Origin of the sequence: Pseudomonas sp. MYb541 (assembly GCF_037479595.1) — a bacterium.
Classification (GTDB): Bacteria; Pseudomonadota; Gammaproteobacteria; order Pseudomonadales; family Pseudomonadaceae; genus Aquipseudomonas; species Aquipseudomonas canadensis.
Window position 1 is genome coordinate 1 of the sequence record NZ_JBBGYS010000049.1, and the last position, 48,567, is coordinate 48,567.

Genomic DNA, 48,567 nt, shown 5'->3' on the forward strand with positions numbered 1-48,567 from the left:
CCCCCCACCCCCAACAAAACAACCCCCCCCGGGGGGGGGGGGGGGGGCCGGCGGCCCCCCCCCCCCCGCCCCCCCCCCCCCCCCCAACCCCCCCCAAAAAAAAAAACCCGGGGGGGGGGGGCCCCCCCCCCCCCCACTACAGGATGCTTCTGCGCCGTCAAAAGATGTGTAGATACCTGTGTGCATCGCAGGCAAGCCAGCTCCCACAAAAGCCAGCTTCTACATGGGGTAAGTGTGGCGGCTAGAGTTGGTAATTCTTCAGTTCCCTGGCAATCACCATCCGCTGAATCTCGCTGGTCCCCTCGTAAATCTGCGTGATCCGCGCATCCCGGTAGTAACGCTCCACCGGGTAATCCTCCAGATACCCATACCCGCCATGAATCTGCATTGCTGACGAGCAGACCTTCTCCGCCATTTCCGAGGCAAACAGCTTCGCCTGGGAGGCTTCCGACAGGCACGGTTTGCCGGCACTGCGCAGTCGTGCAGCATGCAAGATCAACAAGCGTGCGGCATTCAGCTGGGTTTGCATGTCGGCCAGCAGATTGGCCACGCTCTGGTGCTCGATGATCGCCTTATTGAATTGCACGCGGTCACGGGCGTAGGCCAACGCCGCCTCAAACGCCGCACGAGCGATGCCCAGCGCCTGGGCGGCAATGCCGATGCGTCCGCCTTCCAGGTTGGAGAGGGCAATCGCCAGGCCTTTTCCGCGCTCACCCAGCAGGTTGGCCTCGGGCACTGTGCATTGGTTGAGGGTGACGGCGCAGGTGTCGGAGGCGCGAATGCCCATTTTGTGTTCGGTGCGGTCCACCACGAATCCCGGTGTTGTGGTGGGCACCAGGAACGCCGAGATGCCTTTTTTGCCCAGTTCCGGGTCGGTCACGGCAAATACGATCGCCAGTTTGGCGCGCTTGCCGTTGCTGACGAATTGCTTGGCGCCAGTGATCACCCACTGACCATCACGCAATTCGGCGCGGGTGCGCAAATTGTGAGCTTCGGAGCCGGCCTGGGGCTCGGTCAGGCAGAAGCAGCCAATGGCCTGGCCGCTGGCGAGGTCCGCCAGCCAAGTCTGCTTCTGTGCCTCTGTGCCGTAGTTGAGGATCGGCCCGCAACCCACTGAATTATGGATACTCATCAACGCGCCTGTGGCGCCGTCACCGGCAGAAATCTCTTCCACAGCGAGGGCGTAGGCGACGTAATCGACATAGGTGCCACCCCATTCTTCAGGCACCACCATGCCCAGCAGACCCAGTTCGCCCATCTTGGCGACCAGGGCGTCGTCGATCCAGCCGGCTTTCTCCCAGGCTTGGGCGTAGGGCGCAATTTCGCCACGGGCAAAGTCGCGTGCCATGTCGCGGATCATTACTTGTTCTTCTGTATATTCAATGTCTTGCATGGCTTAGTTCGCAACCTGCTCGAAGTGTTGAAAGAAGCTTTCTACATGGCTTAGGGACAGCCCATGCAGGGCGGGTGGGTTCCAGCGCGGGGCCTTGTCCTTGTCGATGATCAGCGCGCGCACGCCCTCAATGAGATCGCCACGTTCGAACCATTGGCGGTCCAAGTGCAGCTCCATCGCAAAACACTGCTCCAAAGGCAGCCGGCGGCCGCGACGTAGCATTTCAAGGGTAACGGCCATGGCCAGGGGGGAGCGGGTCTGCATCAGGTTGGCGGTGGTCAGCGCCCATTCGTGGCTGTCAGCTACGGTGACCTGTTGCAGTTGCTCGACAATGCTCGGCACATCCGGCAGCGCGAAGAAGTGGTCGATGGCGGGGCGCAAGGCGGCCAGTGGCGCATCGGGCAGTTGTTGCACGGCCAGCTTGGCGAGCACGCCTTGCAGATCCTTGAGCGGCGAGTCGTGCCATTGCAGGCGATCAAGCTTCTGGTCCAGGTCGGCCAGCTTGTTGCTTTCAAGGTACCAATCCGCCAGCCCGCAGTAGAGCGCGTCGGCTGCGCGGATCTGCACCCCGGTGACGCCCAGGTAAATCCCCAGCTCACCCGGAATACGCGGCAGGAAGTAGCTGCCGCCCACGTCAGGGAAATAGCCGATGGCCACTTCCGGCATCGCCAGGCGGCTGCGCTCGGTGACCACGCGCAAGTCGGCGCCTTGCACCAGGCCCATGCCACCGCCCAGGACAAACCCATCCATGAGTGCCAGTACCGGTTTGCGATAATGGTGGATGGCCAAATCCAGCGCGTATTCCTCGACGAAGAAGTCCTGGTGCAGGGTGTCGCCGTTCTTGAAGCTGTCATACAGCGAACGGATATCACCACCGGCACAAAAGGCTTTTTCACCCGCGCCGCGCAGGACCACCGCGTACACCTGCGGGTCGTCCGCCCACGCCTGCAACTGCAACGCCAGGCTGCGCACCATGTTCAGGGTAATGGCGTTCAAGCCGGCGGGGCGATTAAGGGTGAGGTGGCCGATATGGTTACGGACCTCGGCGAGGACTTCGTCCTGAAGTGTTTCTGCGTGGCTTGCCTCGGATGAAACCTGAGCAGTCATCGATAACTCCCTGCTTTTATTGTTCTTTATCAAGATGTTCGCGGACGAACCATCTCGCGATCGTACCAGTGCAAATTTGCCCAGTACAACCTTCAATCATGCAGGTCGTTTTTGCATTTATGCAGAGGTGTCGCGCCTATGATAATGCGCCGCTAACGCTTCGGCGCAGAACAAAATGGCACGTCTGGCATTCGCCTCAGCGCCGGGGTGGTTCATAAAGCCGTGGCGCATGCCTGAGTACTCCTTGTGCCGTACGGGCACACCTGCTTTCCTCAGCTTTCGTGCGAATGCTCGCCCTTCATCGCGCAGCAGATCGCAGCCGGCCGTGATGATCATCGTTGCCGGCAAGCCTTGAAGGCACGTGCCGCACGCAGGTGAAAGCCATGGATGTGCCAACGGAATACCAGGCGGAACGTACTGGCTCAGGTACCATTCCAGCAGTTCGGTGGTTAAGCCAAAACCTTCGGCGAACTCGGCACGAGAGCGGTTGCGCGCAAGACAGTCGACAATCGGGTACAGCAGTAACTGAAAGCCGATTGCTGGTTCTCCAAGGTCCCTGGCGATTTGGCAGACCACTGCGACAAGTCCACCCCCCGTGCCACCGCCGGCAACGGCAATTCGCCGAGTATCCAGCCCCAGCCCTGCGCCGTTGCGGGCAACCCATGCGGTGGCGGCATAGCAATCTTCGACCGCTCGGGGGAATGGGTATTCGGGCGGCCTGGCATAGTCCACAGCGATCACGGCACACTTGGCCCATTCACTTATCACCCGACAAAAGCTGTCGTGAGTGTCGAGGTCGCCGGCAACCCAGCCACCGCCGTGGAAATACATCAGTACAGGTGCCAGAGTCTGCAGGGCGGGGCGGTACATCCTCACCGCTACGGGTTGCTTTTGCGTCGCCAGGGTCAGGTCCCTGACTTCCATCATCACTGCATCACGCATTTCCTGGCGTGCCTGTGCAGGGGTCATGATGTTACAGCCACTGCCTGGGCCTCGATCTCCACCAGATACTCCTTTGCGATCAGCGCGTTGACCCCCAATAGCATGGTGGTAGGCGGGCAGCCTTTGAAGAACTCACCGTGGGCCTGGGCGATCTTTGGCCACAATTTCATGTTTGTGGTGTACATGCGTGTGGCAATTACCCGAGTGCGGTCGGTTCCCATCTGTTTTAAGGCGTCTTCGATGATGTTCAGGCAGCGCAGGGTCTGTTGATAGGCGTCTCCGATCGCACAAGGATTGCCATCTTTGCCGAATGCAACTGTTCCACTGGTGATGATTACCTGGCCAACCCGCAGCGCTCGACAATAACCAGCCTTCTGCTCCCAGGGAGCCGCTGAGAAGCAGCGCTTGATGGTGTCGTCAGTTTCAAGAATGACTGGGAACTGGCTCAAACCGCGAAACTGCAAGCTATTGCGCCGCCAGACAGGCGGCTGATGTTTGTCCAGGCTGATGTCGGGAAATCGTTGTAGCAATCGAGTGAGTAGTATCTCGGCTTCTAGCTTGAACAGCATCGAGCCCATACAAAAATGCGGGCCTCGGCCAAAGGCCAAGTGGTCGTGCTTTATGCGTCGTATATCGTAGCGATCAGGCTCCTTGAAGATTTTAGGGTCACGATTAGCTGCCGCTCGCAGCAAATACACCAGACAGCCTTTGCGCATAACCTGACCGTGCAACTCGACATCCGCGGTCAACACGCGGTGACTGAGTTGCCCGGCCGGACAGATGCGCAAGCCCTCTTCAATTGCGCCTTTGATCAAGGTCGGATCGCTTTTCAGTGCTGCTAATTGGTCTGGATGGCTCAGAAGATAGAAAAGCGTGATGCCCAATTGATCGGCGCTGGTGGTATTCCCGGCCAACAGCACAAAGGCTAGTTGGGCCAGGTAGTCGTCCTTGCTCATCCCGCTGGCGTCACCGGCGGCAATCACTCGGCTGACCAGGTCGTCCCTCGGTTGCCGGCGATGTGCGTCAATCAAACTGGAGAAGTACGCGTACATTTCTTCCATGCCGAGTAACGCTTGTTCGGGGCCGTAGTTCGGGTCGGGGCTGCCGACCATGAAAAAGATCATGGCATCCGTCCACTGCCTGAGTTTCAGCGCATCTTCGGCAGGGATGCCGTACAAGTTGGCGAGGATTCTGGCTGGAATCTGGTTGAACAACTGCTCCATCAATTCAGGTTTGGGGTCGAGTCCCTCCAGTAGATCATCGACAATGCGCTCAATATCCGTGCGCAACGCTTCGATGGTTTGCGGGGTAAATGCTCTCCCTAGTACACGTCGACCGTCCTCATGCGTCTTGCCGTCCAGTGCATACATCCAGCGTGAAGCCTTCTCAATAAACGGCTCTAACGCCTTACGTTTTTTAGGCGGTACTTGAGCATTTACCAACGCACGCATGCGCTCGGAGGAAAAGCGCCGTGCATCCGCCTGCGCGACGCTGACGTCGTCATAGCGTGACAGCAGCCAGGCTTTGTAGTGTTTGTCCCAGTGCACGGGGTGATGCTCACGCAGGCGGGTGAATGCTGGATAGGGATCAGCAATGATTTCAGGTGCCGACAAGTCAGGTATCGATTGGAGGGTCATTTCATTGCTCCTCATAAAGTGCGCGTGTGAACCGCTGGATGTAATCGGCATTGTCGATAGGGGCGCTGATCAAAAACTGAGGGGGTTTCAACAGCGTCGCCAGACGTTCGACCTGACTTCGAGTTGCGCATTTGTTGCCGATGCACTGGCTAAACAGGCCCCAAGGGTGCAATTGCGGCGCAAATACCCCCGTCAGATCGGCCAGGGTCTGTGAATTCAGCAGGCGTCCGGTCTCAACTTCTTGAATGATCAGGTCCAGTGCTCGGGCATAGGTCACCCCGATTGCCTCACCATGAGAAAAATCGCCACTACGCCGACGTTTTTTAATGATTTTCGCTTCAATACGTTGTGCGATATTTGCAGGTTCGTGACCCACAAACCGAAGACGGTTCAGTGCGTCTTTCATGACTTGGTAAGCCATGACGGAGCTGTCACCGGCAAAGGTATTGCCGACTTCGCAGTCCATCCGCTGGGTAACAATCTGGTTGTAATGATGAAAGCCCTGAGAACCGCACAGTTCACGCGCCAGACCGATCACCTCCAACCCCACCCAAGCGCCGAAGGACTTGCCTAACGCCGCCAGCCCATGAAGTTCCTTGCGCCTTTTGGGTTGGGCCCACTCACTCTCGAATCGTCTGCGAATCGATTGGTCCAGATACTTCAGCGCCAAGGCTTTGAGCTGGCTCACATACAAGCGCTGAAGAAACAACGGATTATTCAATAACGCTGCTCGCGAGCCGGACGCCTGTACTAATCGATGTTGAGCAAATCGATAGCTCAGATGAGCCGCAACGGATGCACTCTGGCGAATACCGGTAAGAAATAGCACGCGCTCTTGTAGAAAGGTTCCCAGGGCATTGATAAAGCGCTCTTGTTTGGGCAAGTCGCTGATGAACACGCCATCTCGCGTAAAGCGCGCGTGCCGTTGCATTAACGCAGACACAGGTAGCGAGACGTTGCAGAAGCGGATTGCTGCAACTTGATTGGCATGAATGCCGCCTTTGGGGTCGCAGGCCATCATCGTGATGCCTGGCAGCAGGCGGCCGTTTTCTCGTTTACGCACAATCACGCGAAACCAGTGATGCCCTTGATCCTCACCCTCTACCTCAAGGCGTGCGAGCACCATCAGTACCTGGGCGGCATGCAATGCGTTGCCGATCCAGCATTTGCAGGCTTCGGGAGAGGGCGAGTGAAGAATTAGGCGATGTTGCTGCCGATCGTAGGTCACTCGCGTTTGTACGTTGCGAACATCGGTACCCACGGCAACCTCCGTGCAGCCGAAGGCATAGACCTTGCGCATACCAATGGTTTCCTCCCGGTAGCGGGCTATCTGGCGCGGACTGCCGTGGTTCAACACAACGTCAACGGCGATCATGTGATCCACCACTGATGAATGTAAGGCGTAGTCAAAGGCGCTGAGCCAGCTCATCGATTCGCAGAATTCAGAGAACCGTGACTGTTGAGGCTGCCCCAGCCAAAAATCGTTATTGAGGATGCCCGCGCTGAAAATTGCATGCATGCGCCGGATGGTCAGGTCCATATAGGCTCTGAGAGGGAGGTGATAGCGTTGACGTGGTTCGAACAGCGGGGTGTTGAACAGGTGTTCCAGGAGATCGCCCATGACATGTCGTTCCTTAGCTAGACATTCCTTGTCTTCGCTACTGGTACGACACTAGACCAGACTTCAACGCGTACAACGGACAATTGCAGGTGATCAAATAACGTTAGCCGTGACTGGAGCGATTTCAAGTCAACAGGTTTCCATTCGTCGATGCTGTTATGACACCCGACTAGCCAGCACTTCACCAATACTGCGGCGCCTGGCGTGGGTTTCCGCTGCGTGAATCAACTGTTCCAGCTCCGTGGGTGCCACATCGTAGAACTGCTCCATTTCAGCCAGCGCCAGCTTCAGATCGGCGGCGGTGATGGCGGGGTCTCGATTGGCGTTGGGATTGACCAAGATAGCCGCCGGTGATTCAGCGGCACCTTTTGGATAGCGCGTGCGCGTGGCGTTGTTGTAGACCAGAGCGCAGGCCAGCAAGGCGCCGGCACCGAGCAGCACTGCGCCCAATTCATACCAACCCAGGGCAGCGGAGGCCGGATCAGCCAGGACCAGCGTCATGGCCAGGCCACCGGCCGGCGGGTGCAGGCAGCGCAACCAGCACATCAGCACCACTGTCATGCCCGCCGCCAGGCAGGCGCCGCCCAGGGAAGGGCCAAGGACGCGGGCGACCAGCAAGGCAACTACACCTGCGCACAGGTAGCTGCCGATGATCGACCAGGGCTGCGCCAGGGCGCCCGAGGACACGGCAAACAACAACACGGCGGAAGCACCGAGGGGGCCGAGCAGGTGCAACGCCACCTCCATGCCAAATACTTGGGAACACACCCAGACACTGAGCAGGGTGCCCAAGGCCATACCGATGGCGGCGCGGCTCCATTCAGTGGGGCGGGTATTGATAGCAGCGGGGAACCAGCGAGCGAGCATTGAAAGGGGATCCATAAACAGCGGGCAAAAAAAAGGCTTGTCTGGTTGCCCGGAAAAGCCCTTTGAAAGTTCCAACATTTGGGGGAAGGAACTTATGCAGTGTGCCGACCTAGGAAGGATGGTGCCAATGCATATTGATGCAGGTTGAGTGCAAAAATAATGAATTGAATGCCGGTACTGCCGGTGCAATGGTCAAGGTTGCGGCGCTTTGGCCAAGTGCAGCAGTACGTAAGGGTTGCGGTCAAACTCACCGACCAGGGTCGGGGTAAGGGTGCGAAAGCGCGGGTCCTGCAAGCCTTCGTAATCCGCTTGACTCATCACCAACCAGGCTGGCCCCTGGATTGGCTTCAGCTCGGCTTCCAGCTGCGTAAACAACGGCACTTGGTCGCAGTCGAGGTTGACCATGTATTTGATCGCCTTGGCGTCTTTGCCCAGGCCGTGCAACACCACGGGTGCCTTTTGCTGCATGACGTGCTCATGCACTTGCAAGGTAAAGGTTCGGGTGTCATAGACACTGCGTTCAAGCGGTTCGACCACCAGGATATAAGTGGCCCATACCGCCAGTACGGCTGCAAAAGCCGGTCCGACCGTGCGCAATTGAGTTTTGAACAGCGCCAGCAACGCCACTAGCTGCAGCCCGCCAAGCACACCGAACACCCAGCCCAAATGGCTCAATTGTTCCGGGTAGCGCGGCCGCGCGAAGAGCAACCCGGCTATCAACAGCGTCGGCAACAAGGTCCAGATACCGAGCATCAACCCACGCAAACCGGCAAACAGCCGCCCATGTGCCACCTGGAACGGATACGCGGCAATCATCGCCGCCATGGGCAGCATCGGCAGTACATACCGCGCTTTTTTCGCCTGGGGAATCGACAAGCCCAGCATCACCAGCAGACCTGCGGCGGCGCAGTACCACACCAACTGCAATGCCGGTCCCGGCGCCCGGCGCCCACTGATCACCATCGCCAACAGCACCAGCACAGCTATCGGATACGCCAGGGCATAGTTGCCCAGGGAGCTAGTGAAGTAATACAGCACGCCGCTGGAGCCTTCGCTGCCATCCATGCGCCCGAGGAACTGCATGCGGATCACGTCCTGCATGAAACGCTCGCCGCCGCTCAGTTTAGCCATCAGCAATAACAAGCCGACGCACGCCACCAGCAATGCCAACGCAATCAAACCAAAGCTGAACAGTTGCCGCCATTGGCGGTTGATCAGGTAATAGCTGCACAGCACGCCAGTGGGAATGACCAGCCCGATCGGCCCACGTACCGCAAAGCCGAGAATCAGCAGCAGGTACAACCAATGCAGGCGTTTACCTGCACCGAAGTGGTCGTGTGCATACCCCAGGTAGAACACCGCCAGGGCGATCGCCGCCAACATCTGGTCGAGGGACACCGCACGGGTTTCGCTGATAAAACTGCTGCTTAGCAACAGCATTGCGATGCTCAATAGACCCCAGCGCTGGGAGTAGGGCGCCGTCAGGCGATACACCAGGGTGACGATCGACGCCGAAGCAACGGCCGTAGGCAGCCAGGCAGTAAAGCGGGTGACCTCGCCAAACGGCAACGACACCAGCCACGTCATCAACGTCGACGTGGCCAAGTAATCCGCATAAGGCTGGCCGTAGGTGGTTGGGAAGAAACCAGGCCCATGGCGCAACATTTCCTGGGCAAACAGCACGAAGCGGGAGTCGAAGCCGATGATTGCCTGGTGCCAACTGCCGGCTATGAATAGCAACAACGCCAGCAATCCCAAACCGAGGGATTGGCGGCGGACCGTTGGATTTAACAGGGACGGTTGAGCTTTGTTCACGTATCAGGCTTCCACAACCTGCGGCAACCATTGTTGCTGCGGAATCGGCAACTGGCAGGAGTCGCCGCGGCCGATCGGGTAGTACTGGAAGCCTTTACGCGCCAGGCGCTCGCCGTCGTAGAGGTTGCGGCCGTCGAAGATCACCGGGGTTTTCAGGCGTTGGTGGATCAAGTCGAAGTCCGGCGCCTTGAACTGCTGCCATTCGGTGCAGACAATCAGCGCATCGGCGCCGCCGAGGGTGGATTCCGGGGTGCCCATCAGCATCAACCGTGGATCATCGCCGTAGATGCGCTGGGTTTCCTGCATGGCTTCGGGGTCGAACGCACGCACGTTGGCGCCGGCGGCCCACAAGGCTTCCATCAGCACACGGCTGGGCGCATCACGCATGTCATCGGTGTTCGGCTTGAACGCCAGGCCCCACAGAGCAAAGGTTTTGCCGCGCAGGTTGCCCTTGAAGAACGCGTTGATGCGTTCGAACAGCTTGCTCTTCTGGCGCTGATTGATGGCTTCCACCGCTTCCAACAGGTCGCTGGAGCAGTTGGCCTGCTTGGCGCTGTGGATCAGGGCACGCATGTCCTTGGGGAAGCACGAACCGCCATAACCGCAGCCGGGGTAGATGAAGTGGTAACCGATGCGTGAGTCGGCGCCGATACCAAGGCGTACGGCTTCGATGTCCGCGCCCAGGTGCTCGGCCAACTCGGCGATCTGGTTGATGAAGCTGATCTTGGTCGCCAACATGCAGTTGGCGGCGTATTTGGTCAGCTCGGCGCTGCGCAGGTCCATGAAGATGATGCGGTCATGGTTGCGGTTGAACGGGGCGTACAGGTCGCGCATGACCTCGCGTACTTCTTCACGCTCGCAGCCGATGATGATGCGGTCGGGGCGGCGGCAGTCGGCCACGGCTGAACCTTCCTTGAGGAATTCCGGGTTGGAGACGATATCGAACTCCAGATGCCGGCCAGCCAGGTGAAGGGCTTTTTCGATATGCGCGCGCAGGGTATCGCCAGTGCCGACGGGCACAGTGGATTTTTCCACCAGGATCACCGGCTCCTTGCGATGGCGAGCGACCGCATCGCCCACCGATAGCACGTACTTCAGGTCAGCCGAGCCGTCTTCATCCGAAGGCGTGCCCACGGCGATAAACAGCACTTCGCCGTGTTCGACCGCGAGTTTCTCGTCATGGGTAAAGTGCAGTCGCCCGCTTTCCAGATTTTCCTTGACCATCGCTGCCAGCCCCGGCTCGAAGATCGTCACATGGCCTTTCTGCAAAGACTCGACCTTGTTTTTGTCAACGTCCATGCAGATGACATCGTGACCGACTTCGGCCAATACGGTGGCCTGCACCAGACCGACGTAACCACTACCAAATACACTGATTTTCATGGGGCATTCCTGGGACTTGTAGCGCTAGCACGACGAGAGTTGATAACCAGCACACCGAGGATGACAAGCGCCACCCCCAGGGTTTTTGAAACGGAAAAATGTTCGTTGAACACCGGCAGGCTGGCCGCCAGCAGGTACACCAAGGCGTAGCTGATGCTCAACAGCGAGTAGGCGCGGCCCAGCGGCAGGTGCTTGAGCGCGCCCAACCAGCAGAGCATCGACAGCGCGTAGGCCAGGATCGCCAGGCTTACCACGCCGAGAGCGCCAAGATTGATCTGTGCACTGAGCCAATCGCTGGGCAGCGGCAAGCGCGTCATGCTCCAGCGCATGCCCAGTTGGGCGGCACTGACCAGGCCGACACTGCCCAGGGCCAAGGCAAACCCTTGAACCCGGCTCATACGTGGCGCCCCAACAACACGACACCACCGATTACCAGCGCCACGCCCAGCCAATGACGGCTGTCGATGGGCTCATGAAAGACAAACCGCGCCACCAGCGTGACCAGCACGAAGTTCAGGCTGAGCATGGGGTAGGCAATGCCCACTTCCAGGCGTTGCAACACCAGCAGCCACACCAGCAGGCCGAGGCCCAGGCACATCAGCGCCGACCACAACCACGGCGAACGCAGTTTCAGCGCCCAGCCTTCGGGCAGGTCGCGCCAACTTTCCACGGCGAATTTCTGCGAAACCTGGCCCATGCAGGTCAGCAAGCAGGCAGCCAATAACAGCAGCAGGGTGATCAAGGCGTCACCTGCGGGAAGATCAAAATCACGATATTGCCTTGCTCATAGCGCTGGCCGTCGCTGGGCAACAAAGCGATTTCGGCTCGCTCATCGTCACCTTTGACGCGCATCACCACACCGACCGTGCCTTTTTTACGCGCATCACTCATCCACTGCTGAACCTGAGGCATATCCACCTTGTGATGCCCGGCATCCGGGTAGGCGAGGCCGTATTTGACTTCACCGACGGTGTTGTAGAGCGTCACGTCCGGCCGTGCCAGGCGCCACGACAAGGCCGATGCGGCGCCGAGGTCATTGCTCAACAGTGCAGTGGCCGGTTGCAGTTCCTGCAGGTGATCGATGATGAATTGGTCGGGGGTCTTGTTGTAGACCACTGAGTGCGGCAGCCCGGCTGGCAACAGGGCGACCATCAGCCAGCTGCCAAGCACTGGCATCGCCCACAAGCGAAGCGGCTGTGCGGCCTGCAGCAGGTTGACCAGTATCCAGCCGAACAGGAATGTGAACACCAGTACCAGGCTGAGTGTTTCCTGACCGTGTTCATACACCGGCTTTTTCAGTTGGAACCAGCTCAGCGCCAGCAGCATCACCACGCCGATGATCAGGTTCAGCCAGCCGTTGATACGCAATGCGCGGTAACGACCCTGGGCCAGCTTGTCGGCCAGGGTGCTGCCCATCAGCAACGCCAACGGCAGCAGGCACGGCATGATATAGGAGGGCAACTTGCCCTTGGCCAGGCTGAAGAACGCCAGGGGCATCAGCAACCACAGCAATACAAAGCCGGTTTGTGCGCTGCGTTTGTCCTGCCAGGCCTGTTTGAGCGTGGACGGCAACAACGCCACCCACGGCAGGCAGAACGCAACCAGCAGCGGCAGGTAATACCAGAACGGCTCGGCGTGCTGGGCATCGTCGCCGGCAAAGCGCTGGATATGTTCGTGCCAGAAGAAGAAATTCCAGTAGTCGGGCTCTTGCAGGTGCACGGCCAGCGCCCACGGCAGGCTGATGACAATCGCCACCACCACCGCCACTAGGCCGTAACCCAGTAATTCACGGAATCGCTTTTGCCAGATCGCATAGGGCAGGGCGATCAACACGGGGAGTAACCAGGCGAGGAAACCCTTGGTCATGAAGCCCATGCCACAGGCAAACCCCAGCAGCGCCCAAGCACTGAGCCGCCCATTACGGGTGGTGCTGTCGAAGCAAAACCACAAGGCCACGCCGGTCAGATTCACCCAGAAGGTGAACTGCGGATCGAGGTTGGCATAACCGCCCAGGGCCGCCACGCTGACAAAACTCATGTACAGCACGGTGCTGATCAGGCTCTTCTGCGGGTCATTCCACAACCGACGCGACACCAGGTACACCAACAGGATGCTCAATCCGGTGCTCAACGCCGACGCAAAGCGCACGCCGAACAGGTTCTGCCCGAAGATCGCCTGGCCCAGCGCGATCATCCAATAGCCCGCCGCCGGTTTCTCGAAATAGCGGATGCCCATGAAGTGCGGCGACGCCCATTTGCCGGTCAGCAGCATTTCCTGGCTGATTTGCGCATAACGGGTTTCATCCGGAATCCACAGGCCATGGGTAGCCAGCGGCAGCAGGTAAAACACGCCAAATGCCAACAGGAGCAGGGGCAGGGCCCAACGGCGGATCATACCTGTTGCACTCCGAGCCAACCCTCACGGCCGGGCAAGACGCCGCGCACCAGTTGTTGCTGGGGCAGGGTAGTCAGGTCCGTCGGCAACAAGTCGCCCAGCGGTTTGAAGTCGATGCCGCGCTGCCCTGCCTGGGCGAGCAACTGGCGGAAATCATTGGCCATCAGAATCCCTTCTACTTCTGCGTGGATCGTATAGACGTTGAGCTTCGACGCGGCAAAGCGGTCGAGGATGAACGTGTTGAAGTCTTTGGCAGCCACCACCGGCCCGACGACTTCGTCGAAGGTCGGCAGGTCCACCGGAATTTGTGGGGTGCCCGCGCTGCCATCGGCCAAGGTTGGACGAAACAGGCTGGTGCCCCGGCAATCACTGTTGTAACGGAAATTGAAGCCTTGCTTGGCTTGCACCACGCGCTCGTCGGCACGCCAACCGGCGGCGGCGGAACAGTCGATGCGCTCGCCGAGAATGTCGTTCAAGGTGTCGACGCCACGGCGGATCTGTTCGACCAGCTGTGCTTCGCTCCAACGCCCGGTGTTGGCCTGCCAGCCGTGGTGGTCCCACGCGTGCAGGCCCACCTCATGCCCGGCGGCCTTGGCCTGGCGCATCAAATGCCCCAGGTCACGGCCGATCGGCTTGCCCGGCCAGGCGGTGCCGGCCAGCAAGATGTCCAGGCCATACAGCCCGACGGCGTTGGAACGCAGCATCTTCCACAGGAACTGCGGGCGGATGAGGCGCCATAAGTGGCGCCCCATGTTGTCCGGCCCGACACTGAAGAAGAACGTCGCTTTAACCGAGGCTTCATCCAGGGATTCGAGCAACCGTGGCACACCTTCACGGGTGCCGCGGTAGGTGTCGACGTCGATTCGCAAGCCTGCCTGCATTACTTTTTGTCCGCTATTTCGAGCATGGCTTCACGCAGGAAGAAATCCAGCGTGTTGCCGATGGTTTCGCTCATTTCAACGGTCGGCTCCCAATTCAGCAGGCGCTTGGCGTTTTCGATGCTTGGCTTGCGGTGGGCCACATCCTGGTAACCGGTGCCGTAGAACGCCTTGCTTTCTACATCACGGAAACCAGCGAACGGCGGGAAGTTGCCACGCAGCGGGTGCGCTTCGAACTGACGCAGCAGCTCTTCGCCCAACTGACGGATGCTGGCTTCGTTTTCCGGGTTGCCGATGTTGATGATCTGGCCGTTGCACGCGTCGTTGTCGTTATCAATGATGCGCGCCAGGGCCTCGATACCGTCGGCGATGTCGGTGAAGCAACGCTTCTGCTCGCCACCGTCGAACAGGCGGATCGGCGTGCCTTCCACCAGGTTCAGGATTAGCTGGGTGATGGCGCGGGAACTGCCGATACGTGCCGAGTCCAGGCGGTCGAGGCGCGGGCCCATCCAGTTGAACGGACGGAACAGGGTGAAGTTCAGGCCCTTGGCGCCATAGGCCCAGATCACGCGGTCCAGCAGTTGCTTGGAAACCGAGTAGATCCAGCGCTGCTTGTTGACCGGGCCGACCACCAGGTTGGAGGTGTCTTCGTCGAAGTACTGGTCCTGGCACATGCCATAGACTTCGGAGGTCGACGGGAAGATCACGCGCTTGTTGTACTTGACGCAGTAGCGCACCAGCTTGAGGTTTTCTTCGAAGTCCAGCTCGAACACGCGCAGCGGGTTGCGGGTGTATTCGATCGGCGTGGCGATGGCCACCAGCGGCAAGACCACGTCGCATTTCTTGATGTGGTACTCGATCCACTCGGTGTGGATGCTGATGTCGCCTTCCACGTAATGGAAGTTCGGGTGACTGCGCAGGCGCTCGATGGCATCGGAGCCGATGTCCAGGCCATAGACTTCGTAGCGGTCGTCACGCAGCAGGCGCTCGGACAGGTGGTTACCGATAAAACCGTTCACACCCAGGATCAGCACGCGTGTACGGCGTGGCGTGCGGCCGGACTCGGCGCCGCGCAGCACGGAACCGTCGACCAGGCCCAATTCGTTGGCCAGGGAAGGACCGGCCAGATACAGACCGTTGTCGTTGCGCTGGCCGAACTTGACCACCAGGGAGTCTTCACCGCAGGCAATGCGCAGCGGGTTGACGCTGATCACACGGCCCGGCGCCAGGCCTTCGTTGCCCTTGACCACTTCGGCTTGCCACACGATCAGCTTGTGCTCGCCCACGGCGCAGAAGGCACCCGGATACGGCTGGGTGACGGCACGGACCAGGTTGAACAGTTCTTCAGCCGGTTTTTTCCATTCCAGCTTGCCATCGGCAGCGGTGCGGCGACCGAAGTAAGTGGCCTGGCTTTCGTCCTGGGCGGTTTCAGCCAGCTTGCCTTGGGCCAGTTGCGGCAGGGCGTCGCGCAGCAGGTTGCTGGCGGCGTCGCGCAGTTTGGCGTGCAGCGTCAGGCCGGTGTCGTTGCGCTCGATGATGACTTTCTGCTGGGCCAGGATCGCGCCGGCATCGGCACGCGTGACCATGCGGTGCAGGGTCACGCCGGTTTCGGTTTCGCCGTTGACCAGTACCCAGTTGGCCGGGGCGCGGCCACGGTATTTCGGCAGCAGCGAGCCATGCAGGTTGAACGCGCCTTTGCGCGCAGTGGCCAACAGGGGCTCGCTCAGCAGGTTGCGGTAGTAGAACGAGAAAATGTAGTCAGGGTTCAGCTTGGCGATGCGCTCGATCCACAGCGGGTGGTTGGCGTCTTCCGGCGCGTGCACGGGGATGCCGTTACGTGCGCACAGTTGGGCAACGGAACCATAGAAATTGTTTTCCTTCGGGTCGTCGGCATGGGTGAACACAGCAGCAATTTCGTAACCGGTGTTGAGCAGCGCTTCAATGCCTGCACAACCAATGTCGTGGTACGCGAATACAACAGCTTTTGAACTCATGATTGGACCTGATCAGCAGAAGAAGTAGAGGTATGGGAAGACACCAGGCCGTCGACGACGACCACGGGAGCCGGTGCTGCCGGTTGGTTGCGCAGCACTTTTTCGATAAAGAAGCGTGGGCGGGCACGCACGTCGCTGTACATGCGGCCCAGGTATTCACCCAACAGGCCCATGCCGATGAACTGGCCACCGGTGAACACGAACAGCACCGCGAACAGCACGAACAAGCCGTCGCCGGCCCAGTCGGCACCAAAGGCCAGGCGCATGACGATCAACGCCAAGGCAAACAGAATGCCCAGCGCCGCCAGGCTGAAGCCGACGATGGAGAGCAGGCGCAGCGGGGTGGTGGTCATGCAGGTCAGCAAGTCGAACATCAGGCTGATCAGACGCATGGCGCTGTATTTGGATTCGCCGTGTTCACGCTCGGCGTGGTGCACCAGGATCTCGGTGGTGTGGCGGGCAAAGCCGTTGGCCAGGATCGGGATAAAGGTGCTGCGCTCGCGGCAGGCCAGCATCGCATCGACGATGGTGCGGCGGTAGGCGCGCAGCATGCAGCCATAATCGGTCATGGCCACGCCGGTGGAGCGCTGCACGGCCAGGTTGATCAAGCGCGAAGGCCAGCGGCGGAAGGCCGAGTCCTGGCGATTGTTGCGCACGGTGGCTACCACGTCGTAGCCGAGGGCGGCTTGTTCGACCAGGCGCGGGATTTCTTCGGGCGGGTTCTGCAGGTCGGCGTCAAGGGTGATCACCACTTCGCCCCGGCACTGCTCGAAACCGGCCATGATCGCCGCATGCTGGCCATAGTTGCGGTTGAGGATCACCGCGACCACGTTGCTGCCGTCTTCAGCGGCGGCGTCTTCCAGCAGTTGGGCCGAATTGTCGCGACTACCGTCATCCACCAGGATGATTTCGTATTCGTAGGCCAGTTGCTTGCAGGCTGCCGTGGTGCGGCGCAGCAATTCAGGCAGGCTCTCTTGTTCGTTGTAGACCGGGATAACGATCGACACGCAATGAATAGGGTAGGGTTTCAAAGATTCATGACCTCGGGGTTAGAGCAACTTGGCGCGTGGCAACAGCAGCAATCATTGGGCGAAAGTCCAGGCCGCAGGTTAATAAACGGCGCTAAAGATGAAGCGTAATCAAGAGGTTAGACGATATAGCGCGGTTTGCTATGAAGTGCTGTCTTTAAGATTAAGCGTAAAAATGTGGAACAGATATGAAAGGCAGATGAAAAACTCGTTTATTTGACAGGTAGACAGCTAGGGTTCAGCTAAGCAACTAACGGAGCGTCGGCTTAAGTTAGTAAGCGAAATAGGAACTGTCTGTAGGGCAATTGGTTCAACTTGAGCGCCGACGTTCCACCCTCGAATTTTAGTGAAGAATCTTCTCTGCAAGGCGCCCCAAGTGCCGGTAAAGTAAGCCGTCTCTTGCCAGGGTGATCGGATGAATAGCGTGCAGCTTTTACGTGGCCAGTTGCGGCCAGTGTTGATGGGTTTGTTGTTGAGCGTGGCGTGTATCACCACCGTACAAGCCGACGACGGGGTCGCGCTCACGAGCATCGACCAGGTGCCGGATGGGGTGGAGGTGCGTGGCAAGCAGATCGCTGCCTATATTTGGGACGACAAGCAAGGCAAGAATCTGCTGGTGCTCGCCGAGCAGGTCAGCGAGCGTGACGACGACGGCACTCAGTCGGCTTTTGTGTACGCGGCCCAGTATTTGATCGATGGCAACCGCCCCAAACGCGTGTGGATGCTCTACGACGATGTACAGCACTGCGAATTCGACGCCTCGTTGCGCTTCGACCGCGCTGCGACCAAGGTCACCGACCTGACCGGCGATGGCATCACCCAGGCCACCGTGGGCTATTCGCGCACCTGCACCAGTGATGTCAGCCCCAATGAATTCAAGCTGATCATGCATGTCGGCAAGTCGCAGAAGTACCGTTTGCGCGGTGTCGACCGGGTCGGTGCGGCCTGGTGGGACGAGGAGGCCGGCGCCTTGCGCGGCATGCCGTTGCCCAAGGATTGCAGCGTGGCCGGGCAGCAGGCGCTGGTGAGCCAGTACAAGGAGCAGGGCACCGAGCTGCCGTTGCCCGGTTGCTACGGCGACGAGAAGGACTTTGCCAAGGCCCCCGAGGCCTACCTGGCGTTCATGCGCCAGCACTGGTTCGCGCTGATGCAGAAGCAAGACAGCGACTGGAGCCAGGCCCAGGTCCAGCCGCAGGACTCTTCCGAAGATGACGACACGTCCCCGTGATTTTGTGCCAAGGCCGGTCCTGGGTTAGACTCGGCCTTCGCCAATTCACTAAATACCTCGATTAAACAAAGGCTTGCTCGGGGTATTTAAGCCAAAGGCTGACGTATCTTGACTGAGTCTATCCGCAACCCGCTGACCCTTTACCTCACTCGTCTGGCGCCCTCCAGCCAATTGACCATGCGCTACGTGCTGCAAGATGCGGCCGACCGGCTGGGCTTCGAGGACATCAACCTTGAAGACATCGACTGGCACCTGCTGCAACCCGAACACGTGATCGCTCTGGTTGCCGCCTTGCGTGAGGATGGCTATGCGCCGAACACCTCATCGCTGTACGTCAATGCGGTGCGTGGCGTGATGAACGAAGCCTGGCGGATGAACTTGATCAGCCAGGAACACCTGTTGCGCATGCGCACCGTCAAGGCTGCGCCGGGCACACGCCTGAGCCAGGGTCGCAACTTGCGGCGCAGTTTGATCCGCGAAATGATGGAAGTCTGCGCCGCCGACCCACGCCCGCAGGGCCTGCGCGATGCGGCGGTGATTGGGATTCTCTATGGTTCCGGCATGCGCAAGTCGGAGTCGGTCAACCTCGACCTGGCCCAGATCAATTTCGAAGAACGTAGCTTGCGGGTGATCGGCAAGGGCAACAAGGAGTTGATCAAGTACGCGCCGGATTGGGCGTTCGCCAAGTTGCAGGCGTGGCTGGCGTTTCGCCGCGAACAGCTCAAGGAAGGCGAGCAGGACGACAGTTTCCTGTTCAACCGTATCCGCCGTGGCAGCCATATCACCCGCGAACGCATCACCAAGCATGCGATCTACTACATCGCCCGCCAGCGTGGCGAACAGGTAGGCGTAAAAATCATGCCCCATGATTTCCGCCGCTCGTTCATTACGCGGGTGATCGAGGAGCATGACCTGTCGATTGCGCAGAAACTGGCACACCACACCAATATCCAGACCACCGCCAGCTATGACGTGCGCGACGACAATGAGCGACGGCGGGCGGTGGACCGGTTTGATCTCTAATTTTTTCGGATGATGGCGTCATTTAATTAAGGAGAATGGAATGGATACAACGCTTGAAAGGGTATCGGTGCTTACGCTCGGGGCGCTGCTGCTATGGGGGGCGGTGGCTGTATTGATTTGCGCCTGGATTCGAAGCGGTAGACTGATCGGAAATTGGACGGCCGCGCGTCAGAATATGGTTCTGGGATTGCTGCTAGTGCTGGCGTCTGTTTCGACGTCGACCTACTCATGGAATCAAGTCGATCAATTCAAGACTTACCAGAGCGCAGAAACTGAGGCCCTACAAGACGATATCGATAGAAGGAACGCCGACACCTATAAAAAGAACTGCGACCGACGCTCTGATAAGACCCAGCCGTGCCCACCCGCGAAGCCAGGGGTCAAGCTTTCCGTGTATAGCGAACCACTGCACCACTCACTGGACAAAGTGGTTGAAATCATTGGTTTAGTCCTCGGGCTTTTGGGCGGTGCATTGGGCGTTAACCTGATTACCGATGGGCTACTCAAGAAAGATCCGCCGAAGTACAGCTTGGTCAGGCGTAACGAAAGCCGAGTAACGCGAACATTCGGCTTAAAAGGCTGGAAACATGAAGAGCTCACTGTCGAATACCATCTCCCGTCATCAGCCGAGTCGGCTAAACCGCCCACGTCGTAGCGCACTCCGCCCCCTCTGATACGCGGCCCCACACGGGCCGCAATGTGCAATGATCAGGAGGACGGCGGGGCGCTCGCCAAGTGAGCCGGCAGGCGGCGCAAGGTCCACAACGTGGTAAGCATTGCGGCGATGGCGCACAACGCAATGCCAATCAGCATCGGCGCTGGCGTGTGATCCGCGAACACACCGATCACCGTCATGGACACGGCTGCCGTGATCATCTGGATCGCACCGAGCAAGGCCGACGCAGAACCGGCCACCGCGCCGTGGTCCTCCAGAGACAGCACGCCGGCAGCCGGCAACAACAAGCCGAGGAAACCAAAGCCGATAAACAGCAACGTCATCATCAAGGCCAGGCTGTCGATCCATAACGTGGTGGCGGCGAGTACAGCCATAACCGCCGCCACGGCCACCACCGACCAACGAATCAGCGGCGCCAGGCCAAAGCGTGCGCTGAGGCGTGCAGTGAGTTGGCTCATGGCGAAGAACGACGCAGCATTCACGGCAAACCCCAGGCTGAACTGCGTGGGCGTCAGGCCGTAATGTTCGATGTACACGAACGGCGCGCTGCCGATAAACACAAAGAACGTCGCCAAACCGAATCCGCACACCACCGACAAACCGATAAATACCGGGTCACGCAGCAACGCACCGTAGCTGCTGAAGGCGTTGCCCAGGGTCTTGCCCAAGCGCCGTTCGGCCGGGTGAGTTTCCGGCAGTTGTACGATGGTCATCACCAGGCACGCCACTGAGAGCACCGCCAGCACGGCAAACACTTCGCGCCAACTCCACAGCGAAATCACCAGGCTACCGGCGAGCGGCGCGAGAATCGGAGAGACACTCATCACCAGCATCAGCAACGCCATGAGTTTCGCGGCTTCATGCCCGGTGTACAGGTCACGCACGATGGCCCGTGGAATCACCATGCCCGCGCACGCACCGAACGCCTGCAGGGCCCGAAAGGCGATCAGTGATTCGATGGTAGGCGCCAATGCGCAACCGACACTGGCCACGGCAAAAATCACCAGGCCGGCATAAATCGGCGGCTTGCGCCCGAACACATCACTGATCGGGCCGTAGAACAACTGGCACACGCCGACGATGACAAAAAACACCGTGAGGCTCATCTGCACCAACGCCGGCGAGGCGTGCAGGCTCGCGCCCAGGGTCGGCAAGGCCGGCAGATAAATGTCGATGGCGAAGGGGCCGACGGCGGTGATCAAGCCCAGCAGCAGGGCCAGGCGGGCGATACTTCGAGACATGGGCAATTCCGGGCGGAGCAAACAAAGGTCGGCCAGCTTAAGGGATCTGCGCAGATCCGCAAACTTAGGCTTCAATAAGCAGTATGGATGGCCGATAACATGAGCAGCGGGGCTTCTACGGTTGGGTTCTCAACCGGCTGACCAGGCACGGGGATACCAGCATGACGATCAAACTGCGCTTGATGCTGTTGATAGCGACCGGATTGCTCACTGCCTTGATCATGAGCCTGGCCGGCTACCTGGGAAACACCCGGATGGGCACTGCCGTGCAGGACAACGAAGTGAGCATGACGGTGCTGCGCAACCACATGGAAGCCGACATGATGCACGACGCCCTGCGCGCCGATGTGTTATCGGCGATGCTGGTGGGCCTGGGTAAAAGCACCAGCAGCAAGGCCGACGTCGATAGTTCTCTAAAAGAGCACGCCGAACACTTTCGGCAAGTGTTGGCAGATAACCTCAAGCTGCCGCTGGACGATTCGCTCAAGGCAAGCCTGGAAAAAATCAAACCCAGCCTGGATAACTACATCGCCACCGGCGAACGCATCGTCGCCCTGGCATTGGATAATCCTGAAGCCGCGCGCGGCGAACTGGGTACATTCAATGCCGCGTTCAGCCAGTTGGAAGATCAAATGGCGAGCCTGAGCGAGTTGATCGAAACCAATACCCAGCAGACCAGCGTCGGTACGCGACAGGCCATCAGCAACGCCAACTTCACGCTGGGCGCGGTGTTGATCGCCAGTCTTTTACTGCTGCTGGCCCAGGGGCGCTGGGTGATCCTCAGCATCATGGGGCCCCTACAGGCGGCCAGCCGCATTGCCGACAGCATCGCGCGTGGCAACTTGAGTGAACCTATCGTCGAGCCCCGGCGCAAGGATGAAGCCAGCGCCTTGATCCGCAGCCTCACCACCATGCAAAAGGACCTGCGCGGCATGATCGAAGTGGTGCGCAGCAACGCCCATGGCGTCAATGGCATGAGCGAGCAACTGAGCCGCGGCTGCCATGAAGTGGCCGGCAGCAGCCAGCAACAGAGCGCCGCCGCCAGCACCATGGCCGCTGCTGCAAGTGAGATGACCGCGAGCATCGAGGAAATCACCCGGCACGCCGGACGCGCACTGGACATGGCCAACCAGGCGGAAACCTTGGCCAAGGACGGCGGCCGGGTGATTCATCAGGTGGTCAGTGACATGGACGGCATCGCTCGTTCCGCACAGCAATCCGCCCAAGTGATTCGCACGCTGGACAAGGAGTCCGAGGCCATTTTCAGCATTATCCAAGTGATCAAGGGGATCGCTGACCAGACTAACTTGCTGGCCCTGAATGCCGCGATTGAGGCCGCCCGTGCCGGCGAGCAGGGGCGCGGATTCGCTGTGGTTGCTGATGAAGTGCGCAACCTTGCCGGACGCACCAGCGCATCGACCCAGGAAATTGCCGCCATGGTCGGGCGTATCCAGCAGAACACTCGGGAAGCGGTGACCAGCATGGAGGAGGGCGTTGCTCAGGTGGACAAAGGCATGGCGGTAACCGCCGAAGTGGAGCGGGCAATTCGCGAGATTCTCCAAGCGACGTTGAACACCACGGAAATGGTCAACGATATCTCCCGGACGATCGGCGAGCAGAGCCTGGCCAGCAATGAAATTGCGCACCAAGTGGAGATGATTGCGGGGATGTCGCAGAACAATAGCCGAGTGATCGAGCAGACAGCGTCGACCACCGATGAACTGTCCAACCTGGCAGGAAAGCTGTCGCAGTCGGTTGATCGATTTCAGATGTAACTAATTGATTTAACTCAACTAAATAGTCATTTAGTTGAGTTGGCTCTCAGGGCAGGGGACTCAAGACTGGGAGAGGGTGGCCATACGCCGCTCGGCGATACGCTCAACGGTTTGCATATGCTCCGTGCCCCATTGGCACAGCGCACCCAACGCAGTCGCCAAGGATCGCCCGAACGGTGTCAGCGAGTACTCGACCTTGGGCGGTATTTCCTGGAAATCCACCCGGAAAATGATCTCGTCACGCTCCAATTCCTTGAGTTGCTGGATTAGCACCTTATCGGTCACGCCGCCAATCGCGCGCCTTAATTCCCCATATCGATGAACATTTTGCGCCAAGTTGAACAGCACCAGCGGCTTCCATTTACCGCCAATCACCGCCAGGGCGGCCTCGAGCCCGCAATTGAATGAGTGGTTGGCCATGATCCAGAGGACTCCGCATAGGGTACTTACTTAAAGGTGCATACTATTCAAAAGAATAGCGCAGATCTACAGTTGGGCCTCAACCTCATTCATCGGAGTTCACCATGAGCAGGCTCAACGGAAAAATCGCAGTCATTACCGGCGGCAACAGCGGCATCGGCCTGGCAACTGCCATTCGCTTTGCGGCGGAAGGCGCACAAGTCGTCATTGTAGGACGTCGACAAGAGGAACTGGACAAGGCGCTGCAACTGATAGGTCCTGAAGCCATCGCCATACAAGGCGACATTTCAAAACTGGACGACCTTGATCGCGTGTTCACCCAGGTCAAAGCAGCCAAAGGCCGGGTCGACGTGCTGTTCGCCAACGCAGGCCTGGGGGATTTCCAACCGATCGGCTCGATCACCGAGGAATCGTTTGACCGTACCTTCGGCATCAACGTCAAAGGCACGCTGTTCACCGTACAAAAAGCCTTGCCACTGATGAGCGCCGGCAGCTCGGTGATCCTCACGGGTTCGACCACAGGCACCATGGGCACACCGGCATTCAGCGTGTACAGCGCTACGAAAGCGGCGCTGCGTAACTTTGCCAGGAGCTGGGCGCTGGATCTCAAAGGTACGGGCATTCGTGTCAACGTACTCTCACCAGGGCCGATCTCGACACCGGGTCTGGACCTGGCGCTTTCAGGTACTGGACAGAAAGACGCAATCATCGACGACATGACCGCGCAGGTTCCATTGAGCCGTATTGGCAAGCCCGAGGAAGTTGCAGCGGCAGCGTTGTTCCTGGCATCGGATGAAAGCAGCTTCATGACCGGCAGTGAGATGTTTGTCGATGGTGGCTTTGCTCAGGTTTGAGTGAGATAGGGGTTTTGCCTGTTGAAATGTGATGGGCACTGCCCCTGATTGCGCATTAGGATATTACGTATAATGTATATTATGTTAAATGATGTATTACGCTATGCGTGTCACCCAGCGACTTTGTAGATCTCAGCAACCACCTGCTTCACTGCGTCTTCGATCGCACCTTCATTCCGGCACATCACCCAGCCATGATCCGCAACCGCCTGCTCGAACATCTCTGTGCATGCAACATGCTCTGCATACTTCTGGATTACCGTACCGCCCAATCCTCGCGACCGTGCAACTGCCCTTGCCCACGAAATATCCGGCGCGGTGACAACGCCGACATGCACATCCGGCACTCGCACGTCCCGCTCCCGGTTCAACTGGAGAATCTCTGCAAACGAGATGGTGTGTCGAAACGCAGCATCGGACGGATACCAGCGATCAATCAGGATAATGCTGTCCAACGGCTGCTGAGTCAGTACGTTCCGGGATATCCAGCTGCGACTCTCGGCAAAACGCTCGCACACAGCCCATTCCAGATCCCGCGAGGGATTTCTGGCAAGTTCGTTAACCAGGGCCATGGTTTCCCTTCTGTAGGGATCGCTTTTTCTCTCGCAAAGTCGGATGACTTTCTTGTTATGCGACCTCAGCGTTGCCGTTACTGCCTCCAACAGCGTAGTTTTGCCGGTGCCTTTGGGCCCATCCAGGGAAACAAAAAACGGAATATTCATTTGTCATACAGTGATCAGGATAATGATAACCACGCCTCTTCTTGTCGACGTGATTGAGTGATCGACCCAGCCGGTAGTTATATCTGTGAAAAAGAGTGAGCTTCCCGTAAAAACCTGCGTGACCTGTGGACTTCCCTTCACGTGGAGGAAGAAATGGGCACGCTGCTGGGATGAAGTGCGTTACTGCTCGGAGCGTTGCCGGCGCAGCAAAAGCTGACCCTGCTCCAGCAGCTGACTAATCAGCTGCCAGGAGCTTTTTGACTTCGGCGATGATCAAGTCGATGTTGAAGGGTTTGGCCAATACAGCATCAAAAAGATCCGATCTCTCTATTCCGATATGCGCCTGAGCACCGCTTATCAAGATGATCGGCAATTGATTTGCCGCAGGCAGCGCTCGAATGGCGGTGGCGAATTCCTCGCCGTCCATGACCGGCATCATATAGTCGGTAATGATCAAAGCAGGCCGTTCTCTATCGAGAACCTCAAGTCCTTTTCGACCATTGCTCGCCGTTACGACCATGTACCCCTCATCCTCCAGCGCGAAGCTAAGGATGTCAGCGATCAAATACTCGTCGTCGACGACCAGGATGGTGGTCATGTTAATTCAACCCACACAAAAGCTTAAGAAATTGAACCGGGCGATGACTCAGCGGGGACCGATGGTTCATGTCTTGAAGCCTTTTTCAGGAAAACATCATAATCACGGATGATGACCTCAAATCGTGAGGGATCGTAAGAGCTGTCTCTTACCTTAAGAATGGATAGCGTCCGGCTTAGTTCAGAGTGATTCTCAGAAAACCGCATCAGCATCAGGTTGTCGACGATGCTAGACAGGTCAGAGTTTGGTGCGCTGACCTCTGAACCAAATAGATCGCGCATTTCCCAGGAGGCAAATACCGTAACGCCCCTGGATCGCAGCTCGTTCATCAGTGCACTGAAGAAGTCAGTAATCCGTGCGGGATTCGTCGAGACTCGCGTCATACCGCTAAGGCTATCGAGAAACACGCGCTTGATGCCCTTCTCTTCTACGAGACTCAGTAGTCGTGTGCCCAACCCATCCAGCAACCCCTCAGTAGTAGGCTGCCAGGCAATGCTCAAGGCGCCGCTGCCTTCCATGCCCTTTATATCGATACCGAGTGATTGGCCTTTGAGTCGCAACCGTTCCGGGCTTTCGTAGAAGCCAAAATGCAGGCCCGGTGCTTCCACAGTCGACTCAGCCAGAAATTTGAGGCCAAGGGTGGTTTTACCAATACCGGAAGGGCCGATTACTAGAGTCACGCTGGAACTGTGCAGCCCCCCGCCTAGGATGTCGTCCAGTGATTCAATCCCACTGGCGATACGGGTCATGTCGGCGCTGTCGGGAGACGACGGGTGGCTGTAGAGACTTTCGAGTCGCGGGTAAACCACCAAGCCATTTTCGGTAATTTCACACTCGTGAAGACCGGTCATTGCTGAGCTGCCGCGAGTTTTACGAAGCTGAATTCGACGCACTGACCGAGTGCCGAACAGCTCCTCGCCCATCTCAATCACCCCATCAACCATGGTGTGCTCAGGGCTGCCGTCGTCCAGACGGGAACTGGTGAGAAACAGCACTGTGCAACCTGCGAAAGCGGCGTGCCCTTGCAACTCGGAAATGAATTTCTTGGTATCGATGTGCGAATCTGCTTTGGAGCGCGCATTGAGCAAGCCGTCTACTACCATCACTGTGGCTTTTTGACGGCTTATCTCGCGCCGCAGCAGTTTCACCACCTCGTCCAGTCCGTCGTTTTCCAACGTGTCAAACGCACTGACAAATTGGATTTCGGCGCCAACCTTGGAGGCGTCGAAGAAGCTCAGAGTCGAAAGGAATTGAAAAAGTCGGTCGTGTGATTCGGCCAGCAGCGTGGCGACCAGAACCCTTCCTCCATTGTTCGCATGATGGAACCCAAGCTGGTTGGCAAGGATCGTTTTTCCAGACCCTGGGCGCCCTTGGATGATGTATGAAGCGCCTGCTACCAGCCCACCCTTGAGCAGAGCGTCTAGCCCTTCGATTCCACTTTGAAGGCGTTTTAGCTTTTCCACGATACGACCCTGATCTGAAAAACAGGCTGTTTAAGCCGAGTGAAGCGGAATGCTAACCCCATTTTTGCTCTGGAGCCATTCCCGCCTCTCCATAACCCTAATGCTGAAACGTCATCATCCCCCGCTCTTCTGCATGTTAATCTCGCTCCACCACGAATAGACATTGATCGTCACAAGACGATGACCAGAACCAGGAAAGCCCATGCCAAAGATTTCTCACTCAGCCCTGCGCCGCAAATTCCGTGAATTGCTTGCTACCCCAACCTGCGTTGAAACCGCGTCCGTCTTTGACCCGATGTCCGCGCGTATTGCCGCTGACCTGGGTTTCGAAGTCGGCATCCTCGGTGGCTCCGTTGCTTCGTTGCAGGTACTGGCCGCGCCCGATTTCGCGTTGATCACCCTGAGTGAGTTCGTTGAGCAAGCCACCCGTATTGGCCGTGTTGCCCAGTTGCCGTTCATCGCCGATGCCGACCATGGCTACGGTAACGCGCTGAACGTGATGCGCACTGTCGAAGAGCTTGAGCGTGCCGGTGTGGCCGCGTTGACCATTGAAGACACGTTGCTGCCCGCGCAATTCGGGCGCAAGTCCACCGACCTGATTTCCATTGAAGAAGGCATCGGCAAGGTCCGCGCGGCGCTGGAAGCCCGTGTTGATCCTGAACTGTCGATCATTGCCCGCACCAACGCCGGTGTGTTGCCGACCGAGGCTGTGATCGAGCGCACCCTGGCGTATCAGAAAGCCGGTGCCGATGGGATTTGCATGGTGGGTGTGGCTGACTTCGAGCACCTGGAGAAGATCGCCGAGAACCTGACCGTGCCGCTGATGCTGGTGACGTATGGCAATCCTAAGCTCAATGACGCCAAGCGCCTGGCCAGCCTCGGTGTACGTGTGGTGGTTGCCGGCCATGGCGCCTACTTTGCCGCGATCAAGGCGACCTATGACAGCCTGCGTGCCCAGCGCCAGTTGACCCACAGCACCGATAACCTCAGTGCTACCGAGTTGACGCACACCTATACCTTGCCTGAAAACTACGTGGCCTGGGCTGAAGAGTTCATGGACGTCAAAGAGTAATACGCAAGCTGGGACGAGGGGTGCAACACCCTCCTCCTCCAGCCATTATGCGTCGTTGAGCACTGTGAACCCATAGCACATAACTCGTGTGTATTTGCGTGGATTATCAGGGCTAATCACGCGCCGTAACCTGTGCTCCAAAGCGCAAGCACACCGCCTTGCGCAGCACACAAACGGAGCTTCCCATGACCCTTTCCAACACCCGTCAACTCGAAGGCAAAGTCGCGCTGATCACCGGCGCCAGTTCCGGCATTGGTCGAGCGGCCGCTGTCGTCCTGGCCCAGCGCGGCGCGAAGATCGTGGCTGCTGCCCGCCGTCAGAGCGAGCTGGACGACGTGGTTGCCGAGATCACTGCCAATGGCGGCACCGCGTCCTCCATCGTCGTCGACGTGACCCGCGAAGCCGACATCATCGCCATGGTCAAATTTGCCGTGGACACCTATGGCAAGCTGGACATCGCCTTCAACAATGCCGGCACCGAAGGCGTGTTCGCGCCGCTGGTCGAACAGGACAATGCACGCTTCGACCTGGTGTTCGAGCCGAATGTGCGCGGGGTTTTCAACTGCATGAAGTACCAAGCCAAGGTAATGCTCGAACAGGGTTTTGGCAGCATCATCAATAACGCGTCCATGGGCGGCGTGATCGGTTTCGAGAATGCCGCGCTGTATATCGGCACCAAGCACGCCATTGTCGGTATGACCAAGACCGCGTCCATCGAATGGTTCAAGCAGGGCGTGCGGGTCAATGCGCTGTGCCCGGGCCTGATCGAGACGCCGTTCCACCATCGCGGGATCTGGCCGTCGGTGGACGCCCAGCACGCTTTCGCCGCCAGCACCCCGGCCAGCCGGTTTGGCACCGCCGAAGAGATGGCGACGGTGGTGGCGTTCCTAGGGTCGGAAGATGCCAGCTACGTGTCCGGCCATGCCTTGTTGGCAGATGGCGGCTACTCGGTGGCCTGACGGTTACGGGTCTGGAAGAAGTCGATAAATGCCCGGAGCTTTCCGGGCATTTGCGCACGGTTGGCGTAATACAGGTGGAAGGTCTCGGCGGGCGCCGCGCAGTGTTCAAGCAACGCCACCAGTGCACCGCTGGCGATATCCGCCTGGGCAAACGGGCGGAACACCAGGGCCACGCCGCAACCCAGGCGCGCAGCCGACAAGGTGGTGCGCATTTCATCCAGCACCAGGCGCCCCTTCACCTCAATCGCGACAGTGGCCTTGCCGATGCGAAACGTCCAATCCATGTACGGCCCGCGGCTGCTCAGGCGCTGGTGGATGCAGTCGTGGGCCAGCAGGTCTTCGGGTGTGTCCAGCGGTGCCGAGCGCGCCAGGTACGCGGGCGCCGCCACGGCCACCATCGGCTGCGACGTGCCAAGCGGCACGGCGATCATGTCGCGCTGCAAGGCCTGGCCCAGGCGAATGCCGGCATCGAAACCTTCGCCAATGATGTCGCTCAAGCCATTATCGAGCGCGATATCCAAGGTGATTTCCGGGTACTGCGTGAGGAATGCCGCCACGTGCGGCTCGATCAGCGAGGCATAGGCCACGTAGGAACTGTTGATCTTCAATGCGCCGTAAGGGCGGCTGGCGGTGTCGTGCACTTGCTGCACCGAGAAGCGAATCTGCTCCAGTGCCGGTGCCAGGGTGTCGAGCAGTTGGCTGCCGGACTCGGTCAGCGCCACGCTGCGGGTGGTGCGGTTGAACAGGCGCACACCCAATTGCGCTTCAAGCTGCTTGATGGTCTTGGACATGGCCGTGGGCGTGACCTCCATCTCGGCTGCCGCCCGCGCGAAATTCAGATGACGGGCCACACATTCGAACGCGATCAGCGCCGGCAAGTGGGTGGATTTCAGGCTCATGCAGCGTCTCGATGGGTTAAGCCAACAGTGTTGCGCAGCATAAGTGAGTTCAACTAAGCCGCCCACTGAAAATACTGCCCACGCAAAAAAATCCGCCGCAGAGTCTGCGGCGGCAACCAAAGGATTTTGTCGAAGCAGAGCGGCTAAGACAGGCCCAACGCTACACCCGCGCCGGGTTAAATACCGTGAAGTTTAATTAATCGAGTTTCATCCGGAAGACCGCTACAGGCCGCGCAGACTGGGCTTAGAATCAACCTCGGCAACCATGCCGAACACAATAAAAAACCGTAACAGCTCACCTGCAAACATCTGCCCATACCACGTTATGCACCATCCAATAAGTGCGGTGTTTCTGTGCGCGCGTTCATTATTCCGGGGAAGTCACAACATGATTAAACAGTCGAGCCTGTTAGCACTAGCGGTGTGTGCCGGTATCAGCCAAATGGCCTTTGCAGACTCCGTCAGCGACCAGGCAGATGCCAAGGGGTTTATCGAGGGCAGCAGCATCACCGGGCTGCTGCGCAACTACTACATGAACCGCAACCGTGAAGGCGGTCGGGCTGACAACCGCGACTGGACCCAAGGCGCAATGCTCAACTACGCCTCGGGCTTTACCCAAGGCACCATTGGTTTCGGCGTGGATGCCTATGCCTACGGCGGGCTGAAACTGGATGCCACCCATGAATACGCGGGCACCGGCAACCTGCCGACCGACCGGCACGGCGATCCCGAAGACGCCTACGGCTCGGTTGGCGCCGCCGTGAAAATCAAAGTGTCCAAGACTCAACTCAAATTCGGTGACATGCAGCCCACCGCGCCCGTCTTCGCCACCGGTGGCACGCGCCTGTTGCCGCAGACCGCCACCGGTTTCGACCTGACCAGCAGCGAAATCGCCGGCCTGGACCTGGAAGCCGGGCACTTCACCAGCACCAACAGCGGCATGACCAGCAACCATGACCACGATATCTATGCGACCTACGCCAACATCGCCGCCAACAGCGCAAGCTTTGTCGGCGGCAAATACACCTTTACCCCGTCCCTGAGCGCCACGCTGTATGCCGGCGAGCTGGAAGACATCTGGCGCCAGTACTACACCAACCTCAACTATGTGATTGCGCTGGCGCATGACCAGTCCCTGGCGCTGGACGGCAACCTGTACCGCACCCTCGACACGGGCAGCGCCAAGGCCGGGGCGATCAACAACACCACCTACTCGGTGGCGGCAGCCTACTCGTTCCTGCAGGCGCACACGCTGACGCTGTCGTTCCAGAAAGTGCATGGCGACACGCCGTTCGACTACATCGGCACGGGCAACAACGGTGCGGGCGAAGGCGGTGATTCGGTGTACCTGGCCAACTCGGTGCAATGGGGCGACTTCAACGGCCCGGGCGAGCAGTCGTGGGGTATCCGTTATGACCTCAACGTGGCCAGTTATGGCGTGCCGGGGCTGAGTTTCATGGCGCGCTACATCAACGGTTCCGACATCAATGGCACCCACACACCGGACCACAGCGCCTACGTAGGCGACTACGGTGCCGATGGCGCCCACCACGAGACGGATGTGGAAGCCAAGTACGTGATCCAGAGCGGTCCGGCGAAAAACCTGTCGTTGCGCCTGCGTGATGCGATCGTGGCCTCAAACGCCGACCAGCGCGATGGTGATCTCAATGAGCTGCGGTTGATCGTCGATTATCCGTTTACGCTGCTGTAAGTGGCCTTTGTGGTGAGGGGGCAAGCTCCCTCACCACTGGGCTGCATCAGCCCACCCAACCCACTGCGGTCTTGGGAATGACTTCCGACTCATCCAGCTTCGACGCGAACATACTCACAGCCTCCACCGCGTCACTGGTACTGGTGCGAATCTGCAGGATCACCGAACCAGCCTGATCAGCCAAGCTGACGCCGCGTTGCGCACCCTCCTGGGTGGCGTTCATGCTGGTCACTGCGTCACGGGTTTCCGAGAGGATCATGCCGATCATCTCGGCAATTTCCGCCGTCGAGCGGCTGGTCCGCCCGGCCAGTTGCCGGACTTCATCGGCTACCACCGCAAAGCCTCGCCCTTGATCGCCCGCACGCGCTGCCTCAATCGCCGCGTTGAGGGCCAACAAGTTGGTCTGGTCGGCAATCCCCCGAATGGTGTTGACGATGGCAGTGATCTGCTCGGAACGATCGCCCAGTTGCCCCACCAGCCGTGCAGAGGCGCCGATGTTGTCGGCGATGCGGCGCATTTCGCTGGCAGTCTCCTGGATCACCTGGGTGCCATGTTCGGCAAAACGCTCGGTCTCGGAGGAAATATGGTAGGCCCGCGACGCACCACGGGAGTCTTCTTCGAATTTTTCCACGCGCTCGGTGATGTCGCTGGCGAACTTGACGATCTTGATCAGCTTGCCGTCGCCGTCGTAGACAGGGTTGTAACTGGCTTCCAACCACACCACCCGGCCATGTTTGCCCAGGCGCTTGAATTGCCCGGTAAAGAATTCGCCATTGTTCAGGCGACGCCAGAAATCGGTGTATTCGTGGCTGTTGATCAGGGTCGGCTCGCAAAACAAGCGGTGGTGTTTGCCTTTGAGTTCCGCCAGCGAATACCCCATCACGTTCAAGAAGTTTGTATTCGCGTCCAATACGTGGCCGCCAAGATCGAACTCGATCACGGCCATGGCCCGGTCCAGAGCGGCCAGTTTGCTGGAGGTGGCCGCTTCCACCTCCACTTTGTCGGTGACGTCCAAGGCGTACTTGACCACTTTCAGCACTTGTCCGCGTTCATCCAGGACCGGGTTGTAACTCGCTTCCAGCCAGGTGGTCTTGCCGTTGGCATGAACCCGTTTGAAGGTGCCTGAAACGAACTTGCCGGCTTTCAAATCACTCCAGAATTGGCTATAGGCCGAACTACTGGTCAGCGCCGGTAAGCAAAAGTCGCGGTGGGATTTGCCGGCCAATTGATCCGCGCTGTAGCCCAGGGTCTTGAGAAAATTATCGTTGGCGCGCAATACCTTGCCATTGAGATCGAATTCGACCACGGCCATGGAGCGTTCCAGCGCGACAATCAGTCCTTTGTACTCAGTGGATTCGGCCGTCCTGGCCGCCAGTTCTGTTTTGAGTGCTTTATTGAACATGACGTACCCTCAGCCGTGCGGAAAAACCGTTCTCTTGATTGGCTATCGGCTGGGAAATACGCGACTTTATGCGGCATAAATGTTTATTTTTTTGGCGCCAGATTATTGCTCTAGGTCCCGTTACTCAAGGCTTTGCGTCGGGCAGTGACAACCGCTCTCGCATGCCGCTGCTCGCAGCAGGGCCAGCCTGCAAAACGCACTGATCCATCGGCACGACCTGCCCCTCGGCACTTGCGAGCATTGGTTGTACCGGCCTGCCCGTCCCACGCTCCACCAACTCGACACTGGTACCCTCCTCGGCGTAATGCCGATTGCCCCAGGCCACCAGCGACATCAGCACCATGCGGAAATCCTCGCCCTTCTCCGTCGGCACATATTCGTAGCGCGGCGGACGCTCGCTGTAGGCCTGGCGTTCGAGCATGCCCGCCTCCACCAACGCGTTGAGGCGGCGCGTCAACATATTCGGCGCGATGCCCAGGCTGCGCGAGAACTCGTCGAAGCGGCGCAGGCCGTGCAAGGCGTCGCGCATGATCAGAATGCTCCACCACTCCCCTACCCGCTCAAGGCTGCGGGCGATCGGGCATTCGTCGCTGATGAGGGACTTGCGTTGCATGGGGATTCCTGTGGGTCAGTGCAAATGTGTGTGACGCCATGTTACTTTCATGATGATAGTGACGTCCATAGGGTCTGTTCCCTCACCGCAACCGGAGTCGATTGATCATGAGTAAACGCATTGTTGTGACAGGCATGGGCGCGCTGACGCCGTTGGGCGCTGACGTGGAATCTACCTGGCGCCGCCTGTTGGCCGGGCAATCGGGCATTCGCCGCCTGCCGGAAGAGTTGATCGGTGACTTGGCCGTCAGTATCGGTGGCCAGGTACAAAGCAGCGTGCAGGACCCTGAAGCCGGATTTGACCCGGATCGCCTGCTCGCAGCCAAGGAACAACGCAAGATGGACCGCTTTATCCTGTTCGCACTGGCGGCGGCGGATGAAGCCTTGAAGCAGGCCGGCTGGGCGCCGAACACAGTGGAACAACAGGAACGCACGGCGACCATCATTGCGTCTGGCGTCGGCGGTTTCCCAGCGATTGCCGATGCAGTGCGCACCACTGACAGCAAAGGCCCGCGCCGATTGTCCCCATTTACCATCCCGTCCTTCTTGAGCAACATGGCCGCCGGGCATGTGTCGATCAATTACGGCTTGAAAGGCCCGTTGGGCGCGCCGGTGACGGCTTGTGCCGCGGGTGTGCAGGCTATCGGTGATGCGGCGCGGATGATTCGTGCCGGTGAAGTCGATGTAGTGGTGTGCGGCGGCGCGGAAGCGGCGATTCATCGGGTCAGTCTGGCCGGTTTTGCGGCAGCGCGAGCCCTGTCCAGCGACTTCAATGACAGCCCTGAGCGGGCTTCGCGGCCATTCGACCAAGCGCGCGACGGTTTTGTCATGGGCGAAGGCGCTGGCATCCTGGTCATCGAAGCACTCGAACACGCCCTAGCCCGTGGCGCGCAGCCGATTGCGGAGTTGGTGGGCTACGGCACCAGTGCCGACGCCTATCACATGACGGCCGGCCCGGAAGATGGCGATGGTGCGCGACGCGCCATGCAGCAAGCCTTGCGCCAGGCAGGAATCGAGGCGGCCCAGGTGCAGTACTTGAACGCTCACGCTACTTCCACCCCGGTGGGCGATAAGGGCGAACTGGCGGCGATCAGGACGGTATTTGGCGCTAACGGCAGCCCGGCGATCAGCTCGACCAAATCCGCTACCGGTCACCTGTTGGGCGCTGCGGGCGGTATCGAAGCCATCTTCACCGTACTCGCCCTGCGCGATCAGGTCGCCCCGGTCACCCTCAACCTGGAAACCCCCGACGCGCTTGCGGATGGCCTGGACCTGCTGCGCGGTGCAGCCCGGCCGATGCCCATTGAATACGCGCTGTCCAACGGCTTCGGCTTTGGCGGCGTGAATGCCAGCGTGCTGTTCCGCCGCTGGGCGTAGTTTGCCCCTGCGGTATTTTTCGGGGACCATGGGCGCCTTTCTGAACCTGCCAACGAGAGGCGCCCATGACTAACCACGACCTGCACTACACCCCGGACCCCGATGCCGACTCGATTTCTTCGGATGTGATTGGCTTCAACGGCATCCTGGTGTCCACCCAGATCCCGACCCGCGCCGATGGCAGCCTGGAACTGGGCGATATCACCCTGCAAAGCGAATGCACCCTGCAAGCCTTGAAAGTCGCCCTGGAAAAGGCCGGTAGCTCCATGGACCGGGTGATGCACCTGACCATTTATCTGACGGATATGGCTGATCGTGCCGCCTTCAACGAGGTCTACAAACGCTTCTTTGCCAAGCCCTGGCCCGTGCGTGCGGCGGTTGGCGTTGCCGCGTTGGCGGTAGACGGCATGCGCGTGGAAGTCACCGCGATGGCTGCTCAAGCCTGAGTGGGTGCCGGTCAGGCATTTCACAGCTACAATGCGCGCCTCAACCGTGACAAGCCTGACTAAAAAAACTATGTCCTTGCCCAAGCATCACCTGGAATTGCTCAGCCCTGCCCGCGATGTCGCCATCGCGCGCGAGGCGATCCTGCATGGCGCCGACGCCGTGTACATTGGCGGCCCGAGCTTCGGCGCGCGCCATAACGCCTGTAATGACGTGAGCGATATCGCGTCATTGGTGGAATTCGCCCGCCGTTATCACGCGCGCGTCTTCACCACCATCAACACCATCCTGCATGACAACGAACTGGAACCCGCGCGCAAGCTGATCCATCAGCTCTACGATGCCGGCGTCGACGCATTGATCGTGCAAGACCTGGGCGTGATGGAGCTGGATATTCCGCCCATCGAGCTGCACGCCAGCACCCAGACCGATATTCGCACCCTGGGCCGCGCCAAGTTCCTCGACCAGGCCGGTTTCTCGCAGCTGGTATTGGCCCGTGAGCTGAACCTGCAGGAAATCCGTGCCATTGCTGACGAAACCGATGCCGCCATCGAGTTCTTCATCCACGGCGCCCTGTGCGTAGCGTTCTCCGGGCAGTGCAACATCTCTCACGCACAGAACGGCCGCAGCGCCAACCGGGGTGATTGCTCCCAGGCCTGCCGTTTGCCGTATACCTTGAAAGATGACCAGGGCCGCGTCGTGGCCTTTGAAAAACACCTGCTGTCGATGAAAGACAACAACCAGAGCGCCAACATTCGCGCACTGGTCGAAGCCGGCGTGCGTTCGTTCAAGATCGAGGGCCGCTACAAGGACATGGGCTACGTGAAGAACATCACTGCCTATTACCGCCAGCGCCTGGATGACGTGCTTGAGGACCGACCGGACCTGGCGCGCGCCTCCAGCGGCCGTACCGCGCACTTCTTCCTGCCGGACCCGGAAAAAACCTTCCACCGTGGCAGCACTGACTATTTCGTCACCGACCGCAAGGTCGACATCGGCGCCTTCGACACCCCGACCTTCACCGGCCTGCCGGTGGGTGTGGTGGAAAAAGCCGGCAAGCGTGACCTGCAAGTGGTCACCCATGAGCCGCTGTCCAATGGCGACGGTCTGAACGTGCTGATTAAGCGTGAAGTGGTGGGTTTCCGTGCCAACATCGCCGAGCCTAAAGGCGAGTTCGAGGAAGATGGCGAGAAGCGCTATCGCTACCGCGTCGAGCCGAATGAGATGCCGGCCGGCCTGCACCAACTGCGCCCGAACCACCCGTTGAACCGTAACCTCGACCACAACTGGCAACAGGCGCTGCTCAAGACTTCATCCGAACGCCGTATTGGCCTGACCTGGGCTGCTCGTCTGCGCGAAGCACAGCTGGAAGTCACCGCCACCAGCGAAGAAGGCATCAGTGCCAGCGTCACCCTGCCCGGCCCGTTCGGCGTAGCCAACAAGCCGGAACAGGCGCTGGATACCCTGCGCGACCTGCTCGGCCAACTGGGCACCACCGAATACCATGCGACCGACATCCAACTGGATGCGCCGCAGGCGTTTTTCATCCCCAACTCGCAGCTCAAGGCCTTGCGCCGCGAAGTGATCGAAGCGCTGACCGCTGCTCGTGTGGCCGCTCATCCACGCGGTGGACGCAAAGCCGAAACCACCCCGCCGCCGGTCTACCCGGATGCGCATTTGTCGTTCCTCGCCAACGTCTACAACCAGAAAGCCCGCGACTTCTACCACCGTCATGGGGTGAAGCTGATCGACGCCGCCTTCGAAGCCCACGAAGAAACCGGCGAAGTGCCGGTGATGATCACCAAGCACTGCCTGCGTTTCTCGTTCAACCTGTGCCCTAAACAGGCCAAAGGTGTCACGGGCGTGAAGACCAAGGTCGCGCCGATGCAGTTGATCCATGGCGATGAAGTGCTGACCCTGAAGTTCGACTGCAAGCCGTGCGAAATGCACGTGGTGGGCAAGATCAAGGGCCACATCCTTGGTTTGCCGCAGCCAGGCAGCGCAGTGGAGCACTTCAACCCGGAAAACATCATTTTCCAGGGTACGCACTGACCCTCTGGGAGCGGGGCCACCACCAGCCCCGCTGTAACCCCGCGGCCGCCAGCAGAATCGCCGCCACACCCAGCCATTGCAGCCAACCCAGGCGGTGTCCGAAGGCGATCCAATCGACGAATATCGCCGCAATCGGGTAGATGAACGACAGCGCGCCGGTAATGGCCGTGGGCAGTTTCTGGATCGCGCCGTACAGCAACACGTACATCAAACCGGTATGCACCACACCCAGCGTCACCAATGCCGCCCAGGCATTGGGGGTGGCCGGCAGACTATTCCAAGGCACCATCGGCGCGAGTAACAGCGCGCCGGTGGTCACCTGGATCAACGCCATTAAATGCGGCGGTACTTCTTTCAAACGCTTGATGATCAGCGCCGCAATCGCATACAGGAACGCCGCGCCCAGCGCCAAGGCGATACCGGCCAGGTAATCGTCGCCGGTTTTGTGATCGCCATGTGCGGTGACAATCGCCAGCATCCCCAGGAACGCCACACTCAGCCACGCCAGTTTCTGCACGGTAATCCTTTCCCCCAGGAACAGCGCTGCGAGCATCACCAGCATGAACGGCTGCACGTTGTACACCGCCGTGCTGATGGCAATCGACGCGCGGGAATAGGATTCGAACAGCAGCAACCAATTGCCAACAATCGCCACGCCACTGAGCATCGCCAGGCCGAGCTTGGCCCAGGTCAGCAGCTCAAGGCGCAGGTAACCCAGCAGTGCGCAGACCAGCAACAGCGTCAGCCCGCCGATCACACAGCGCCAGAACACCACTTCGATCACCGACACGCCAGAGACCAGTACAAACCAGCCAATGGTGCCCGAGATCAGCATGGCGGCGATCATTTCCCACGACCCGCGACGGATGGATGTATCCATGATTGAAGCTCCTCAAGTGAGGCTCAATTATGGCAATCTGCTCAGCAGCGGCTCCAGCGCCTAAAAAAGGCCAAACCGCTGGATTGCCTTTACTTATTAGGTGAACACCATGATTGACACCATCGACCAGCAACTCATCGCCGCCTTGATGGATGACTCGCGCCTGTCCCTCAAGGCCCTGGCCGGCATTACCGGGCTGTCTTCGCCCAGTGTCGGCGAACGTTTGCGTCGTCTCGAAGAGCGCGGCGTGCTGACCCATTACACCGTCGACATCGACCCCAAGCATTTCGGCTACCTGCTGCAAGCCATCGTGCGCATCCGTCCGTTGCCCGGCAAATTGCAGGAGGTGGAACGGCAGATCCAGGCGATTCCCGAGTTCACCGAGTGCGACAAGGTGACCGGCGATGATTGCTTCATCGCACGGCTGCATGTGCGCACCATGGATCATCTGGACAGCCTGCTCGATAAGCTGAATGCCTACGCCGAGACCAACACCGCGATCGTCAAGAAAACCCCGGTGAAACGGCGTTTGCCGCCGTTAGGGGATGGGTGATTTGAGTCATCGCCGCAATCCATTGTAGGAGCTGGCTTGCCAGCGATTGCTATCTGTCAGTTGATACTTTTGTTGCTGACTCAACGCTATCGCTGGCAAGCCAGCTCCTACAGTTCGTTTTGCGTTGTCTACTCGTGCAGTGTTTTGGCCGCTGTCAGCAAACCTTGGAACTTGCGATAACGTGCCGCCAACACGGCTTGCTGCTTGGCATCCGGCAGATATCGCGCCTTCACCGACATCCCTGCCTGCAACAACCTCTCCCCCCGCCCGATCGACAGAAATCCCAGCTTCGCGGCGCCGATACAGGCGCTCAACTCACTGCCGTGCAACGTAAAAATCTCCCGCTGCAGGATGTTGGCCAGTAGCTGCGCCCAGTATTCACTGCGCGCACCGCCGCCCACCAAGGCACAGGCGCCTATGTCGGCGCCGGCCGATTGCACGGCGCGCAGCGCATCCAGCAAACCGAAACCCACGCCTTCCATCACGGCATAACCGAGCATCGCGGGTGTGCAGTCATGGCCCAGGCCCATGAAACCGCCGCGCAGCAGCGGGTCGTTGTGGGGTGTGCGCTCTCCGGCAAGGTACGGCAGAAACAACGGCGTGCTGAGTGGCACGGGTTGTTCGATCGGCAATTGTGCCTGCACCTGGTCCAGCAACGCCTGCTCATTCGCAGTGCCCGTCAGCCGTGTGACCCAACGCAGGCAACTGGCCCCGGCCAGCATGGCGCCCATGGTGTACCAACGGTTCGGCAGCGCATGGCAGAAGCTGTGCACGGCGCTGGCCGGGTTGCCGGCGGCGTGGTCGGTGATTGCGACGATGGCAGCGCTGGTGCCGAGGGTGATGAAGCCGTCGCCAGCGTTGATCGCACCAATACCGACAGCCGCTACCGGGTTGTCGCCCCCGCCGCCAGCTATCACGACGTCAGCCGACAATCCAAGGTCCATCGCCGTCAAACAAGCACTTGCAGCGCCGCCTTCAACCAGCCTTGGCATTTGTTCCGGCGCAAGGCCCGTCGCGCGCAGCATGGGCGCGAACCACTCGCGGCGTGCCACATCCAGCCACAACGTCCCCGCAGCGTCGGACATCTCGCTGATGCGCTCCCCACTCAGGCGCAACCGCAGGTAATCCTTGGGCGACAGTACACAATCAATGGCTCTGAATACCTCAGGCTCATGCTGCTGCAGCCACAACAGTTTCGGCGCCGTCAGCCCGGCCATGGGCAGGCTGCCGGTGATGTCGGCGAACTCAGGGCCCAGCTCCTCGGCCTCGGCGACCGCACGGGAGTCATCCCACAGGATCGCCGGGTACAACACGCGATCATCAGCCCCCAACAACACCGCGCCATGCATCTGCCCGGACAGGCCGATACAGGCCACACGGGCAAATGCCTCATGCAGGCGCAACTGGGCCAGTGCCTGCAAACAGGCCTGCCACCAATCCAGCGGGTCTTGCTCGGACCAGCCGATATGACGCCGCGACACGCTCAGGCGCACGCCGGCATGGGCCAGTACTGTACCGTCGAGGTCCATGAGAATGGCCTTGAGTTCCGAGGTGCCGAGGTCGATGCCGAGGGAAACGGGACTGCTCATACGGGGGTCATTCCAATCCATTACAGCCACATGAATTACGCCATTGCAGGGTCGGCGCCAGGCGCACACTCTGGGTCGGTGCGCCGGGTGAAGCCATGCGTTGCAATAACAGGTTCACTGCCTGGGCGCCGAGTGCCTGCACCGGCTGCGCGATCAGTGTCAGGCGCGGCACGAAAAAATCCGCCCAGTCGAAATCATCAAACCCCACCAGCGCCATGTGCGTAGGCACGTCGATCTGCGCGTCACGCAGGGCCTGCATGGCGCCGAGGGTCATCAGGTTGTTGCCGGCCATGATCGCCGTCGGCGGAAACGCCAAGCCCAGCAATTGCACAGTGGCCTGGCGCGCCGGCTCAGTATTGGAGCCGCCATTGACCAGCAGATCCGGATCAAACGTCAGGCCCGCCCCCTGCAATGCGGCGCGGTAACCGGCGACACGCTCATCGGTGGTGCTAAAACCTTCACGCCCGGCGATAAAGCCGATCCGGCGATGGCCATGGGCGATAAGGTGTTCAACCAGCACCTGGGTAGGCTGGGCATTCTCCACCCCAACCTGATCGAAGTGCTCACTCATCATGCGGTCCACCAGCACCGCTGGAATCTCGTTGGCGCGCAGATACTCCAGGGCCTTGGAGCCGTTGGAAGGCGCCAGCACAATCCCATCAACCCGCCGATGATGCAGCGCCGTGACCACCCGCAGCTCCTGCTCCGGATCATCATGGGTGTCGACAAACAGCATCATGTAGCCGTGCTGGGCGCACGCGGTTTCAATCGCGTGCACCGTTTCGCTGAAGTAGTGGTTGGACAGCGCCGAGATCGCCACGCCAATCGTGTTGGTGCTCGACCGGGCCAGCGAGCGCGCCAGGGTGTTGGGGATGTAGCCCAGCGCCTGGATCGCCTGCTGCACCGCCAGCACAGTGGCCGGGCTGACCTTGCGGGTGCCGTTCAACACGTGGGACACCGTCGACGTCGACACCCCCGCCCTGCTTGCCACGTCATCCATGGTGACCACGACGCTGTTCCTTCTCAGTGGATCAATGTTTGCTCGACCAACCGCTGTACGTAGCGACGTTGTCACGGGTGATCAGTTTTGGCGTGAGCAGGGTAACCGCTTCGGCCGGGGCTTTGTCATTGAGAATGTCATTGCCCACGTTCACTGCGGTCTGCGCCATGGCCCAGGGGTCCTGGCTGGACGACGCCTGGATCTGCGTCTCGGTCTTCAAGGCATTCTCGATATCCGGCGCGCCGTCCACCGAGGTGATGATGATGCCGCTGCGCTTGAGCTGCTTGGCCGCCAGGTCGCTGCCGATGGCTTGTGGGTCATTGATCGCGAACAGACCGTCGATTTTCGGGAAGCGCGTGAGGTAACCCTGCATCACGTTCAAGCCGCCTTCGCGGGAGCCTTTGCCGTCCTGGTCGTCGGACAGCACCTTGATATCCGGCGCGGCGGCCAGCGCGGCCTTGCAGCCTTTGACGCGGTCGGTCACGGCGGTGACTTGCGGGCCGTTCTGGATGATCACATTGCCCTTGCCGGAGAGCTTGTCCACCAGGTACTGGCAGGCCAGCTTGCCGGCTTCGACGTTGTCGGTCTGCACAGTCGCGTTCACGCCCTTGGCGTCCACATCCACGGCTACCACGACGATGCCGGCATCACGGGCTTTCTTGATCGCCGAGGCCATGGCAGAGGGGTCGACGGCGTTGATCAGGATCAGGTCGACCTTGGACGAAATGAAATTGTCGATCTGCGAAAACTGCTTGCTCAGGTCGTAGTCAGCCGACACCGAAGTGACCTTGACGTTGGGGTTGAGCTCCTTGGCCCGAGCGGTTGCGCCGTCGGCCAGGGTCACGAAATACGGGTTGCCCAGCGAGCCCATGCTGATACCGAGGGCCTTCAACTCACGGGCTTCGACGGCTTGGGACATCAAGGCAGCCAAGGCAATGACGGGAAAGATACGTTTAAGGTTCATGCGGGTCTCTCTTGTGATTGTTGTAGGAGTGAACTCAGGTCCGCGCACCGGACTGGCGATAACGATCCAGCGCCACTGCGCCAATGATCACGATGCCCTTGATGATGTATTGCCAGATATCCGACACACCCAACAGCACCAGGCCGTTGGTCAGCACTGCGATGATCAGCGCACCGATCAACGTGCCGCCGATGGTGCCGACGCCGCCGGTAAAACTGGTGCCACCGAGGATCACCGCCGCAATCGCGTCCAACTCATAGGATTGCCCCAGTTGCAGGCCATTGGCGGCAAACAACCGCGAAGCGCTCATCACCGCGCCCAATCCGGCCAGCGCACCGGACATGGCATAGACGAACAGCAACACTTTCCACACCTTGATCCCCGACAACCGCGCCGCTTCCGGGTTGCCGCCCACCGAGTAGATCTGCACGCCCATCACTGTTCGGCGCAGGATGAACCACGACAGCGCCACCACGGCCACGGCAATGATCACCAGCCAGGGCACGCCGAGTACCGAGTCATTGCCGATAAAGGCAAACGGCAGGTCCGGGTTGAAAACGGTTTTGTCATCCGCCAATAGCCGCGCCAGACCACGCATGGCCGTCAGCGCGCCGAGGGTGACAATAAACGGCGGCAGGCGCATGAAAGCGATCAACCCACCATTAACCAAGCCCAGCAGCAAGCCAAAGCCAATACCGGCAGCAATCCCGAACATGCCGAACTGCGGTGACATCGACGCCTGCAGCGCCACCACCGCCGAAGCGGCCAGGATCGCGCCTACCGACAAGTCGATGCCGGCGGTGAGGATCACAAAGGTCATGCCCGCGGCCAGCACCACGTTCACCGACGCCTGCTGGGTGATGATCGACAGGTTCTGCACCGTCAGGAAGTTCTCACTGGCCAGGGCGAAGCCCACCAGCAGCAGGATCAGCACGGGCAACATACCGACCGTGCGCATCAACTCGCGCGCGCGTTCCGCTTTACCTGTTGTTGCGATATTCAACTCAGCCATGGGCAACCACCTGATCGCCACCAGTGGCGAGGTCAATAATGCGTTCCTGGGAAATAGCCTGGCCGGAGGCGCCGCCGACTTCAGCGACGAGCTGGCCTTCGCGCATGATCAGCACGCGGTCGCAGGTGCCGATGATTTCCGGCAGCTCGCTGGAAATCACCACAATGCCGACACCGGCCTGGGCCAATTGATTGATGATGCGGTAGATCTCGGACTTGGAGCCGATGTCGACGCCGCGTGTGGGCTCGTCGAGGATCAGCACGTGAGGCTTCACCTCCAGCAGTCGCGCCAACAGCACCTTCTGCTGATTGCCGCCGGACAGCGCGCCGACATTGACCTTGCCTGAGGCCACGCGAATCGACAGCGACTTGATCGCGTCATTCGAACGCTGCAAGGCATGCCCGCGATCCAGCACGCCACCGGCATGCGCATCCGGCACACAGGCGCAGACGTTGATGTTGTCCGCCACGCTCATGTCGAGGAACAGGCCCTGGGCCTTGCGGTCTTCGGTGAGGTAGACCACGCCTGCGCGGATCGCATCCGCCGGGGTGCGCAGTTGGGTGACGGTCTTGCCGACCACTTCCAAGGTCCCCGAGGTGCGGGGGTCAGCCGCAAAGATCAGCCGCGCCAGCTCGGTGCGCCCTGCCCCGACCAGCCCGGCAATGCCCAGCACCTCGCCGGCATGCAGGTCAAAGCTGCACTGGCGCACGCGCTTGCCGTCGGCCATGTCGCGCACACGCATCACCACGTTACCGGGGTTATACGCCGCGTGTTCCTTTTTGTAGAAACCCGACAGGTCGCGGCCCACCATCATTTTTACCAGCACTTCGGCCGACAGCGCATCGCGGGTCAGCTCGCCGATGTATTGGCCGTCACGCAGCACCGAAACGCGGTCCGATAACTCGTAGATCTCGGCCATGCGGTGGCTGATATAGATGATTGCCAGGCCCTGGCTGCGCAGTTGCTTGATCAGCGCGAACAACCGGTCGGTTTCGCGGGATGACAATGGCGTGGTGGGCTCATCCATCACCAGGATCTTGGCGTGGGCGTGCAGGGCGCGGGCGATCTCCACCAACTGGCGCTCGGCAATCGACAGGCTGCTGACCCGTGTCGCCGGGGTGAATTCGGCGCCGAGGCGTTGCAGCACCTCGATGCACCCCGCTTCCATGCCCTTGCGGTCGATGGTCCAGCCACGCCGCAGTTCGCGGCCCAGGTAGATGTTCTCGGCCACGCTCAGGTTGGGGCACAGGCTCAGTTCTTGATAGATCACGGCAATGCCAAGGGCTTTTGCGGTGGCGGGGTCGAAGGTCGGAATGCGTTGACCGGCAATGCGGATTTCACCGCCGGGGTCGGCTTGATAGGCGCCGGAGAGGATTTTCATCAGTGTTGACTTGCCGGCGCCGTTCTCCCCCATCAAGGCGTGAATTTCGCCGGGGTAGACCTTCAGGCCGACATTCTTGAGCACACGCAAACCGTTGAAGGTTTTGCTGATGCCCTGCATTTCAAGCAAGGGTTCAAGGCTCATGGATGAGCTCCTGGTTTTATTATTTTTGTCTTCAGTGAGCCGACTCTAATGTAGAAACATTTCTTTACGCAAGCGCTTGCTTGAGGGTTTTTGTGCTTGAAGAAACGTTTCATCAAGCCAGTTTGTTGAATAGGCACACAAAGCATCGATTTTACCGTTTGTCTGCTATTGTCCAAGGACCTCATCTCCTCCTCATCGCCCCCCAGCGATCTTCTGCGAGCATGCTCTGCGCCATTGTCGGTTGACGATGGCGGGCCTGAACGTCACGGAAAGCCAAAGCGATGGACAAACCGTTACCCGAACAGCCGCAATCGCGCGCCGAAAAGATCGTCGAGTTCAAGCGACAGAAAACCCTGCTCAAGACCGGCGCGCTGCAGGATGCCATCTTCAACAGCGCCTACTTCTCCAGCATCGCCACCGATGAAAAAGGCGTGATCCAGATCTTCAACGTCGGCGCCGAACGCATGCTTGGCTATGCCGCCGCCGACGTGGTCAACCGCATCACCCCAGCCGACATCTCCGACCCCGTCGAGTTGATCACCCGCGCCGCCGCCCTCAGCCTGGAACTGGACACGCCCATTACGCCGGGTTTCGAAGCTCTGGTGTTCAAGGCTTCCCGCGGCATCGAAGACATCTACGAGCTGACCTACATCCGCCAGGACGGCAGTCGCCTGTCGGCCATGGTTTCGGTGACCGCCCTGCGCAACCGGCATGACACCATCATTGGCTACCTGCTGATCGGCACCGACAACACCGCGCGCAAGCAGGAAGAAGCCGAGCGCAAAGGCTTCGAGCGTGCGCTGGAAGAAAAGAACCTGGAGCTGGAACACGCCAGCCACATGAAGTCTGAGTTCCTCGCCACCATGTCCCACGAACTGCGCACGCCGTTGAATGCGGTGATCGGTTTTTCCGAGGCGCTCAAGGACGGCTTGGTCGGTGAAATGAGCGAGACCCAGCGCGAATACATCGGCGACATTTTCACCAGCGGCCAACACTTGCTGTCGTTGATCAACGACATTCTCGACCTGTCCAAGGTAGAGGCCGGGATGATGGAACTGGAGCTGGAAAGCGTTGAGTTGGCGGGCCTTTTGGCCAACAGCCTGCTGATCGTGCGGGAAAAGGCCGCACTGCAACGTATCCAATTGAAGCTGGAATGCCCCGACAACCTCGGCCACTTGAAACTGGACCTGCGTAAGACCAAACAGATCGTCTACAACCTGCTGGCCAACGCGGTGAAGTTCAGCGAGCACGGCAGCTCGGTGACGCTGACGGTGCGCCAGGTCAGCCGCGAGCAGGTCGGCCAGATTCCTGGCGACTGGCCGGTGTACCGCTTTGCCTTGCCCGAAAGCCTGTACCCACAATTCCTTGAATTGAGCGTCAGCGATACCGGTATCGGCATTGCCGAGGACGATATGGGCAAGCTGTTCAAGGCGTTCAGCCAGATCGACAGCAGCCTGGCACGCAAATTCGAAGGCACGGGACTGGGGCTGGCGATGGTCAAGCAACTGGCCGAGCTACACGGTGGCAGTGTCGCGGTGGCCAGCCGTGAAGGCTGTGGCGCTCGGTTTGTCGCATGGTTGCCGCTGCATCGTGAGCCGGAGGCGTCGTGGCCGAGATCCTGATCGTTGAAGACAATGAGGCCAATATGCGTCTGGCGCGTCTGCTGCTGGTGAACGCCGGCCACACATCGCTGTGGGCACCTGACGCCGAGACTGGCCTGACCCTGGCCCGCGAACAGCAACCGGCCTTGATCCTGATGGACATTCAACTGCCGGGCATGGACGGTCTGGCGGCCACGGCATTGATTAAACAAGACCCGCTGACCGCGCATATCCCGGTGATCGCCCTGACGGCCATGGCGATGAAGGAAGACCGCGAGAAGACTCGGCTGGCCGGTTGCGACGCCTATATCATCAAGCCGCTGCGTTACAAAGAGTTATACCAAGTGATCGACACCTTGCTGCAAAAGCCCAACAGTCCCCTCACATGAGTCCGCTCCATGGCCAGCCAACCCGCAACGTTGTTGATCGTCGATGATGAGCCCCAGGTGCGCAAGCTCCTGGAGACCTTGCTGCAACACGAGGGCTACCAGACGATCTGCGCGAGCAGCGGCGAAGAGGCGCTGCAGGTGGTGGCGCAACAGGCGCCCGACCTTATCTTGCTGGACATCATGATGCCGGGGATGGATGGGTATGAGGTGGCCAGCCAACTGAAAAGTGACGACGCCACGGCGGGTATTCCGATCATCATGCTATCGGCCCTCAGTGATGCTGGCGCGCGCGTCAGCGGCCTGGAAAGCGGTGCCGAAGAGTTCCTCAGCAAACCGATCGAGCGTATCGAACTGTCCTTGCGCGTGCGCAACCTGCTGCGGCTCACCGCTCATGGCGAGCGGGCGGATAATATACGCCAAGCCCTGCAACCCGACGTCGACCGTCGGGACCTGGAAAACGCCCTGCGCCAGGCCGTGGAGCGCAATGAATTCATCGTGCATTACCAGCCCAAAGTCGAGCTTGCGACGGGCCAGCTTTGCGCGCTTGAGGCCCTGCTACGTTGGGACCGACCGGGGCATGGAGCCGTGTCCCCAGCGGTGTTCGTACCCGTGTTGGAGAGCCTCGGCCTGATCGTAGCGGTGGGACGCTGGGTGATCGAAGCCGTTTGCCAACAGATTGGCGCCTGGCAACGCACTGCCATTGGCGCTGTGGAGGTATCGGTCAACGTTTCCGGCCATCAACTCATAGAGGGCGACCTGATTGCCGATATCGCGCGCATCCTGGCGCAAACCGGCGTCGAGCCGCACTGGCTGGAAGTGGAACTGACCGAAGGCTCGTTGATGGAGAACACCCAGCACACCATCGCCAGCCTGCAACGCTTGCACACCATGGGCGTGAAAATCTCCATCGACGACTTTGGCACCGGCTATTCAAGCCTGGCGTACCTGCGGCGTTTTCCCATCGATACATTGAAGATCGACATCGCGTTTATCCGCGAAGTCACCAGCAACCCCCAGGACGCCGCGATTACCCGCACCATCATTGAACTCGCCCACAGCCTCAACCTGCGGGTGGTCGCCGAAGGCGTGGAAACCCAGGCGCAATTGGCGTTCCTGAAGGACGCCGGCTGCGATCAGATCCAAGGCTACCTGTTCAGCCGGCCGTTGCCGGTGGCAACCTTGGAGCGGCTGCTACTGGAGCGTTCAGAGACTCCGTGAAAGCTCCTCGCGCAGGCACTCGATCAATCCTCGGTGGGTCGCTGAGTGACCCCGCCAACGGTTGGAAGTGAAACCCTTTGTGGTGAGTAGGTTTACTCATGGTGAGTGGACTTCCCGTGGTGAGCGGGCTTGCCCCGCGCTGGGCTGCGTAGCAGCCCCCATAAAGACACCGCGTTGCTCCAGGTATAAACGGGTATCCGGTTTTGGGGGGGGGGGGCCCCCCCCCCCCGGGGGGGCCCCCCCCCCCCC

The 48,567-nt window shown here is 59.7% G+C and carries 44 protein-coding genes and 2 pseudogenes; 17 read left to right on the plus strand and 29 right to left on the minus strand.

All coding sequences use genetic code 11. The annotated features are described in order from the left end of the window. Window positions 1-241: 241 nt before the first annotated feature. The 14 genes from WH299_RS24870 to arnC form a co-directional block, all read right to left on the minus strand. The gene (locus WH299_RS24870) at window positions 242-1,393 is read right to left on the minus strand and encodes an acyl-CoA dehydrogenase family protein (RefSeq protein ID WP_339551574.1); all 1,152 of its coding nucleotides are present in this window, start codon (window positions 1,391-1,393) and stop codon (window positions 242-244) included. A 3-nt stretch (window positions 1,394-1,396) separates the two neighbouring features. Further along, entirely contained in the window at window positions 1,397-2,500 is a 1,104-nt protein-coding gene (locus tag WH299_RS24875) for an enoyl-CoA hydratase/isomerase family protein (RefSeq protein ID WP_339551576.1), read from the minus strand. 117 nt (window positions 2,501-2,617) lie between these two features. Beyond that, on the minus strand, window positions 2,618-3,469 hold the full coding sequence (locus WH299_RS24880) for an alpha/beta hydrolase (RefSeq protein ID WP_339551578.1): 852 nt from the start codon (window positions 3,467-3,469) through the stop codon (window positions 2,618-2,620). Beyond that, window positions 3,466-5,079 carry a cytochrome P450 gene (locus WH299_RS24885; RefSeq protein WP_122727069.1) on the minus strand — a complete coding sequence of 538 codons (1,614 nt, stop codon included), beginning with the start codon at window positions 5,077-5,079 and terminating at the stop codon, window positions 3,466-3,468. Before WH299_RS24885 ends, WH299_RS24880 begins: the two co-directional genes overlap by 4 nt. A gap of 1 nt (window position 5,080) precedes the next feature. Next, window positions 5,081-6,700 carry an acyl-CoA dehydrogenase family protein gene (locus WH299_RS24890; protein ID WP_339551581.1) on the minus strand — a complete coding sequence of 540 codons (1,620 nt, stop codon included), beginning with the start codon at window positions 6,698-6,700 and terminating at the stop codon, window positions 5,081-5,083. Window positions 6,701-6,856: 156 nt separating this feature from the next. Further along, complete coding sequence (locus tag WH299_RS24895; RefSeq protein WP_339551582.1) at window positions 6,857-7,567, minus strand: HPP family protein; 711 nt, start codon at window positions 7,565-7,567, stop codon at window positions 6,857-6,859. Between the two features lie 192 nt (window positions 7,568-7,759). Further along, window positions 7,760-9,382 (minus strand): ArnT family glycosyltransferase, encoded by a 1,623-nt coding sequence (locus WH299_RS24900; protein ID WP_339551584.1) that lies wholly within the window; start codon window positions 9,380-9,382, stop codon window positions 7,760-7,762. Between the two features lie 3 nt (window positions 9,383-9,385). Further along, window positions 9,386-10,765 (minus strand): UDP-glucose dehydrogenase family protein, encoded by a 1,380-nt coding sequence (locus WH299_RS24905; RefSeq protein WP_028616173.1) that lies wholly within the window; start codon window positions 10,763-10,765, stop codon window positions 9,386-9,388. Next, on the minus strand, window positions 10,762-11,163 hold the full coding sequence (gene arnF / locus WH299_RS24910; RefSeq protein WP_068933137.1) for a 4-amino-4-deoxy-L-arabinose-phosphoundecaprenol flippase subunit ArnF: 402 nt from the start codon (window positions 11,161-11,163) through the stop codon (window positions 10,762-10,764). The genes WH299_RS24905 and arnF overlap by 4 nt, the downstream gene beginning before the upstream one ends. Next, window positions 11,160-11,507, minus strand: a complete 348-nt coding sequence (gene arnE / locus WH299_RS24915) for a 4-amino-4-deoxy-L-arabinose-phosphoundecaprenol flippase subunit ArnE (RefSeq protein WP_028616171.1) — start codon at window positions 11,505-11,507, stop codon at window positions 11,160-11,162. The genes arnF and arnE overlap by 4 nt, the downstream gene beginning before the upstream one ends. Next, the gene (arnT, locus tag WH299_RS24920) at window positions 11,504-13,159 is read right to left on the minus strand and encodes a lipid IV(A) 4-amino-4-deoxy-L-arabinosyltransferase (RefSeq protein ID WP_339551586.1); all 1,656 of its coding nucleotides are present in this window, start codon (window positions 13,157-13,159) and stop codon (window positions 11,504-11,506) included. The genes arnE and arnT overlap by 4 nt, the downstream gene beginning before the upstream one ends. After that, window positions 13,156-14,040 (minus strand): 4-deoxy-4-formamido-L-arabinose-phosphoundecaprenol deformylase, encoded by an 885-nt coding sequence (gene arnD, locus WH299_RS24925; protein ID WP_126570291.1) that lies wholly within the window; start codon window positions 14,038-14,040, stop codon window positions 13,156-13,158. The genes arnT and arnD overlap by 4 nt, the downstream gene beginning before the upstream one ends. After that, a complete protein-coding gene (gene arnA / locus WH299_RS24930; RefSeq protein ID WP_339551587.1) occupies window positions 14,040-16,031 on the minus strand; it encodes a bifunctional UDP-4-amino-4-deoxy-L-arabinose formyltransferase/UDP-glucuronic acid oxidase ArnA in 1,992 nt (663 codons plus the stop codon). The genes arnD and arnA overlap by 1 nt, the downstream gene beginning before the upstream one ends. Continuing rightward, window positions 16,028-17,062, minus strand: a complete 1,035-nt coding sequence (gene arnC, locus WH299_RS24935; protein WP_028616167.1) for an undecaprenyl-phosphate 4-deoxy-4-formamido-L-arabinose transferase — start codon at window positions 17,060-17,062, stop codon at window positions 16,028-16,030. The genes arnA and arnC overlap by 4 nt, the downstream gene beginning before the upstream one ends. A 412-nt stretch (window positions 17,063-17,474) precedes the next feature. Here arnC and WH299_RS24940 point away from each other — a divergent pair, with 412 nt between their 5' ends. The 3 genes from WH299_RS24940 (at window position 17,475) to WH299_RS24950 (ending at window position 19,965) form a co-directional block, all read left to right on the plus strand. After that, the gene (locus WH299_RS24940) at window positions 17,475-18,287 is read left to right on the plus strand and encodes a M949_RS01915 family surface polysaccharide biosynthesis protein (protein WP_323623635.1); all 813 of its coding nucleotides are present in this window, start codon (window positions 17,475-17,477) and stop codon (window positions 18,285-18,287) included. 108 nt (window positions 18,288-18,395) lie between these two features. Then, window positions 18,396-19,310 (plus strand): site-specific integrase, encoded by a 915-nt coding sequence (locus tag WH299_RS24945; RefSeq protein ID WP_016975660.1) that lies wholly within the window; start codon window positions 18,396-18,398, stop codon window positions 19,308-19,310. Between the two features lie 40 nt (window positions 19,311-19,350). Beyond that, entirely contained in the window at window positions 19,351-19,965 is a 615-nt protein-coding gene (locus WH299_RS24950) for a hypothetical protein (RefSeq protein ID WP_339551588.1), read from the plus strand. A 53-nt stretch (window positions 19,966-20,018) separates the two neighbouring features. On the opposite strand, the gene WH299_RS24955 is transcribed toward WH299_RS24950, so the two are convergent. Next, window positions 20,019-21,227: a multidrug effflux MFS transporter gene (locus WH299_RS24955; protein WP_339551589.1), complete on the minus strand. Its 1,209-nt coding sequence runs from the start codon at window positions 21,225-21,227 to the stop codon at window positions 20,019-20,021. Between the two features lie 161 nt (window positions 21,228-21,388). Between WH299_RS24955 and WH299_RS29775 the strand changes: the two are divergent. Together WH299_RS29775 and WH299_RS29780 are read left to right on the plus strand one after the other, a co-directional pair. Beyond that, window positions 21,389-22,144, plus strand: a pseudogene (locus WH299_RS29775) (MCP four helix bundle domain-containing protein); the annotation flags it as partial. 132 nt (window positions 22,145-22,276) lie between these two features. Then, window positions 22,277-23,002, plus strand: a complete 726-nt coding sequence (locus tag WH299_RS29780; RefSeq protein WP_445262724.1) for a methyl-accepting chemotaxis protein — start codon at window positions 22,277-22,279, stop codon at window positions 23,000-23,002. 60 nt (window positions 23,003-23,062) lie between these two features. On the opposite strand, the gene WH299_RS24965 is transcribed toward WH299_RS29780, so the two are convergent. After that, the gene (locus WH299_RS24965; protein ID WP_122727044.1) at window positions 23,063-23,422 is read right to left on the minus strand and encodes a winged helix-turn-helix transcriptional regulator; all 360 of its coding nucleotides are present in this window, start codon (window positions 23,420-23,422) and stop codon (window positions 23,063-23,065) included. Window positions 23,423-23,526: 104 nt separating this feature from the next. Here WH299_RS24965 and WH299_RS24970 point away from each other — a divergent pair, with 104 nt between their 5' ends. Further along, window positions 23,527-24,276, plus strand: a complete 750-nt coding sequence (locus WH299_RS24970; protein ID WP_122727041.1) for an SDR family NAD(P)-dependent oxidoreductase — start codon at window positions 23,527-23,529, stop codon at window positions 24,274-24,276. A 110-nt stretch (window positions 24,277-24,386) separates the two neighbouring features. Here the strand turns inward: WH299_RS24970 and WH299_RS24975 are convergent, their stop codons facing one another. Continuing rightward, on the minus strand, window positions 24,387-24,998 hold the full coding sequence (locus WH299_RS24975) for a dTMP kinase (RefSeq protein WP_339551592.1): 612 nt from the start codon (window positions 24,996-24,998) through the stop codon (window positions 24,387-24,389). An 85-nt stretch (window positions 24,999-25,083) separates the two neighbouring features. Here WH299_RS24975 and WH299_RS24980 point away from each other — a divergent pair, with 85 nt between their 5' ends. After that, entirely contained in the window at window positions 25,084-25,215 is a 132-nt protein-coding gene (locus WH299_RS24980; RefSeq protein WP_078048468.1) for a DUF2256 domain-containing protein, read from the plus strand. A gap of 18 nt (window positions 25,216-25,233) precedes the next feature. Here WH299_RS24980 and WH299_RS24985 read toward each other — a convergent pair whose 3' ends face one another. After that, on the minus strand, window positions 25,234-25,596 hold the full coding sequence (locus tag WH299_RS24985) for a response regulator (protein WP_122685071.1): 363 nt from the start codon (window positions 25,594-25,596) through the stop codon (window positions 25,234-25,236). Window positions 25,597-25,619: 23 nt separating this feature from the next. After that, complete coding sequence (locus WH299_RS24990; RefSeq protein WP_068933164.1) at window positions 25,620-27,059, minus strand: ATPase domain-containing protein; 1,440 nt, start codon at window positions 27,057-27,059, stop codon at window positions 25,620-25,622. 202 nt (window positions 27,060-27,261) lie between these two features. Here WH299_RS24990 and WH299_RS24995 point away from each other — a divergent pair, with 202 nt between their 5' ends. Continuing rightward, on the plus strand, window positions 27,262-28,131 hold the full coding sequence (locus WH299_RS24995; protein ID WP_028616149.1) for an isocitrate lyase/PEP mutase family protein: 870 nt from the start codon (window positions 27,262-27,264) through the stop codon (window positions 28,129-28,131). A 185-nt stretch (window positions 28,132-28,316) separates the two neighbouring features. Beyond that, window positions 28,317-29,090 carry an SDR family NAD(P)-dependent oxidoreductase gene (locus tag WH299_RS25000; protein ID WP_028616148.1) on the plus strand — a complete coding sequence of 258 codons (774 nt, stop codon included), beginning with the start codon at window positions 28,317-28,319 and terminating at the stop codon, window positions 29,088-29,090. On the opposite strand, the gene WH299_RS25005 is transcribed toward WH299_RS25000, so the two are convergent. Beyond that, entirely contained in the window at window positions 29,075-29,989 is a 915-nt protein-coding gene (locus tag WH299_RS25005) for a LysR family transcriptional regulator (protein WP_028616147.1), read from the minus strand. The genes WH299_RS25000 and WH299_RS25005 overlap by 16 nt on opposite strands. A gap of 388 nt (window positions 29,990-30,377) precedes the next feature. Between WH299_RS25005 and WH299_RS25010 the strand changes: the two genes are divergently transcribed. Further along, the gene (locus WH299_RS25010; protein WP_339551593.1) at window positions 30,378-31,700 is read left to right on the plus strand and encodes an OprD family porin; all 1,323 of its coding nucleotides are present in this window, start codon (window positions 30,378-30,380) and stop codon (window positions 31,698-31,700) included. A 46-nt stretch (window positions 31,701-31,746) separates the two neighbouring features. On the opposite strand, the gene WH299_RS29785 is transcribed toward WH299_RS25010, so the two are convergent. From WH299_RS29785 to WH299_RS25020, 3 genes and pseudogenes are all read right to left on the minus strand, one after another. Further along, a complete protein-coding gene (locus WH299_RS29785; protein ID WP_370737450.1) occupies window positions 31,747-32,331 on the minus strand; it encodes a methyl-accepting chemotaxis protein in 585 nt (194 codons plus the stop codon). A gap of 3 nt (window positions 32,332-32,334) precedes the next feature. Then, window positions 32,335-33,102 (minus strand): annotated as a pseudogene (locus WH299_RS29790) (PAS domain-containing protein); the annotation flags it as partial. Between the two features lie 124 nt (window positions 33,103-33,226). Continuing rightward, complete coding sequence (locus WH299_RS25020; protein WP_028616144.1) at window positions 33,227-33,715, minus strand: winged helix-turn-helix transcriptional regulator; 489 nt, start codon at window positions 33,713-33,715, stop codon at window positions 33,227-33,229. Window positions 33,716-33,822: 107 nt separating this feature from the next. On the opposite strand from WH299_RS25020, the gene fabF reads away from it, so the two are divergent. The 3 genes from fabF (at window position 33,823) to WH299_RS25035 (ending at window position 37,587) form a co-directional block, all read left to right on the plus strand. After that, window positions 33,823-35,091, plus strand: coding sequence for a beta-ketoacyl-ACP synthase II (fabF, locus tag WH299_RS25025; RefSeq protein WP_339551595.1), 1,269 nt, complete (start codon window positions 33,823-33,825; stop codon window positions 35,089-35,091). Window positions 35,092-35,156: 65 nt separating this feature from the next. After that, entirely contained in the window at window positions 35,157-35,537 is a 381-nt protein-coding gene (locus WH299_RS25030) for a RidA family protein (RefSeq protein ID WP_339551597.1), read from the plus strand. A gap of 70 nt (window positions 35,538-35,607) precedes the next feature. Further along, entirely contained in the window at window positions 35,608-37,587 is a 1,980-nt protein-coding gene (locus WH299_RS25035) for a peptidase U32 family protein (RefSeq protein WP_028616141.1), read from the plus strand. Here the strand turns inward: WH299_RS25035 and WH299_RS25040 are convergent. Next, window positions 37,565-38,467: a DMT family transporter gene (locus WH299_RS25040; protein WP_122727019.1), complete on the minus strand. Its 903-nt coding sequence runs from the start codon at window positions 38,465-38,467 to the stop codon at window positions 37,565-37,567. The two genes, WH299_RS25035 and WH299_RS25040, sit on opposite strands and share 23 nt — an antisense overlap. Before the next feature lie 109 nt (window positions 38,468-38,576). On the opposite strand from WH299_RS25040, the gene WH299_RS25045 reads away from it, so the two are divergent. Next, window positions 38,577-39,020 (plus strand): Lrp/AsnC family transcriptional regulator, encoded by a 444-nt coding sequence (locus WH299_RS25045; RefSeq protein ID WP_122727017.1) that lies wholly within the window; start codon window positions 38,577-38,579, stop codon window positions 39,018-39,020. 128 nt (window positions 39,021-39,148) lie between these two features. On the opposite strand, the gene xylB is transcribed toward WH299_RS25045, so the two are convergent. The 5 genes from xylB to WH299_RS25070 are packed head-to-tail and all read right to left on the minus strand — an operon-like array spanning window position 39,149 to window position 45,110. Continuing rightward, on the minus strand, window positions 39,149-40,609 hold the full coding sequence (gene xylB, locus WH299_RS25050) for a xylulokinase (RefSeq protein WP_339551598.1): 1,461 nt from the start codon (window positions 40,607-40,609) through the stop codon (window positions 39,149-39,151). A 7-nt stretch (window positions 40,610-40,616) separates the two neighbouring features. Beyond that, the gene (locus WH299_RS25055; protein ID WP_323623618.1) at window positions 40,617-41,618 is read right to left on the minus strand and encodes a LacI family DNA-binding transcriptional regulator; all 1,002 of its coding nucleotides are present in this window, start codon (window positions 41,616-41,618) and stop codon (window positions 40,617-40,619) included. 22 nt (window positions 41,619-41,640) lie between these two features. Next, the gene (locus WH299_RS25060; protein WP_028616135.1) at window positions 41,641-42,573 is read right to left on the minus strand and encodes an ABC transporter substrate-binding protein; all 933 of its coding nucleotides are present in this window, start codon (window positions 42,571-42,573) and stop codon (window positions 41,641-41,643) included. A 34-nt stretch (window positions 42,574-42,607) separates the two neighbouring features. Next, window positions 42,608-43,585 carry an ABC transporter permease subunit gene (locus WH299_RS25065; protein ID WP_068933179.1) on the minus strand — a complete coding sequence of 326 codons (978 nt, stop codon included), beginning with the start codon at window positions 43,583-43,585 and terminating at the stop codon, window positions 42,608-42,610. Next, a complete protein-coding gene (locus tag WH299_RS25070) occupies window positions 43,578-45,110 on the minus strand; it encodes a sugar ABC transporter ATP-binding protein (protein WP_339551599.1) in 1,533 nt (510 codons plus the stop codon). Before WH299_RS25070 ends, WH299_RS25065 begins: the two co-directional genes overlap by 8 nt. A gap of 281 nt (window positions 45,111-45,391) precedes the next feature. Here WH299_RS25070 and WH299_RS25075 point away from each other — a divergent pair, with 281 nt between their 5' ends. From WH299_RS25075 to WH299_RS25085, 3 genes are read left to right on the plus strand one after another with little or no spacing between them, the layout of a single operon-like run. Continuing rightward, window positions 45,392-46,732: a sensor histidine kinase gene (locus tag WH299_RS25075; protein WP_122685089.1), complete on the plus strand. Its 1,341-nt coding sequence runs from the start codon at window positions 45,392-45,394 to the stop codon at window positions 46,730-46,732. After that, the gene (locus WH299_RS25080) at window positions 46,717-47,100 is read left to right on the plus strand and encodes a response regulator (protein ID WP_028616131.1); all 384 of its coding nucleotides are present in this window, start codon (window positions 46,717-46,719) and stop codon (window positions 47,098-47,100) included. The genes WH299_RS25075 and WH299_RS25080 overlap by 16 nt, the downstream gene beginning before the upstream one ends. A 9-nt stretch (window positions 47,101-47,109) precedes the next feature. Then, a complete protein-coding gene (locus WH299_RS25085; RefSeq protein WP_339551601.1) occupies window positions 47,110-48,318 on the plus strand; it encodes an EAL domain-containing response regulator in 1,209 nt (402 codons plus the stop codon). Window positions 48,319-48,567 lie beyond the last annotated feature (249 nt).

Coding starts and splice junctions, on each gene's coding strand:
- WH299_RS24965 (WP_122727044.1), bottom strand. CDS start 23,422: ATGGCCAACCACTCATTCAATTGCGGGCTCGAGGCCGCCCTGGCGGTG.
- WH299_RS25070 (WP_339551599.1), bottom strand. CDS start 45,110: ATGAGCCTTGAACCCTTGCTTGAAATGCAGGGCATCAGCAAAACCTTC.
- WH299_RS24970 (WP_122727041.1), top strand. CDS start 23,527: ATGAGCAGGCTCAACGGAAAAATCGCAGTCATTACCGGCGGCAACAGC.
- WH299_RS24885 (WP_122727069.1), bottom strand. CDS start 5,079: ATGACCCTCCAATCGATACCTGACTTGTCGGCACCTGAAATCATTGCT.
- WH299_RS25030 (WP_339551597.1), top strand. CDS start 35,157: ATGACTAACCACGACCTGCACTACACCCCGGACCCCGATGCCGACTCG.
- WH299_RS24975 (WP_339551592.1), bottom strand. CDS start 24,998: ATGAATATTCCGTTTTTTGTTTCCCTGGATGGGCCCAAAGGCACCGGC.
- WH299_RS25000 (WP_028616148.1), top strand. CDS start 28,317: ATGACCCTTTCCAACACCCGTCAACTCGAAGGCAAAGTCGCGCTGATC.
- WH299_RS25065 (WP_068933179.1), bottom strand. CDS start 43,585: ATGGCTGAGTTGAATATCGCAACAACAGGTAAAGCGGAACGCGCGCGC.
- arnF (WP_068933137.1), bottom strand. CDS start 11,163: ATGAGCCGGGTTCAAGGGTTTGCCTTGGCCCTGGGCAGTGTCGGCCTG.
- WH299_RS25045 (WP_122727017.1), top strand. CDS start 38,577: ATGATTGACACCATCGACCAGCAACTCATCGCCGCCTTGATGGATGAC.
- WH299_RS29780 (WP_445262724.1), top strand. CDS start 22,277: ATGGCCGCTGCTGCAAGTGAGATGACCGCGAGCATCGAGGAAATCACC.
- WH299_RS25040 (WP_122727019.1), bottom strand. CDS start 38,467: ATGGATACATCCATCCGTCGCGGGTCGTGGGAAATGATCGCCGCCATG.
- WH299_RS24985 (WP_122685071.1), bottom strand. CDS start 25,596: ATGACCACCATCCTGGTCGTCGACGACGAGTATTTGATCGCTGACATC.
- WH299_RS25035 (WP_028616141.1), top strand. CDS start 35,608: ATGTCCTTGCCCAAGCATCACCTGGAATTGCTCAGCCCTGCCCGCGAT.
- WH299_RS24890 (WP_339551581.1), bottom strand. CDS start 6,700: ATGGGCGATCTCCTGGAACACCTGTTCAACACCCCGCTGTTCGAACCA.
- arnD (WP_126570291.1), bottom strand. CDS start 14,040: ATGCAGGCAGGCTTGCGAATCGACGTCGACACCTACCGCGGCACCCGT.
- fabF (WP_339551595.1), top strand. CDS start 33,823: ATGAGTAAACGCATTGTTGTGACAGGCATGGGCGCGCTGACGCCGTTG.
- xylB (WP_339551598.1), bottom strand. CDS start 40,609: ATGAGCAGTCCCGTTTCCCTCGGCATCGACCTCGGCACCTCGGAACTC.
- WH299_RS25020 (WP_028616144.1), bottom strand. CDS start 33,715: ATGCAACGCAAGTCCCTCATCAGCGACGAATGCCCGATCGCCCGCAGC.
- WH299_RS24870 (WP_339551574.1), bottom strand. CDS start 1,393: ATGCAAGACATTGAATATACAGAAGAACAAGTAATGATCCGCGACATG.
- WH299_RS25010 (WP_339551593.1), top strand. CDS start 30,378: ATGATTAAACAGTCGAGCCTGTTAGCACTAGCGGTGTGTGCCGGTATC.
- WH299_RS24955 (WP_339551589.1), bottom strand. CDS start 21,227: ATGTCTCGAAGTATCGCCCGCCTGGCCCTGCTGCTGGGCTTGATCACC.
- WH299_RS24995 (WP_028616149.1), top strand. CDS start 27,262: ATGCCAAAGATTTCTCACTCAGCCCTGCGCCGCAAATTCCGTGAATTG.
- WH299_RS25005 (WP_028616147.1), bottom strand. CDS start 29,989: ATGAGCCTGAAATCCACCCACTTGCCGGCGCTGATCGCGTTCGAATGT.
- WH299_RS24940 (WP_323623635.1), top strand. CDS start 17,475: ATGAATAGCGTGCAGCTTTTACGTGGCCAGTTGCGGCCAGTGTTGATG.
- arnA (WP_339551587.1), bottom strand. CDS start 16,031: ATGAGTTCAAAAGCTGTTGTATTCGCGTACCACGACATTGGTTGTGCA.
- WH299_RS24895 (WP_339551582.1), bottom strand. CDS start 7,567: ATGCTCGCTCGCTGGTTCCCCGCTGCTATCAATACCCGCCCCACTGAA.
- WH299_RS24905 (WP_028616173.1), bottom strand. CDS start 10,765: ATGAAAATCAGTGTATTTGGTAGTGGTTACGTCGGTCTGGTGCAGGCC.
- WH299_RS25060 (WP_028616135.1), bottom strand. CDS start 42,573: ATGAACCTTAAACGTATCTTTCCCGTCATTGCCTTGGCTGCCTTGATG.
- WH299_RS24875 (WP_339551576.1), bottom strand. CDS start 2,500: ATGACTGCTCAGGTTTCATCCGAGGCAAGCCACGCAGAAACACTTCAG.
- arnT (WP_339551586.1), bottom strand. CDS start 13,159: ATGATCCGCCGTTGGGCCCTGCCCCTGCTCCTGTTGGCATTTGGCGTG.
- WH299_RS24880 (WP_339551578.1), bottom strand. CDS start 3,469: ATGACCCCTGCACAGGCACGCCAGGAAATGCGTGATGCAGTGATGATG.
- WH299_RS25085 (WP_339551601.1), top strand. CDS start 47,110: ATGGCCAGCCAACCCGCAACGTTGTTGATCGTCGATGATGAGCCCCAG.
- WH299_RS24950 (WP_339551588.1), top strand. CDS start 19,351: ATGGATACAACGCTTGAAAGGGTATCGGTGCTTACGCTCGGGGCGCTG.
- WH299_RS25075 (WP_122685089.1), top strand. CDS start 45,392: ATGGACAAACCGTTACCCGAACAGCCGCAATCGCGCGCCGAAAAGATC.